This window comes from Sphingomonas sp. 37zxx (assembly GCF_000786205.1).
GTDB lineage: Bacteria > Pseudomonadota > Alphaproteobacteria > Sphingomonadales > Sphingomonadaceae > Sphingomonas.
On sequence record NZ_JROH01000020.1, the window covers coordinates 1 to 57,671 of the forward strand.

Annotated in this window: 33 protein-coding genes (1 of these 33 running past the window's edge); 18 read left to right on the plus strand and 15 right to left on the minus strand. The window is 64.4% G+C overall.

The window, feature by feature from the left end; genetic code table 11:
* Nucleotide 1: 1 nt before the first annotated feature.
* The 11 genes from QU44_RS09770 to QU44_RS09820 all read right to left on the minus strand — a co-directional run bounded on the left by QU44_RS09770 (nucleotide 2) and on the right by QU44_RS09820 (nucleotide 25,209).
* Nucleotides 2-1,159, minus strand: coding sequence for a glycosyltransferase family 4 protein (locus QU44_RS09770; protein WP_081987962.1), 1,158 nt, complete (start codon nucleotides 1,157-1,159; stop codon nucleotides 2-4).
* On the minus strand, nucleotides 1,156-2,052 hold the full coding sequence (locus QU44_RS17195; protein ID WP_052134607.1) for a glucosamine inositolphosphorylceramide transferase family protein: 897 nt from the start codon (nucleotides 2,050-2,052) through the stop codon (nucleotides 1,156-1,158). Before QU44_RS17195 ends, QU44_RS09770 begins: the two co-directional genes overlap by 4 nt.
* Nucleotides 2,049-2,684, minus strand: a complete 636-nt coding sequence (locus QU44_RS09780) for a septation protein IspZ (RefSeq protein WP_033921929.1) — start codon at nucleotides 2,682-2,684, stop codon at nucleotides 2,049-2,051. The genes QU44_RS17195 and QU44_RS09780 overlap by 4 nt, the downstream gene beginning before the upstream one ends.
* Nucleotides 2,677-11,187 carry a type I polyketide synthase gene (locus tag QU44_RS17455; protein ID WP_052134609.1) on the minus strand — a complete coding sequence of 2,837 codons (8,511 nt, stop codon included), beginning with the start codon at nucleotides 11,185-11,187 and terminating at the stop codon, nucleotides 2,677-2,679. The genes QU44_RS09780 and QU44_RS17455 overlap by 8 nt, the downstream gene beginning before the upstream one ends.
* The gene (locus QU44_RS09790; RefSeq protein WP_033921931.1) at nucleotides 11,184-13,832 is read right to left on the minus strand and encodes an acyltransferase domain-containing protein; all 2,649 of its coding nucleotides are present in this window, start codon (nucleotides 13,830-13,832) and stop codon (nucleotides 11,184-11,186) included. Before QU44_RS09790 ends, QU44_RS17455 begins: the two co-directional genes overlap by 4 nt.
* Nucleotides 13,829-20,596, minus strand: a complete 6,768-nt coding sequence (locus QU44_RS09795; RefSeq protein ID WP_052134610.1) for a type I polyketide synthase — start codon at nucleotides 20,594-20,596, stop codon at nucleotides 13,829-13,831. The genes QU44_RS09790 and QU44_RS09795 overlap by 4 nt, the downstream gene beginning before the upstream one ends.
* Nucleotides 20,593-21,915, minus strand: coding sequence for a glycosyltransferase (locus QU44_RS09800; protein ID WP_081987963.1), 1,323 nt, complete (start codon nucleotides 21,913-21,915; stop codon nucleotides 20,593-20,595). The genes QU44_RS09795 and QU44_RS09800 overlap by 4 nt, the downstream gene beginning before the upstream one ends.
* Before the next feature lie 30 nt (nucleotides 21,916-21,945).
* Nucleotides 21,946-22,245, minus strand: coding sequence for an acyl carrier protein (locus tag QU44_RS09805; RefSeq protein WP_033921932.1), 300 nt, complete (start codon nucleotides 22,243-22,245; stop codon nucleotides 21,946-21,948).
* A 45-nt stretch (nucleotides 22,246-22,290) separates the two neighbouring features.
* The gene (locus tag QU44_RS09810) at nucleotides 22,291-23,586 is read right to left on the minus strand and encodes a twitch domain-containing radical SAM protein (protein WP_231621692.1); all 1,296 of its coding nucleotides are present in this window, start codon (nucleotides 23,584-23,586) and stop codon (nucleotides 22,291-22,293) included.
* Nucleotides 23,586-24,608, minus strand: coding sequence for a hypothetical protein (locus QU44_RS09815; RefSeq protein WP_033921934.1), 1,023 nt, complete (start codon nucleotides 24,606-24,608; stop codon nucleotides 23,586-23,588). Before QU44_RS09815 ends, QU44_RS09810 begins: the two co-directional genes overlap by 1 nt.
* A 289-nt stretch (nucleotides 24,609-24,897) precedes the next feature.
* Complete coding sequence (locus QU44_RS09820) at nucleotides 24,898-25,209, minus strand: hypothetical protein (RefSeq protein WP_033921935.1); 312 nt, start codon at nucleotides 25,207-25,209, stop codon at nucleotides 24,898-24,900.
* 601 nt (nucleotides 25,210-25,810) lie between these two features.
* Between QU44_RS09820 and QU44_RS09825 the strand changes: the two genes are divergently transcribed.
* The 6 genes from QU44_RS09825 to QU44_RS09850 are packed head-to-tail and all read left to right on the plus strand — an operon-like array spanning nucleotide 25,811 to nucleotide 32,808.
* Nucleotides 25,811-27,187 (plus strand): B12-binding domain-containing radical SAM protein, encoded by a 1,377-nt coding sequence (locus tag QU44_RS09825; RefSeq protein ID WP_197054289.1) that lies wholly within the window; start codon nucleotides 25,811-25,813, stop codon nucleotides 27,185-27,187.
* Between the two features lie 57 nt (nucleotides 27,188-27,244).
* The gene (locus QU44_RS17460) at nucleotides 27,245-28,879 is read left to right on the plus strand and encodes a B12-binding domain-containing radical SAM protein (RefSeq protein ID WP_052134614.1); all 1,635 of its coding nucleotides are present in this window, start codon (nucleotides 27,245-27,247) and stop codon (nucleotides 28,877-28,879) included.
* Nucleotides 28,876-29,577, plus strand: a complete 702-nt coding sequence (locus tag QU44_RS09835) for a 4'-phosphopantetheinyl transferase family protein (RefSeq protein ID WP_052134616.1) — start codon at nucleotides 28,876-28,878, stop codon at nucleotides 29,575-29,577. Before QU44_RS17460 ends, QU44_RS09835 begins: the two co-directional genes overlap by 4 nt.
* A gap of 5 nt (nucleotides 29,578-29,582) precedes the next feature.
* Nucleotides 29,583-30,905 carry a twitch domain-containing radical SAM protein gene (locus tag QU44_RS09840; protein ID WP_269429168.1) on the plus strand — a complete coding sequence of 441 codons (1,323 nt, stop codon included), beginning with the start codon at nucleotides 29,583-29,585 and terminating at the stop codon, nucleotides 30,903-30,905.
* On the plus strand, nucleotides 30,902-31,330 hold the full coding sequence (locus QU44_RS09845; protein ID WP_033921941.1) for a sugar 3,4-ketoisomerase: 429 nt from the start codon (nucleotides 30,902-30,904) through the stop codon (nucleotides 31,328-31,330). The genes QU44_RS09840 and QU44_RS09845 overlap by 4 nt, the downstream gene beginning before the upstream one ends.
* Nucleotides 31,327-32,808, plus strand: coding sequence for an NDP-hexose 2,3-dehydratase family protein (locus QU44_RS09850; protein WP_052134617.1), 1,482 nt, complete (start codon nucleotides 31,327-31,329; stop codon nucleotides 32,806-32,808). The genes QU44_RS09845 and QU44_RS09850 overlap by 4 nt, the downstream gene beginning before the upstream one ends.
* A gap of 587 nt (nucleotides 32,809-33,395) precedes the next feature.
* On the opposite strand, the gene QU44_RS09855 is transcribed toward QU44_RS09850, so the two are convergent.
* Both QU44_RS09855 and QU44_RS09860 read right to left on the minus strand, forming a co-directional pair.
* Nucleotides 33,396-34,667 (minus strand): spinster family MFS transporter, encoded by a 1,272-nt coding sequence (locus QU44_RS09855; RefSeq protein ID WP_033921943.1) that lies wholly within the window; start codon nucleotides 34,665-34,667, stop codon nucleotides 33,396-33,398.
* A gap of 76 nt (nucleotides 34,668-34,743) precedes the next feature.
* On the minus strand, nucleotides 34,744-37,149 hold the full coding sequence (locus QU44_RS09860) for a TonB-dependent receptor (protein WP_033921944.1): 2,406 nt from the start codon (nucleotides 37,147-37,149) through the stop codon (nucleotides 34,744-34,746).
* Nucleotides 37,150-37,265: 116 nt separating this feature from the next.
* On the opposite strand from QU44_RS09860, the gene QU44_RS09865 reads away from it, so the two are divergent.
* The 7 genes from QU44_RS09865 (at nucleotide 37,266) to QU44_RS09895 (ending at nucleotide 43,392) form a co-directional block, all read left to right on the plus strand.
* Nucleotides 37,266-37,919 (plus strand): TetR/AcrR family transcriptional regulator, encoded by a 654-nt coding sequence (locus tag QU44_RS09865; RefSeq protein ID WP_052134619.1) that lies wholly within the window; start codon nucleotides 37,266-37,268, stop codon nucleotides 37,917-37,919.
* Between the two features lie 109 nt (nucleotides 37,920-38,028).
* Nucleotides 38,029-38,418 carry an L-rhamnose mutarotase gene (locus QU44_RS09870; RefSeq protein WP_052134626.1) on the plus strand — a complete coding sequence of 130 codons (390 nt, stop codon included), beginning with the start codon at nucleotides 38,029-38,031 and terminating at the stop codon, nucleotides 38,416-38,418.
* 3 nt (nucleotides 38,419-38,421) lie between these two features.
* Complete coding sequence (locus QU44_RS09875) at nucleotides 38,422-39,165, plus strand: SDR family oxidoreductase (protein WP_033921947.1); 744 nt, start codon at nucleotides 38,422-38,424, stop codon at nucleotides 39,163-39,165.
* Nucleotides 39,162-40,445 (plus strand): L-fuconate dehydratase, encoded by a 1,284-nt coding sequence (locus QU44_RS09880; RefSeq protein ID WP_033921948.1) that lies wholly within the window; start codon nucleotides 39,162-39,164, stop codon nucleotides 40,443-40,445. Before QU44_RS09875 ends, QU44_RS09880 begins: the two co-directional genes overlap by 4 nt.
* Complete coding sequence (locus QU44_RS09885) at nucleotides 40,442-41,218, plus strand: SDR family oxidoreductase (protein ID WP_033921949.1); 777 nt, start codon at nucleotides 40,442-40,444, stop codon at nucleotides 41,216-41,218. The genes QU44_RS09880 and QU44_RS09885 overlap by 4 nt, the downstream gene beginning before the upstream one ends.
* Nucleotides 41,184-42,533, plus strand: a complete 1,350-nt coding sequence (fucP, locus tag QU44_RS09890; protein ID WP_231621693.1) for an L-fucose:H+ symporter permease — start codon at nucleotides 41,184-41,186, stop codon at nucleotides 42,531-42,533. The genes QU44_RS09885 and fucP overlap by 35 nt, the downstream gene beginning before the upstream one ends.
* 10 nt (nucleotides 42,534-42,543) lie before the next feature.
* Nucleotides 42,544-43,392: an amidohydrolase family protein gene (locus tag QU44_RS09895; protein ID WP_033921950.1), complete on the plus strand. Its 849-nt coding sequence runs from the start codon at nucleotides 42,544-42,546 to the stop codon at nucleotides 43,390-43,392.
* On the opposite strand, the gene QU44_RS09900 is transcribed toward QU44_RS09895, so the two are convergent.
* Together QU44_RS09900 and QU44_RS09905 are read right to left on the minus strand one after the other, a co-directional pair.
* Nucleotides 43,389-44,990 carry an alpha-L-fucosidase gene (locus QU44_RS09900; protein ID WP_033921951.1) on the minus strand — a complete coding sequence of 534 codons (1,602 nt, stop codon included), beginning with the start codon at nucleotides 44,988-44,990 and terminating at the stop codon, nucleotides 43,389-43,391. The genes QU44_RS09895 and QU44_RS09900 overlap by 4 nt on opposite strands.
* Nucleotides 44,987-46,483: a tryptophan halogenase family protein gene (locus QU44_RS09905; RefSeq protein WP_033921952.1), complete on the minus strand. Its 1,497-nt coding sequence runs from the start codon at nucleotides 46,481-46,483 to the stop codon at nucleotides 44,987-44,989. Before QU44_RS09905 ends, QU44_RS09900 begins: the two co-directional genes overlap by 4 nt.
* Before the next feature lie 170 nt (nucleotides 46,484-46,653).
* Here QU44_RS09905 and QU44_RS09910 point away from each other — a divergent pair, with 170 nt between their 5' ends.
* The 5 genes from QU44_RS09910 to QU44_RS09930 all read left to right on the plus strand — a co-directional run.
* Nucleotides 46,654-49,584 (plus strand): TonB-dependent receptor, encoded by a 2,931-nt coding sequence (locus QU44_RS09910; protein ID WP_052134621.1) that lies wholly within the window; start codon nucleotides 46,654-46,656, stop codon nucleotides 49,582-49,584.
* 103 nt (nucleotides 49,585-49,687) lie between these two features.
* Nucleotides 49,688-50,497: an IclR family transcriptional regulator gene (locus tag QU44_RS09915; RefSeq protein ID WP_033921953.1), complete on the plus strand. Its 810-nt coding sequence runs from the start codon at nucleotides 49,688-49,690 to the stop codon at nucleotides 50,495-50,497.
* Nucleotides 50,498-50,656: 159 nt separating this feature from the next.
* On the plus strand, nucleotides 50,657-52,312 hold the full coding sequence (locus tag QU44_RS09920; protein WP_033921954.1) for a DUF5597 domain-containing protein: 1,656 nt from the start codon (nucleotides 50,657-50,659) through the stop codon (nucleotides 52,310-52,312).
* Nucleotides 52,309-55,203, plus strand: coding sequence for a TIM-barrel domain-containing protein (locus QU44_RS09925; protein WP_231621694.1), 2,895 nt, complete (start codon nucleotides 52,309-52,311; stop codon nucleotides 55,201-55,203). Before QU44_RS09920 ends, QU44_RS09925 begins: the two co-directional genes overlap by 4 nt.
* 140 nt (nucleotides 55,204-55,343) lie before the next feature.
* Nucleotides 55,344-57,671, plus strand: partial view of a cation-transporting P-type ATPase gene (locus tag QU44_RS09930; protein WP_052134623.1) — the 5' portion only. Its footprint extends 387 nt past the window's final position; the window shows 2,328 of its 2,715 coding nt (coding positions 1-2,328); it begins with the start codon at nucleotides 55,344-55,346; its stop codon lies off the right edge, out of view.

A 57,671-nucleotide genomic window follows, 5' to 3' on the forward strand; every position in this document is an offset into this window, starting at 1 on the left:
GTTACAGGCTGCGTGCGCGTCTGCTACCTTGGTCCAGTAGGTGGTCATATAATGCCCCCCATTCGCTCCGCTCGACCTGCGGGGAAAGCTGTGCCGCAAGGCTGCGGCTCCCAGCACTAAGTTTTCGGGCAAGCGCATCGTCACAGAGGATGCGGCAAATAGCTGCGGTAAGTGCGGCTGTATCGCCATGCGGCACCAGCAGCCCGGTTTCCCCGTCCCGCAGCAACTCCGCCATGCCACCAACGGCAGTCGCGACCAGCGGCACGCCAAGGCTTGCAGCTTCGATCAAGGCGTTGGGCATGCCTTCGAACGCTGAGCATTGCACATAGACGTGCAGCGCCTGCAGATGATCGAGCGCCGACTGCGGTGAAAAGCGGCCGGTGCGAGTAACCTCCGCTTCAAGATCAAACCGATCGATCAGGGCGTTGGTCCATTCTTCCTCGACTTGGTCAGTGAAGAAGCCGGCAAGCATTAGTCCGCCACGCAAATCCGGCGGTATACTTGCATAAGCGCGTACCAGCAGCGGTACGTCCTTGACCTTGCGAAATTCCCCAACCATGCCGACCACGCCGCGATTCGATTGGGCCAGTTGCCAGCCTTGTGCGCCAGCGGCGATCGGCACGACGCTGTTACGGATTACGCTGGCGCGTCCGGACACCGTCACGTCCTGTTCAACCAGGTCTAGATAGCATTGGTTGACTGACGTAACCCAATCCGCCTTTTGTAATATCTCCAAAATGCCGGTCCGATGGAATGGATGATCCTTCAGCGTGATGACGTCGTTGCCGCGAATGCTGGCGATCATAGGACGACGTGCTGTCCCGGCTTCGTTGGCCATCAAGCACGGCTCGGCCGATGGCAGGAAAAAACCATGAAACAGTTGAAAACTGTACTTCGCATCAAGTTCGAGGATTGCGTCGCGAAGTGCGAATTTGGTGCTGTTGCTGATTGCACTTTGTGTCAGCCGATGAACCGCGATTCCATCCTCCATGATCGAACATAGCCCCCCTGCGGGCCGTGCGTCGCTCTCTTGGACTGTGACCACATGCACCGCAAAATTCAGGTCTCTCAGCATTTTCGCCAGCCGCTGGGCCGCTCCCGCCACGCCGCCGAGGGTTGGCGGGTACATTGTCGAGCAAAGACAGATTGCAGGGGTCATAGCGGGGCGACTGGACCAATCGTCGCGCCATCGACTGCCGCCAATACACCCGAGCTATCGCTGGTGATGACTTCCAGATGATGCATGGCAAGCGCGTTCCAGCCCTCTCGGCTGGCTTGAAGGACTGGGCTCTGCGGCAGTTCTTCCTCGTCGAAATGGCAAGTGTCGAGACGGTCGACGCGAAATGCCCGCAATGCCGTGCCATAGTTCGGCCAACCATCCTGGGCGAACCGCAACAAGCTCCCACGATGTTGCACCAGCCGACCAGCGGGTCGTGTCCGCCGCCGGTTTCCCGGCCATAATGGGCTGTAGGGATGCTGATGCCATGGTCCGATCGGGCTTTCGGCGAAGTGCAGATGCAACTCATCGAGGCCATATTGCGAAAACAGCCAGTATAGCTGACCATCGTGATGCAGCGTTGCGTCGGCGTAAGGGCCACGCAACAGGCTCGCCACCGGCTCCCAACCACTGGGAAAGCCGGTTGTGCGATATAGTCGCACCTCGCCTGCCTGCCGGGTTTCAGGGATCATGTACACCGCGTCCTGCCAAGTGAATATCTGCGGGTAGGACAGGTGGAATGGCTCGCGGAGAACGATCTGGCGATACGTCCAGTCACGCCCGTCAGCGCTGGTGGCAAAGGCGATTTCGCCGCGACCCGACGTTATGTTGAGCACTTCGAAGAACATGTAGAACTGCCCGTCACGGTACAGCACGAAAGGATCTGCCACTGCGGCCGCGCGACAATCGGTGACCGAACGCGGGGTCAATACCGGCCGGCGCTGCGCTGGGATCGGCATCAGGTCGAGCGGGCTTTGTCCGTGATATATCGCGATCGACCAGCGATACCGCCATTGCCAGGCAATCGACTGATCAGTGGCAGCGCGGGCGATCAATTGCCTTCGCCCTTTGGCGGGCGGGGTAACATCCCCTTGTCAGCGAGCATTCGAAATAGCGGTCGGCCGAGCGCTGCGGTAGCGGCGAACATGACGCCAAGACTAACCGTGCCCCAAGTCGCTCGCAGTTCGACTGCTCGGGCCAGTGGGTAGGTGAGGCCAAGATACATATAAAACATGCCCTTCAGCATGAAGTAACTGGCCCAAATAAGGGTTACGATCGTGAAAAACCGGTGCAGATCTGGACGATCCTCAAAGTTTTCTTTCTTTCCTTGCTCGCTAAGTGTCTGGACAACCGACTTTTTGCCTAATGTGCTGTAGAAAAAAGCTGCGCCAATCAAAAAGTTGGAGATTACCCCTTCGTAATGCAGCATGAATGGTGTTTCAGCGAATAGGTCGATCAACCCAAAACCTATTGTCATTATTGTGGCAAGTAGAACGAGGCGTTGATAGGGAATGGCGTAAAAATATCGTCGAATGCCGTCTATCAACGCGATCACGATGACGCCGATGATTGCTGCGCGGAGACTTGCCAAGCGGTTGAGCGCGATGAAGGTAATGAGCGGCAACATGTTTTCAGCAGCATAGGATAGGATCGCGATGATTCTGGCGCTTGGTTTACGCTCAGCCATAGGTCGAACCCTTCCGGAATAATGGTTGCCCGCCGCGCAGCATGCGTTCGGCTTCGCTTATTGCAGAGCCGATATGTCTTCCTAGAAGCTCGGCATTCTGCCCGGTAAACATCGTGAGGTGCGTACCGGACACGACACTGGTGCGCGGGACTGCCTTGAAATGGCCTGCCCAGCCAAGGTCAACCGATGTCGCGGGGTTGGTGTTGCCGAGTGCCAAATCTGCTTGTTGCGCGCGGAAAACATGCGCCGCCACATCGAGACGTACCGGCCCTGGCGCATAACTTGCTGCGGCTTTGGCATTGGCTTTGTAAATTTCGATGAAGCGGGCGAGCCCTGTAAGACTGGGTTCGTCGGGTAGCAGTTTGGCGGCAACCATTTGCGCTGCCAATTGGTTCATCGCGCCGCGATACCCTCCCTGCGCCATGCTAATCGCTGCAATATCGAATTTGGTGTCGGAGAGTTTGCCGATCCGTACTGCGATATAGGCGAGCCACGCGATCTCGCTCCGGGCGTCTGGCAACTGCATTGACATGCCCGGGGCCGGATTATCGAGAACTGCCAAAAGGCCGATCCTGCGACCGCGCCGTTGCAGGTGGCGGGCAACTTCGAAAGCAACCAGCGCCCCGAATGAGTGTCCGGCCAAATGGATCAGGCCGTCATCGGCATGTTCGGCAATTACATCGGCATAATACTCGCTGAGTGTTTCGACACTCGGCGGGATTTCTTCATCAGGCGCTTCACCGATTCCGCGCAACGCCCAACAGGGGCGGGCGGGCGATAGCTGCCGGGCAAACTCCCGCAGATAAATCGGGCTGCCACCAGCCCCGGGGAATAGATACAGGGCTGGTAAATCTCCCGGGATATGCAGGGGCAGCAGCAATTGATGCGTGGCATGACTACGGACGTTACGCACCAGCGCTGCAAAATCGGCGATAGTCGGGTGTGCTAGCAGCGCCGCGACCGGAATTCGGGTGCCCATCTGTTGTTCGATCCGCGCGGTCAGCCGTACTGCCAGCAACGAATGGCCGCCCAGCGCAAAAAAGTCATCGTCAATGCCAACATGATCGATTTGCAGCACGTCCGCCCAAAGGCGGCTAAGGCTTGCTTGCACCGCGTCATGAACAGGCATGTCGCGAGACAGCGTTTCTGGTACGAGCCGCGCTAACGCTGCGAAATCAACCTTGCCATTGGACGTGATCGGCAGTCGATCGTGCAGTATGATGCGAGCGGGAAGCATGACCGGGGGTAGGTGATCGGCCAGTGCATTGCGAAGCGATGTCTCAGACAACGCCGGGTCGTTTGCTGCGACATGCGCGATCAAGCGCGACTCGCCTTCCGGCCGGTCGACCGACACGACACACGCGCGATTGATACCTGGCATGGCGCTGAGCGCGGCTTCGACTTGGGCGGGGTCGATCCGATACCCGCGCAGTTTGCGCTGCCGGTCCTTGCGGCCGAGGATCAGGATGCTGCCGTCAGAGAGTTGGCGCGCGAGGTCGCCGGTGTGATAGCGTTTTCTGTCCTTGGTTGATCCGAATCCACCGGGGTGCTCGTCCAAATACCCATCGGCAACGCTCTGGCCCGAAACCACAAGTTCGCCGACTGCTCCCCGCAGGATGGGATACCCCTGCTTGTCCCAAAAGCTGACGCGGACGCCGCGTATCGGTCGGTTTAGCGGCAGGGGGGCGTCGTGCTCGCCGGTCTGCGTGCGGTGGGTTGGATCATCGGCGCTGAATAATATCCCTATGGTGGTTTCGGTAGGGCCGTAATGGTTGTGGATATTCAAGCCCGGTGTTCGGCCTGGAAGGCGATCTACCCAGGCGGATTGGGCACTTTCGCCGCCCAGCACCAGCGTTCGGCGCGGCAGCACGGCGCGGCCCGCGCTGGTGAGCGCCGCGAGATGCGACGGCGTTATCTTTAGATGATCGATCGCCGACTCGGCCATGAACTTGGCGAACGCGGCATCGTCGAGGCAAACCGGCTCGGCCACCAGATACAGGCAGCCGCCGGTCGCCAGCGCCGCCAGTGTCATCGTCAGCCCCAGATCAGCCGCCGGCGACGAAACCATCGCGAACCGCCCGCCGCCGGCCAGGTTCAAATCCTCGACGATGCTGGCGGTATAGAGCGCAAGCGCGGTGATGGGCACGACCACCCCCCGGGGCGTCCCGGTTGTCCCCGAGGTGAAGATCACATAGGCTGCACCCGGACGCGCCTGGGGCGACCGGCCGGTGGAACGCAGATCGTCGCCATCCCAGACATAGGCAATGCCATGTTCGGCGATCACCCGATCGCGCAGCCCTTGCGGCCAATCATCGGGGAGCAGTACCGGCGTCATCCCCGCCTGTTGCGCCGCGAAGAATGTCGAGGTCAGGTGGCTATCGCGCCGCGCCACCAGCCCGAACAAGGTGCCAGGCACCGCGCCGCTATCCCGCATCATGCCGGCAAGCCGATCGGCACGCTGCGCCAAGGCGCGATAATCGAGCGTCGCGTCTGCGGCGACCAGCGCGGGTGCATCGGGCGTCTCGCGCGCCCAATGCGCCAGCCAGCAATGCACCGGCTGCGGCAAAGGCGATCCGACTTCCCGCGAAAACACCGGTGTCGGATCGGCCAGCGCGTGCAGCGGCGCGTCGGGCCGGGCGAGTGCAGCCGCGGCGAAAGCGCAATAAGTCTCGCCCAGCATCGCCGCGCCCTGCGGCGTCAGCAGCGCCGAATCATAGCCGAGCCAGCCGGTGACCCGATCGCCATCATGGATCGTCAGCGTGACATCGAACTTGCCGCCCGATTGCGGCATTTCGCCCGTGGTGAAGCTCATGTCCGCGCCAGCCAGCGAATCCGACACGAAATTGAAGCTGACATCGAACAGCGGCGACCGGCTGGCGTCGCGCGGCGGCCGCAAGCGTTCGACCAGCAACGCGAACGGGAAGGCCGCATGTTCGATCGCGCCAAGCACGACGCCGCGCAACATCTGAAGATACCGGGCAAAGCTGATATTCGCCGCACCGCCATCGGCATCGCCGACCCGGGAACGAATGACCAGGGGATCGACGAAGTAGCCGACCAGATGCGCCACCTGCGCCTCGGCCCGGCCCGCTTGCGGCGAGCCGATGATGACATCGTCCTGCCCGCAATAGCGATGCATGAATGCCGTGAACAATGCCAGATGGACGAGATAGCGCGTCGTGCCCGCCGCCTTCGCCGCGCTTGCCACCGCCGCCGCGAACCCGTCGGGCAGCGCGAGGCGGACACCGCTGCCGCAAAAGCGTTTGCGCGGCGGACGCGGCAGATCGGTGGGCAGATCGAGCATCGGCAGCGGCCCGGCAAGCACGTCGCGCCAATATGCCCACAGACGTTCGCCTTCATTGCCTGCAAGTGAAGCCAGCCGTGCGCGGACATGGGCGATATAGCCTCCAGCTTCGGCGATGGGTTCGCCGGTGGCCAGCCGGTGCAGATCGCGCCGGATCACTTCGAGCGACCAGCCATCGGAGACGATATGGTGCATTGTCAGCAACAGGCGCGCGCGCCCATCGGCCAAATCGAACCAGCGAAAGCGGATGACTGGGCCGGTATCCAGCGCGAAAGGGGCGTTATGGGCCGCATCGCCCGCTGCCGAAACCGCGTCTGCGTCCCAGCTTCGCGCATCGATTTGCTGCCAGTCAATCTGGCCAGGCAGCTGGACATGCTGCACCACATCATCGCCCCGGCGATGGAAAACCGTCCGCAGCATCGGGTGGACAGCGACCAGTCGTTCGCAAACCTCGCGCCATGCCGCGCCATCGGCTCCGGCGGGCATGTCGAGCGGCAAGCTCAGCGTGTAGGCGCTGCTGTGCGGCGCGAGTGTCCACAAGAACCACAAGGCGCGCTGGCCATAGGATAGTGGCACCTCTCCCGTTTCTACAGGCTGGGCAAAGGGTGCGGCTGTCGCGGTAGGGGCCGCGGGCGGCTCCGCCAGATCGTGGTCGACTAGCGCCAGTGCAAGCGCCACCAAGTCATCGATTGCGGTGTCGCCCACCAGCCGGGCAACCGAAAGATCGATGCCATATTCATCGGCCAGCTCGCGCCGCAGCCCCAGCGCCATCAGCGAATCGAGGCCGAAGCGCGTTAGCGCGATTGCGCCGTCCATCGCCTGGACATCGCCGCCGCCCAACACCGAGGCCAGCGTGCGGCGCAGCTCATGCGCGGCCACGGCTTGCCGCTCCTCGGGCGCGAGCATGGCAAGACGCTTGCGCTTTGGCAGCGATGCGATCGAAGCGGGGTGGGGCGCGGGCGTGGGGGCGGGTACCGGCTCGGCCTTCGCTGATCTGCGTGGGGAATCGATCCAGTAGCGTTGGCGGTCAAACGGCGTGGGGGGCATCGCGGTTCGCCGCCAGGGGCGACTACCATGAAACGCCCGCCAGTCGATCGTCGCGCCAGCATCGTACAGTTCGGCCAGCGCGGCCAGCACGGTTTCAGTTTCAATGCCCTGGCCGGAGCGCGGCGCGACCCAACGTTCCTGGCCATCGCCATCATCGCGCGCCGCCGCGGTCAAAACCGGGCGAGGGCCAATTTCGACATAGGTGGCGCATCCCGCCGCGCGCAGCGTCGCCATGCCATCGGCGAAGCGCACCGCATTTCGCAATTGGCTGGTCCAATAGTCGCCATCGGGTGGCGCGACCTGCGGCTGCCCGGTCAGATTCGACAGCCATGGCAGTTGCGGTGGGTGCGTCGTGATTGAATCAGCGATGGCGCGGAATTCGGCGAGGATCGGTTCCATCAGTGCCGAATGAAAAGCGTGGCTGACGGGCAGGGCGCGAACGCGCACGCCATCGGCCTGCAACGCCGCCTGCAAGGTGCCGATGGCCCCCGCGTCGCCCGAAAAGACGATGCTTTGCGGCCCGTTGATCGCGGCGATTTCTACCGCCGGACCTGCCCGTGCCAAAAGGCCTGCCGCCGCAGCTTCGGACATGGCGGCGGCAAGCATCGCCCCGCCGGTGGGAAGCGATTGCATCAATCGCCCCCGCACTGCCACCAGCTTCGCCGCATCGGCGAGTCCGATTGCTCCAGCGCGCCAGCCAGCGACATAATCGCCGATCGAATGACCCAGCACCATGTCGGGCCGAATGCCCCATGCCCCCAGCAATTGATCGAGCGCGCAGGCGAAGGTGAACAACGCCGGCTGGGTATGCGCGGTCTGATCGAGCGGCGTGTCGTCATCGAACATCAGATCGGTGACGGGAATGGCGATCAACGGATCGAAATGCACCGCGCAGGCATCGACAGCGGCGCGGAAAACCGGCTCTGTGGCATAAAGTTCGCGTCCCATGCCAGCGACCTGCGCGCCCTGGCCGCTGTAGAGAAAGGCGATGCGCGGGGCGCGGGGGGCGGCGTGGGGCCGCGCGCGCGCCAAGCGCGTCACCGCGCCTGCTGAATCGGCAGCAACGACCGTCATGCGATGTTCAAGATGATCCCGGCCAAGCAGCGTTGTTGCGCAGGCATCGGCGAAGTCGTCCGCCGTCATGGCTTCGATCCGGGCTATCGCCAGCTGCCGCAATTGTTCGAGTGCGCCTGGCGACCGTGCCGACAGTGCCAGTACCTGATGCGATCGCGCGGCGGGACAGGGGACGGGGGATGATGTCGATTGAGGCGATGGGGGCGGCGCTGCAAGAATGACATGGGCATTAGTGCCGCTGATGCCGAACGAACTGACGCCCGCGATCCGCCGCCCGCGATCGGGCCAGCACCGCCGCTGTCGTACCACGGCAAAGGGGGCATTTTCCCATTCGATCCGGGGATTGGGTGTAGCGCCGTGCAGCGTGGGGGCCAGGGTGCCGTGTTCGATCTGGAGGATAGCCTTGATCATCCCGGCGATGCCCGCAGCTGCTTCGAGATGGCCGATGTTGGTTTTCGCTGCGCCGATGAGCAGCGGATCCCCCGCCGCGCGCCCGGCAAATATCGCGCCCAGCGCCTGAATCTCGATCGGGTCGCCCAGTGGAGTGCCGGTGCCGTGCGCTTCGACATAGTCGAGCGCGTCGGGCGATATGCCCGCATCGGCCAGCGCGCTTGCCAGCAAGCGTTGCTGCGCGGGACCGTTGGGGACGGTTAGGCCGCTGGTGCGCCCGTCGTGATTGAGCGCGCTGCCGGCGATCACCGCCAGCACCCGGTCGCCATCGGCCAGCGCATCCTCGACCCGCTTGAGCGCGACCATGCCGCAGCCTTCGCCGCGGACATAGCCATCGGCGGCGGCGTCGAAGGCGCGGCTGCGCCCGGTAGGCGAAAGCGCTTGGGCACGCGCGAGCGCGATACTGGTTTCGGGCGAGATCAGCAGGTTCACGCCGCCCGCCAGTGCAAGATCGCATTCGCCCGCGCGCAGGCTGGCGACGGCCTGATGCACCGCCGTCAGCGATGACGAGCAGGCGGTGTCGACCGCGATGCACGGCCCCTGCGTCCCCAGCACGAAGGCGAGGCGACCTGCTGCGGTGCTGTGCGCGTTGCCGGTGCCGATATAGCCGCCGATCGCCAGCCGATCGACCATTGGGATGCGCGCGGCATAATCGGTGTGACAAATGCCGATGAAAATGCCGGTAGCCGATCGTTGCAAGCCACCGGGTGGAATGCCCGCCGCCTCGAGCGTTTCGCGCGCGATTTCGAGTAGCAGCCGCTGTTGCGGATCGAGCGTTTCGGCCTCGCGCGGCGAGATGCCGAAGAAACTGCTGTCGAAATCGCGGATCTCGTCGAGAAACCCGCCGTGGAAAATGTGCGGAGTCTGATTGGGATCGATACTGGCTTCGCGCAATTCGGCCAGATCCCAGCGGTCTTCGGGCAGGCGCGATACTGCGTCGGTGCCGCTTTGCAGCAACGCCCAGAACGCATCAGGCGATGCCGCGCCGGGAAAGCGACAGCCCATGCCGATGATCGCGATTTCGCCCGCATGCTCGCGCGAAAGGGGCGTGCCGTGCGGCTTGCGCGCGGCGCTGGCGGGCGCGTGTGGATCGGCCAGATGGTCAGCAAGCGCGCCGATGCTGGGAAAATCAAAGGTTACGGTCTGCGCGATCGGGCGGTGCAATGCGCCCGCCAGCCGTTCGGCAAGCGCGACCGCCTGTACCGATCGCATGCCAAGGTCGTAAAAGCCGGTGTCGCTGTCGAGCGGCTCGGAAGGATCGAGCGCGAGTATTTCGCCCACCAGGTCGCGGACCAGCATCAGCATCGCGGATGGGACCGGATCGGGCGGGCGCGTGGGAGCGGCGCGGGGTAGGGCGGCGTGTAGCGACGGCGGGGCGGTACCCACCGCCAGCCCCCTGATAAACAACCGTGCCAGCACCCCGTCAAGCTGCAGGCCGGCGTCGCGCTGCTCGACGCTGGTCGCCAGCGCGGTGATCGATTTGCCGCGCAGGATGTCGCGGATGAAGCCGGTCAGATGTCCGCCCGGCCCAACTTCGATAAAGGTGTCGATCCCGTCTGCATGCATCCGTTCGATCGTTTCGCGGAAGCGCATCGGGCCAAGCCATTGATCGACTAGCAGCGCGTGGATCGACTGAAGGTCGCCGGGAAAGGGTGCGGCGCTGGCGCAGCTATAGGCGTGTGTGGAGCCAGGGGCGATGCCCATGCGCGACACCGCGTCGGTCAGCGCCGGGCGCGGCACCGGGAAATCGGGGGTGTGGACCGGCATCGCTAGGTCAGTGAGGCGGAAACTGACGATGCCCGCTGCCTTGAGCGCAGCCTCTAGCGTGGCAACGGTTTCGGGCGGGCCGCAAAGGATTGACTGCTGCGGGCAATTGTCGAGCGCGAGCGACAGTGCCTGATACCGGCCACCGCGCAGCAGACGCTGGGCGGCGGCGGGAATGGCGATCATCGCGGTGGGTGCGGCGGTGTGGGCCTGGCTGTGCACCAGCGCCTGAATCGTATCGGCGAAAGCGAAGCCGTCCTCCGGGCTTGCCAGCATGCCCGATGCCGCGAGCATGGCGATCTCGCCAAAGCTGTGGCCCGCCATCGCGACGGGCGACAGATCGGGGCACAGCGCGCGCAGCACTGCGTGCATGCACAGATTGCCGGCAAGCATCGCTTCGATGGTATCGCCAATCCCCGCTGCTGGCGGCGACCCCGATCCGGCGAGCGCCGGGTTGGCGGCCAGGCGGGCGCGGCGGGGCGCGGGCAGGCGTGCATGCCAGGCGCGGGCGGCGGGATAGCGAGCGAGCAAATCGGTCATCAGCCCGGCGCGGCGGACCCCAAAGCCCGGAAACACCAGGCCAATGCCGCCGCCCTCAGCCTCCACCGCATCGGCGGCGGCGAAGAACATGCCCTTGGTCAAGGCAAAGCGCGGCGCGCTGCCGGTTTCGATCCGCCCCGCCGCTTCGGCGAGTTTTGCCCCGAGCGACGCGGGATCGGCCCCCGTCACGGCCAGGCGATAGCGCTCGTGCGCGCACGGTGGCGGTGCCGGCGAGCCGCCCAGCACCGCGCGGGCGCGATTGACCAGCGCTGCGCGTGATTCCGCTGAAAGTAACAACGGGCCGGGATCGTGCTGCCCGGTCATGCGGCAACCTGATTGCGGACACGGCCCGACAGGCGGTTACCCTCGCGCCAGACCTCGATCGCGGCATCGTTGCCGGTGGTCAGTTCGGATTTAAGGAGGGCCAACAGGAGCGCATCGGCGTCCTGCGCGGTGCGCCAGCGCGCGAGGTCGACCGGGGGCAACACCAGATGGGCCAAGGCCCGCGCCCAGATGCCACCGCCCCGCGCCAGCACCTGCCGCCAGTGTTCAAGGTCGATGCTCCGCACACCATCCGCCTGCGCAACGCTGAAGCACAGGGTGGCGTCGCCGAAAATGCGGTTCGCCAGTGCCGCCGGCAGCGTGATCAACCGCTGTTGCAAGCCGATGATCGTCGCGATCGGGCCATCATCGGCCCGGAAATAGGCGTTGGCGACGGTGCCGATGCCGGGCCGCAGCTGAATGATCACCACGCATTGCACCAGTTCGCCGACATCGGGCGTGCGATGAAGCGTCACGCGGTCTGCGGCATAAGGAAAAATGCCAAAGTCTGGTGGCAGTCCGGCATGGTCGAGCAGCCACAGCGCCACCAATTGGCCCGCAAGGTCGAGCAATGCCGGGTCACCCGCCAGCGCGGGGCGGTGCAGGCCGGGCAAGTCGGTGATGACCGCCTGCCCGGCGATGCCCTGGGCACAGATCGATGTGACATCGCGCAGCCCCCGAAAAGCGGGGCCGTGAAACGCATAGTCGCGATAGAAGCGTGCCGGAGTCCATGTTGCCGGGCCGCGCCCGCCACGCCCGCCGCGCAATTCGGGCATTGGATCGGCTTCGATTGCCGGCGCTAGCCGGACGCGAGCGGTAAAGGCGGGTTTTGTGCCTTCCCCCAATATCAGGGCGGTACCATCAGGCGTTGGCGTGGCCGCGATGGTGAGATCGAGGGTGCCGCCGAACAGCGGCAGCCAGCGTTCGGCGGCAAGCTGTTCGATGATGGTGACCGCGCCGACCGGGGTATCGCCACTGCTGTGCGTGAGCGTGCGCGCTGCTTCGGCTGCGATGACGAGGCTGGTCGTGAAGGACAGCACCGGCAGCGCGGTTTGCTGCCGCCCGAGCGCATGATCGCGCAGCAATGGATCACCCGAGATGGTAAACCGCCGAAGCCATCGCGTGTGCGCGATCCGCCGGCTTTGCCCGAACCCCAGAAAAGCGCCTTCGGGCGAACGGCGGGATGAAGCGGCCTGCCGCAGCGCGATCGCCTGGTCGATCCGGCCGAGGGTGTCGCGGGCGGCGGCAACAAGCTGTTGTTGGCGGGCTATGGTCGCGGTCGCGGATCGGGTTGGCGCTTCGGCCGTGCGATAGGGCGAGCCAGCGAGCATTGCGGCGTCGCCACCGCCAGCGAAGGCGCTGATCCCGAAAGGGTCGATCCAGAGGCCGGCGACATGCAATTGCGCCAGCATCCGCTGAAATTGCAGCAACTCGCCCTGCTTGGCGGAAAGCGTAGCGGTGGCAAGATGCGGACGGCCACGCAGCGTATCCTGGACAAAGGCCGACAGCTTTTCGTCACAGCCGACTTCGATGAAGGTGCGGAAGCCCTGTGCGTAGAGGCGCTCGACCGTCTCGCGCAGCCGCACCGTTGCCGTCCATTGCCCGGCCATCGCAGCGCGCACCGAATCGGCAGCAGGGCCAACAGGTGCCGCAGTCAGGCAGGACCATAAGGGCGTTCGCATCGGGCCGAGCGCCAGCCGGCGATAATGGGTCGCCAGGATACTGGCCCAATCCCCGAACAGCGGCGTGTGATAGGCGCGCGCGAACGGTAGCCGACCGCAGATCGCGCCGGCGCTGGCGAGTTGCGCCACCGCAGCGCCCACCCGATCCTCGTCCCCGGCGATGACATGCTGATTCGGGCAATTGTCCATCGCGATGAAGGCACCCGCAGCGTCGGTCGCGGCGCAAATCGCATCAGGGCTTGCCCCGCCCACCGCGAACATCGCCTGCGGTGTTGGGGGCACCGGCAGCGCGCGCCCGGCGGCGCTGACATCGCGCAGCCAGGTGCAGACCGCGACACGATCGGCGGCGGGCTGCATGCAGGCGGCGATCGCCGCGCCATGTTCGCCATTGGAATGGCCAACGACCACATCGCCCGCGATCCCCAGCAGGCCAAGCACCTCGAACAGGGCCAGATTGGCGACCGTCGTGATCTGTCCGCCATAGCCGATGTCGAAAAGCTGTTCCTCCAGATCCGCCCGCTCGCGCGGATCGAGATCGGCAGGCGGGTGGATCAGCCGAACGGGTGGAGCCTGTCCCGCATCGCGATGTACCGCATCAAGCGTTGCCAGCCAGGTAGCGACTGGGGGAAGTATGTCGCGCAATTCGCGCAGCATGCCGATCCGCTGGCTACCTTCACCGGGGAAAAGCAGCGCGATTTTGCCGGGCACCTGCGCTTCGCCGAAATACAGCCCCAGCGCCCTGACCGTCAGGCGATTGCCCGCATGCGCCGCCAATCGTTGCCGCGCCACTGCCGCGCGCGCCGGCAGTGTCACGGCCGGGCCGACCAGCGCTAGCCGAACCGGGTGCGCCCGATCGCGCGGCGGCAAGGCTGCGCCATGGCCTGCCGCCACCCGATCGAGCAGCGCCAGCATCGCTGTCCGGCCCGTCGCACTCAGCAACAGGCAGTGGGCGGGGGCGACGTTCATGCTGCACGCTCGATCCGCAGCGGCGGTGCCCCTTCGTCGAAGCGCAGCACCCGCGTCGCCGCCGCCAATATCGGCCCGAGCCAGCCATCTGATTGCGCGGTCCAGGGGCCTTCGCCGGCGATAACCTCGGTGCAATCGGGATCACCCCAGCGCATCTCGTCGGAAAAAAAGGCGCGCCCTTGATCGACGGTGATCGGCACGATTCCCTGCGACGCCAGCCGCGCCTGTACCCCTTGGCTTGCCATGCCGGTGCCGCTCCACGGCCCCCAGGCGATGGTGAGGATACGGCTATCGGGCAGCCGCTCGCGCATTTCCCTGCCCAGCCGCGCCATCGTTTCATTGGCTGCTGCATAATCGGCCTGGCCGTGATTGCCGAACCGCCCTGCGATCGACCCCATCAATACAGCCCATTGCAGGCCATCGCGGCGCAGATGCCGCATCAGCGCGATGGTGCTGGCAACCTTGGTGTCGAAAACGCGCGCGAACGTCGCCGAATCCTTGTTCGCGATCCGCCCGTCGGCGATGATGCCAGCGCCATGCAGGACCGCGTCGATCCGGCCATGATCGACATAGATCGAATCGATCAGCGCGCCAAAGGCGGCGCTGTTGGCGACATCGCAGGCGCGATACTCCACACGCGCCCCGGCGCGACGGAATCGTTCGACTATATCGTCGTCCTCGCTAAGCGCCCGGCGACCCACCAGCACCAGGCAGACACCGGGTGCGGCCAGTTCGTCGATCAGCGCGGCGGTGATCCCGCGCGCGCCGCCGGTGGCCAGCACCACCCAGCCCGATCGCGGCCGCCAATCGACGCCGCTGCCTGACCGGACCAGCGGCGCTGGCGCTGGCGCGAACAGCACACGCCGTCCCGGCAGAATCGCGACTTCATCGCCGCCGCCGGGCACGAGCAATTCGGCGGCGATCCGATTGGCGATCTCCGCCGCCGGCAGCGCTCCGTCAATCTCGATCGTCTTGGCCAGGATATGCGGTGCCTCGGCCATCAGCGAACACAACATGCCGTGCGGCCCGCCGCCCGCGGGGGGGCGCCGGATATTGTCGCCATCGCAGGCGGCCATGCAGGATGCACTGACGATCCGCAGCGCATGTTCCCGATCGTCGACCTCTGCCTCCAGCAGACGCAGCAGCGCCAGGAGCCGGGTCGATCCCGCGGCGAAGGCCGACCGCCAGGCCGCGTCGCCCGGTGCCTGATGCGCCGCAAACCCCGCCAGATGCACGACGCCGCGCACCGGCCCGTGGATCAATCGAAGCACCGCGATACGGGTCGCCAGCCGATGATCGTCTAAAAGATCGTCGGCGGCTATTTCGAAGGTGGTGGTTCCCGCGCGGCGCAGATCGGCGATCACCCGCTCGGCCATGCCTTCACGATCGGCGGCGACCAGGCAAAGCCCCTTAAGCGCGACGGCACGCTCGACCGGCAGCGGGCAATCGGCATGGCGCATGACGGTGCGGCGGCAGGCAGCGGGGGGAGGCGCGGGTGCTGCCGGTTGGGCGGTCGCCGCCGCAGTCGTAATTGCGCGCACCAGTTCGTCGACCGATTTGGCGGCGACCAGCGTGCCAAAGGCGGCATGGACCGGGTGGCGATTGGCGGTGGGCAGCGATTCGACGATCTTGCCGATCATTTCGATCCGCTTGATTGAATTGACCCCCAGTTCGGCCTCGAGATCGACGTCGGGCTTGATGAAGTCGGCGGGGTAGCCGGTGATGTCGCCGATCAAGGCGATGATCCGGGCGGCAAGCGCGAGGGCCTCGATCGGCGTGGATGAGGCCTCAGCGTTAGGGGGCGAAACCGTCACCGGTGGGGGCGGCGACGCTGCAGCGGTGGCTTCGATTGGCAGCGGCGCGTCGTCGAGCAAGCGCGCGAGCAGGCGTTCCTGCTGGTCGAGAAAGGCCTGCATCGTTTGCTGATACGCCGCAAGCGCGTCGTCGCGCGGGCTGGCTGCTGTCGCGGGTGCGCGCTGACCGGCGGTCTCCAGCGTCAGGAAAGGCGCGGACCCGATGCAGGGCAGCGAACCGGTGCGGTACGCTCGTCCACCATCGATTCGCCAGACCGGATCGCAGGAAGCCTGGCCGGGGCGGTGCAGATCGACAGCGGCGATACCGCGTCCGGCGTGGAGCGCGCCAAGGTCAACGGCGTGGCCGCGCGCCCAGATTTGCGCCATGGCGCGAAGCCAGGGCCGCAGCCCGCCATCGCAGGCGATCGCGGCATGGGGGCGGTTGCCCAGGATCTCGCCCGTCAGTCCGGTCAGCGTCCGGCCCGGTCCCAGCTCGACAAAGGTGCGGGTGCCAGCCTGCCACATCGCTTCGATCTGGGCGACGAAATCGACAGGCTCGCGCAGGTGATCGACCAGCCGGGCGGCGATCGGCTCGGCGCGATCGTCATAGGGCGTACCATCGCGATTGGCATGTACCGGGATGCGCGGGGGCTGGGGCGGGGGAAGGGTGGTCAATGCCTGTGCAAAAGGGAACTGTACCGGCTCCATCAACGCCGAATGAAAGGCCGAGGAAACGCGCAGCCGCCGCAGCGTGATGCCATCGGCTTCGATCGGGTGGAGGAACGCCTCAATCGCCGCGGCGGGGCCGGACACCACCTGTTGCGCGGGGGCGTTGCGGTTGGCGAGCTCGACCGCAGGGTGGCCGACCAGATAGCGCGCCAGTGCTTCGACGGGCAGTGCGACCATCGCCATCGCGCCGCCCGCCGGGGCATGCGCGGCCATGTGCGCGCCGCGCGCGCTCGCCAGGGCATAGAGCCCGGCCCGATCGAATACGCCGGCGGCATGCAGCGCGGTACACTCGCCAAAGCTGTGGCCTGCCACGCGCGCAGGTTGCAGGCCGAGGCGCGTTGCCAGCGAAAACATGCCCGCGCTGATCGCCGCGATCGCCGGCTGGGCAATGGCGGTGTCGGCTAGCGCCGTGCCCGCAGCGGCGCGGGCGGCATCGTCAAAGGCGGCTGCCGGCATCAGCGCCGACTGCACCGCCGGATCGGCAGCGGCGATCGATTCGCGCAATTCGGGCATGTACAGCGCCAGTTCGCGGCCCATACCGGGATATTGCGCGCCCTGCCCAGGGAACAGAAAGGCAAGGTCGCCTGCACCTGCTTCATCGGCATGCCCCGTCATATCGGTAAGGACGATATTGGGCGGCATCGGCTCGCCCGCTTCGAGCCGGCGTAGCGCCTCGGCAAGCGTGGCGCGCACATCGGCATGCGATTCGACGATCATCGCCAGTCGTGCCGATCCGCCGCCTTGCGCCGCCACTGCGCTGGCCAGCGCCAGTTCGCGCAGCGAAACCCCTGCGCTCAGCCGCTCGCACGCCGCCTGCAATTCGCCCAGCGCCGCGATCAGCGCCGCGCTGTCCTGCCCGGCGGCTATCACAAGTTCGGCTGGCCAGCGCGCTGCCCCCGGCGCTCCGCCGCTGTCATGCGCGCCAAGCACCGCGTGATAATTGATTCCCCCGAACCCGAAGGCGCTGACGCCGGCGAGCATTGGCTGTTCGGCCAGCCAGGGCTGTGCTGCGTCGAGCACCTGAATCGGTCCGCCCTGGGCAAGTGCGGCAAGCGGCGTGTTGATCCCATAATGGCCAGGTGCGACCCTGTGATGCAGCGCCAGCGCCGCCTTTGCCACGCCGACCAGCCCGGCAGCGGCACGGGTGTGCCCGGTGAGCGACTTTGCCGAACCCACTATGCAGCGCGTGACCCCACTGCCCGCCAGCGCGGTGCCGAGCGTTTCGAGTTCGGTACGGTCACCCACCTGCGTGCCGGTGCCATGCGCCTCATATAGCGACAGCGCACCGATCGAGGTGCCGGCGGCTTCATGCGCGCGCGCCAATGCCCGCACTTGCCCGGCGGATTTGGGCGCGGTCAGCCCCAGCCCCTTGCCATCGCTCGCCCCGGCGACTCCCAATATCCGGGCATAGATGCGGTCGCCGTCGCGCTCGGCGTCGGAGAGGCGCTTGAGCACGAACACCACCGCGCCTTCGCCAAGCACGATGCCGTCGGCATCCGCGCTGAACACGCGCGCCTCACCGCTGGGCGACAAGGCACCCGTTTTGGTGAAGGCGACATAGGCGTGGGGCGACAATTCGCTCTCGATCGCGCCGGCCAGCGCCAGATCGGCGCGGCCCGATTGCAATTCGCTCACCGCCAGGTCGAGTGCCGACAGCGACGACGCGCAGGCAGCGTCGACGGTGAAATTGCGGCCGCCCAGATCGAAGCGATTGGCCACCCGCCCGGCGACAAGATTCAGCAGGATGCCGGGGAAGCTCTCCTCGGTCCATGCCGGCAGCCGCGCCAGATCCTCGTCGCCGATCGGCGCGATCAGCGGCAGACCCGAACGCAGCTTGTACATTTGTTCGAGATCGCCGGCGCTGGCCACGCCGAAAATGGCGGCGGTCCGGCTTCGCAAGGCGGCGTCGTGCGCGAAATCGTCGAGGCCGGAATCGGCAAGCGCGCGGCGTGTCACCTCTAGCGCCAGCAATTGCGGCATGCACACCGACGCCAGCATATTGGGAGGAATCCCGAATCCCGCCGGATCGAACGGGACCGGATCGATGAACCCGCCCGCCGCCGATGCGATGGTATCGACGCCGGTGCCGACCGGGGCAGCGGCATCATATAGCCGCCAGTCCCAACGTTCGGCGGGAACCGTGCGCGTCGCTTTTCGTCCGTCGAGCATCATGCGCCAGAGGCCATCGGCATCTTCGGCACCGGGGACCAGGCAGCCGATCCCGATCAGCGCCACCGGCTCGCCCGGCGGTGCCGCAGGCTTGCGCGCCGAAGCATCCCCCCAGCGGCTGGCGGCATAGTCGGCGGCGTTCGCGGTCACATCGTGGTGAAGTTCAGCGCAGGATTGGGTATCGCGCCTGAGTCCGGCGATCTCGCCCATCATGAACAGCCCCTCACCATGCTGCTGTGCCGGGGGCAGGGCGACGAGCATCTCGCCGTCGCGCGCCAGCCCCTTTGACGCGATCCGCAGGCGGCCTTTCACCAACTGATCGAGCGCTGCACTGCGCTGCGCGGCGCTGATGCCCAGCGCTCGCAGCCGCGCATCTTCCGCCGCGAAGGTGGCGACGAACGGCGTCCGGGCACATCGAATACCGTGGCCCGGGCTGATTTCGACCACCACGGTGTCGGCGGCGGCCACGGCGGTTTGCTGGAACTGCGCCACCACTGCCCCGTCGAGAACCGCTTCTTGCGTGAACAGATAGGCGCTGCCCATCAGCAAGCCGCAGGCGATGCCCTGCTGCGTCAGCGGTGCCGCCAGTGCAGCCACCATCGCGGCAGAGCGCGCGTCGTGAATGCCGCCTGCAAACAAGATTTCAACATCGTCGCGCCGGGTGGCACGCAGCACCTCGACAATTGCATCCCACAGCGGCAGGCTGTTGAGCGGGCCGACATGGCCGCCGCATTCGGCTCCTTCAAACACAAAGCGCCGCGCGCCCTGAGTCAGGTACAGCCGAAGCAATTGCGGTGTGGGGGCGTGAATGAAGGTCGCGATTCCGGCCGCCTCCAGCCGTGCCGCCTGATCGGGACGGCCACCGGCAATGAGCGCGACCGGCGGGCGAGCGGCGATGACCGCAGCAAATTGTGCCTCGCGAAGCTGTTCGTCGATATAGCCGAGCAAGCCGACGCCCCATGGCGACCCCGCCAGCCGGGTTGCGGTCTGCGCCAGCAGCGCGCTAACGCCCGGCTCCTCCATCATCGCCAGCGCGATCAACGGCAGGCCGCCGGCGGCAGCGACCGATGCGGCGAAGGACGCGGTATCGCTGACTCGGGTCATCGGCCCCTGAACCAGGGGCAGGCTGGTGCCGCGTGCCGCCGCAAAGGGTGCGCCCTTTGCCAGCATCGTGGTGGCGGCCAAAGCGCGGGTGTCGTCGGTCGCCGCCTTCCGTATCGCCGCGATCAGCCGCCCGGTGCTGCCATAACGCTGTGCGGCGAGCGCGATCTGCGCACTGGCCTGCCCCAGCGGCCAGGCGAAGACATCGGGTGGCCCCCAGCCAATCGATTCGCAGACGGCGGCGCGCCACGCATCGGCCCGATCGGCTGACGCCGCCTGCTGCGTGACCCGGTCGGTAAGCGCGACCAGGGCCTGTGCGCCGGCGAAATCGGCACGGCCCACCACCCGGCGGCGTGCGCCAAGATCGCCGCCGAGCACCAGCGTATCGGCGTCGCTCAGACCGGCAAGGCGCGATTGCCATCCGGCCGGCAGCGCGCTTTCGCGCAGTAGGAGGAGGGCATCGTCGATCACGACGCCCGCCGCGCCGCCCATGACACAGGCGGCGGCTGCATGCGGGCCGGTGACCCCTTGAACCCAGAAGGGCAGTGACTGCGCTGCCAGCGCCTGGGTGAGGACAAAGGCCGATACCGGGCCGATGATGCCGCCGCATTCCGAACCGCGTGCGACAAGCCCCGCGATCGGCGCGTTGCCGTCCAGATAGGCAAGCTGATCAGGGGCGGTGATTTCGAGCCAGATCGAGCGTTCGGGGGTGGCCAACCGCTCCAATGCCGCGCCGAGGGATGCCGGACCCCAGTCCGCGAGGATCAAATGTGTGACATCGCGTGCGTCCTGGCCGGGCGTCAGCCTCAGCCCGGCGGTGCCGGTCGGCAGGCTGGCAAGCACCGTATCGACTGCATCGGCAGCACTGCTGACCGCGTCGATCAACGGCAAGGCTCCAGCGCGCGCCGCCGCGCCGAGGATCGTTGCTCCGGCGGCGGGGGGCGTCAGCGTGACGCAGGTGAACCGGGTCACATCGCCCCCTGAAGCTGGATCACCGTGCGATCGGGGAGCGCGGTGCGGGGGCGTGCAACCGTGCCGGTCATGCGATCGACGATCGCCACCGCGTTGCTGACCCCGTCTTCCTGCGCAATGCGCGCGGCAAGGGCCGTAGCCTTTTTGCGCATCGCTTGATCCTCGCAAACCCTGCGGATTGCCTGGGCAAAGGGCTTTGGCAGCAGTTCGGTGGCCGGGATCGGGCGCGGCCCCACGCCCAGCCGCGCGATCCGCCGGCCCCACAATGCCTGGTCATAGCCAAAGGGAACCGCAAAGCTGGGTATCCCGGCACGAAATGCCGCTGCCGCCGATCCCGATCCGCCCTGATGCGCCATTGCCGCACAGCGCGGCAGTAGCCAGTCATAGGGGATGTTCGCGACCCGCATGATCTGTGGCGGCAATGCGATGTGCTTCAATCCGCCCCAGCCCGACACCAGCAACGCGCGTCTCCCCGATTGCGCCAGTCCGTCGACCACCGCCTGCGTCAGCCGCTTTGCGTTCTGGCCGACCTGGCTGCTGAAGCCGACCACGACCGGCGGTTCTCCGGCAGCGAGAAACGCGGCCAGATCGGTAGGCGGGGTGTAGCCATGTGGTTCGTCGAGAAACCAATAGCCGGTGACATGAACGTCGCGGCCCCAATCCCATGGTTTGGCCAACACCGACGGCGAGTAGCCGAAAAGATGCGGCAACCGGCGCAAGCGGCGAAGCTCGGTCGCCCAGTCAAGCGTCGGCAATCCCAGCACCTTGGTTCGCCACCGATCGACCTGCGGCTGACCGATGCGGGTGAACGGTTCGGCCCAGCGCCAGCTCAGGCGATTATAGAGCGGCCCCAGCGGCGGCGCGGCGGGGCCGTGAAACGGATTGGCGAAGCCGCTGGTGGGCAGGTGCAGCACCGGATTGGGACTGACCACGAACAGCGGCACGTCGAGCTTTTCGGCCAGCGACGGACCGGCGCGGGTCCATGACCAGCAGAATATGGCTTCGGCATCGGCGCAGGCTTCCCAGCAACTGACCAGCAGCTTGTCGAGAAACGTACCCAGATAATCCTGGAAAAACCGGTCGAAGGCGGCTGCGTCGCGAAGCCGATCGCGCATCGCGGTTCCGGCGGCACCGCCGAAAAACGCGGTTGCGCGACCAGTGAGGCGAAAAAACGCCAAGCCATGCCCCTCCACCCATGCTTCGAAATCGGCCGGCGCGGCGAAGCGCACGACGTGTCCGGCGGCTTTCAGCCCGAGCGCCAGCGCCAGCAACGGCTGGACATCCCCGCGCGATCCCAGGGCTAAGATAGTGCAGCGCATCGCGGCGTTTCCCTCTGCGGCTGGTGCGGATCAGGCGCGCTGCACATGGTTCGCGATCGTTTCGACGACGAAATCCTGCATTGCGCCGACCGACAGGTCATCGACATATTCGCCGTCGCGCACCGCGAGGCGCTCGAAATCGAGTGCGACGCGAAGCTTGTTTTCCAGCATGATCGCGATGTGGATCGCCTCTACCGAGGAAAGGCCAAGGTCGCCGACCAGCATCGTCTCGCGCGTGAGGTCGCCTGGCTCCTCGCCCAAATCCTCTAATATCTCGGCGATGACCGCGATCAGCGTGTCCCAGACCTTGTCTTTGATTGCTTCGCTCACGCAATTCCCCCCCGGTATTGGTCTCAACAAACTGCTTCGCGCCGCTCAGGCGGCAACCGATGTCGCCAACAAGGGCATCAGTTGCGGGATCGCCGATGCCAGGCTCTCGCCGCGGGCATCGTCCATCGTCTGGGTCCAGCGCAGAAATTCGGGCAGCCGGTGCGAATGATCGGCGGCGAGCATATGGTCGACGATGCCGGTCAACGCTGCGACCAGCGTGGTGGTATCGCGGCGCGGTGCCGCGTGCGGCCAGCCAGCCGCGACCCGTCGGGCCAGATCGCCAAGCTGCGCCGCCGCCTGCGCCTTCAGCCGCGGCGGCAGCACCCGAACGTCGAGATGCTCGGGATGGGTGACGATCGAAAGGTTGGGGCAGTCGTTGATCGTCAGTTCGGACAGCAGGAATGCCAGCAGCGGTTCGAGCGCGAAGACGTTGAGCAATTGTACCGCTGTGTTGGTGGCAAGCCCGGCGCGCAGATTGAGCGCATCGGCATTGGTATCGAGATAGCGGAGATTTTCTGCGATCACCGGCCATCGCGAAGGCGCACGAATATAGTCGTTTACCGCGCCATGCCCGTCGAGGCTTACCGTCACGCGGATCGCCTTGAAGGCCGGCCACAATTGCTTGACCCGCTCAGGGATCAGCGTGAGGTTGGTGTTGTAGCTGATGGTCATCCGGCCCGCTGCGCCGATTTCGATCATCCGTTCGAGGAAATCGAACATCTGACCGATCAGAAACGGCTCGCCGCCCGCCAGGTTGATCGATTCGAGTGAGGGGGCCGCGCGTTCGAGTTCGGCCCAGAAATCGGGCTTTTCAAACCAGTCGATCCGCCGGAAGCGATCGAAATACGCATGGCCGCGCGGCACGTCGTGATAGGTCGCGAATTCGGGGATCAGCAGTCGGCTCGACTGAGGCGAGCACATCCGGCAACGCAGATTGCAGACATTGCCAAGGCGTAGATCTGCGGTTTTCAGGACGATGTCCGCCGTGCCATCGACGTGGGTGGCGGCAAGCATCGCCGGAATGTCCTTCGCCCAGCGCGCGTTCTGGTCCTGCCGGTGGCTGCGGATGCCCACATCCTCGACCATATAGCAGCGAGCGCAGGCAGCGGGCCGGTCGCCGGCCAGCATCTGGACACGCAGCGCCGCCATTGCCGGCGTGTTCATTCCGGCCAGGATGCCTCCTGGATGATCCACCCGACGTGCCTGGCCGGTGTCGCCATCGATGTTGGTTTCGCCGGTGCTGACCGTGCGACAGCAGGGCGACATCACCCCGGCTTCGTCGGCAAACAGATGAATCCACGGCAAGACGCAAAAGCTGGTGTGCGTGTCGCCCGTCGCCATCATGCCGCGACCGCGGCCACAGCACTGCGCTGTTGAAAATAACCGGCTACCTGACGGTGGAGCACCGGCTTGTCGCTTGCCCAGCGCAGGCATTGCCGGTCAGCGTCGACCGCGACATCGCGCAAGGGGTCATAGTCGGCCTGCCGCAGGATTTTCCAGCGGTCGCGATAGCCGCGCTGTGCCAGCGGGCCATGCCAGAGATGGCGGACCCTGCCGGGCACATAGCCGATGCTGCCGTCGATGGCGCCGTGAAACGCCCGGCCCCAGCTCCCCATCGCTGCGATTTCGGCGGCGGTCATGTCGCGACAAGCCATGTTGAGGCCGCGCCAATAGTCGCGGTCGCCGAAAATGGCATGTGCGATCGTCACGTCACCGCCGCCCAATATATGTCGGTCATACAGAGGATGCTTGGCCAGGATCGTGCGCCGCGCGGCCCAGGCGAACCCCGGGTGGCCATGATTGAAATAGTCGGCAAGCAATCGTTGCCGCTCGCCGCCGCTCGCCATCGTAGCGGCCATGCCCGGCATCTCGCATCCCTCGCCCAGGCCGCGCGGCGGATGTTCAGGGGGCGTGACCGTATCGGGGGTAAGCCAGACAGCGCGGTCAAACGGCTGGACGACGGGGTGGCGATCCAGCAGGCTTGCAGTCTGGCCGACCCAGTCGGGATTTTCGAACAGAATATCGCCGTCGAGCCAGACGACCTTGTCGCAGGCGGCGGGCAGCGCGGCGATCGCGAGGTTGAGCAGGCGCTCCTTTTGCCAGAGCGTCACATCGCATCGCCGTTGCAACAACAGGTCGCAGACCGATGCGTCGATCTCGAATTCGCCATCAGTATCGGCTTCTGCACCGTCAACGCCGGTGCGGTCATGCGCCAATTCGATGATTGCCAGCTTCAGTCCCTGCGCGCGCACACGCTGGGCGAACAGCATTAGATTCTGCGGCAGCCAGGGGTTTCGCGTCGGATTGAAATAGGCGGCAACCCCCCAGAGGGTTCGATGCAGCACCGATGGAATGGAGGGCATCAGCGAAGCCCGTGCAGACAAAGAAGGCACGTTCAAAGACGATGAGATTGTAGCCGGAGTGGATGCCGGAGACGAAATTGGGGCGTTTACCCTATCGGTGGCGTCTGCAGTCATGGCGGCACTCACAAGGTCGGGACGGCCCCAAGGTCGAGACGGCAGGTCCATCCGCACTGATGGCGCTATCAGTAGGGAAATCTCCCGCAGGAAAGTAGCGCACCCCTATGCCGCATGTGCAAAGGTGGGCGCGCTACCTCAGATCATCCCAATTTTAAATCATGGCTTTAGCAAATCATGCGGATGCCAGAGCCATACCGACAACGCCAGTGGTCTTCGATTCGACATAACCACCAAGTACTTCTACGAAATCGACCAGAGGCTCGACCGTTGCATCCATGATTTGGTGCTTGCGCAGTTCGGCGATCAAGTGGCCATGCGATTCAATATCGGTGATGATGACTAGTCCACCACCCACCTTTGAATGTGCGCTGACGATTCGACCATTTGAGATTGATTCCTGAATCTTTGACTTGAATTCGCTAACGGCTTCAACCGGCAACGAGGCGAGCAGTCCCTTGGCGGGAATCGTGATCATGTATTTCATGGCAAATCTCCTGAAGATAACCGGCTACGACTCGCAGCCATGTTTACGCAACACAAAATCGCATGTTCCTTACTGACAAAGTTATCACGCCATGTAAGTCGGAGCTATTATTTTTTGACATAAACTGCATGGAATATCATCCGACACGGATGTATCCCGAGATTCACTATGTGTTCTCCCCAGAATGGACTAGTATATAGTTTTATTGTCTTGTACCTGTAACCGATCTCGGCTGGTATGACAGTAATCTTCGGCTATGTCGTATTGCAGCATAGCAATACGGAGAGTTCGTTATTTGCGTATTGGTTAAAGAGCATTTAAACTTAAATGATGACTATAGATTGGATAAACCAATCGTGCCTGCGCGATTTCCGTAGGGGTGCGATTCGTCGATAGGGCGGAATTCTGTATGAACAGACTTCGATCGATCCTTCTCGTCTGTGCAGCCAACGATCACGAAATATCGGCCTGGACATATGACGAGTTGCCAAAGCTGCTGAACCGGAAGGCTTTCATTACACCACTGCCTTTGGCGACGATCGCGGGACTGACGCCCGACGATATCGATGTGCATATTTGGGATGAACATATGCATGGCCCGGTGGACGATAGCCCCCTGCTCGAGACATGCGATCTGGTTGGGGTGACGGCGTTTTCCGCGCATCTGCGCCGCGCCCGCGCCATCGCCCGGGTTGCGCGGGCCAAGGGCCGGATGGTCGTGATCGGCGGCCCCGGGGTCACCGCCGCACCCGACAAATGCAAGTCGGATTTCGACGTGCTTTTCCTGGGTGAAGCCGAGGCGACCTGGCCGCGATTTATCGAGGAATATCGCTCCGGCACGCATGCGAAACTGTACCAGGATGCCGTGCTGCCCGATCTGGCGAACGCGCCCAAACCCCGTTGGGAGTCGCTGGCGCAGGACATCCCGTTTTATGTCACCGGCGGGGTTCAGGTGTCGCGGGGCTGCCCGTTCAATTGTGAATTTTGCGGAGTTTGGCAGACCTTTGGGCGCAAGATGCGAACCAAGCCGATCGACCTGGTGATCGACGAGGTTCGCACGTTGCAGCAGCTTGGCCTACGCAGCATTCTGTTTTGCTCGGATAACTTCGTCGGGACGCCGAAATACGCCAAGGAACTACTGCGCCGCGTGATCGACGAGAACCAGAAGCTGGACCAGCCGCTGCTATATTCGGCCGAACTGGACATTACGATCGCCCGCGACCCCGAAATGCTGGCGCTGCTGGCGGACGCCAATTTTTCGGGGCTGTTGATCGGTATCGAGACACCGAATGTCGCCAGCCTGAAGGAAACCCGAAAGCGCCAGAATTTGCGCGAAGACCTGGTGCTCACCGTTCGCCGGATTCAGTCCTATGGCGTGCCGGTCGATGGGTCGATCATCGTCGGGTTCGATCACGATACCCCCACAATCTTCCAGGAACAGTTCGAGTTCCTGCAGGCAGCGCAAATCCCGTTGCCCAAGATGCACATGCTCAAGGCTATCGCCGGCACCGAATTATACGACCGGCTGCACGCCGTGGGGCGGGTGATCGACGTTGCCATGCCGCACAGCGGCGGGTCGCAGGAATATCTCGACGCCGCCGTGCATACCAACATTCTGCCCGTCGGCATGACTCGCGAGGAGTTGATGAACGGCTATCTGTGGTTGGTCGAGAAAATCTTTGCCTGGGAGAATTTCGAGGAGAGGGTGAACGGCTTTGTCGACGGCGTAAGCCGTCAGCCGCAGGTTTCGTGGAGCGCGCCGTCCAAGGGGACGGCAAATTATTTGCGGACCTGCACCGATTCGTTCTCCGCCGAAGCCAGCGCGGCGATCCACCGCATCCTCGATCGGACCGAGGCGGAAAAGCCGTACATGCTCGAAACCGTCGCGCGGCTGTGTTTCCGGCACGTGTTTGAAGCGCGGCGCGTCCCGATCATGCGCCGCGAAATCCAGGATCAGGTCGTGCTCGAACTGGTGTGAAAGCTTGCCACCCCCGTCGCGGGCGGCCCCGCGCATCAGACCTAGGAGGCGAATTTGGTGAAAAAGAAAATCCTGCTGGTTTCGCCCGGCACCGAGCTGGAAAGCATCGACTGGATCGACCGCTACGCCAAGAACATCAAGCACCAGCCGGCCTATGTCGCCCCGCTGAGCATCGCCACCGTCGCCGGACTGACGCCAGATCGCTATGACGTGCAATTGTGGGACGAGGCGGTGCAAGGGCCGGCCGAACGCAACCTGGATGCCGGGTATGATCTGGTGGGAATCACCGGCTATTCGGACCATCTCAGTCGCGGGCTGATCGTGGCGGACGCCTTTCGCGCGCGCGGCATCCCCGTTGTTCTGGGCGGAGCGGGCATCACCGCGGCCCCGCATAAGGGCAAGGACCATGCCGACGCGATCATCGTCGGCGAGGCCGAGGCGACCTGGCCGCGCTTTCTGGACGATTTCGACGCCGGACGGGTGCTGTCGATCTATCGCGCGCCATTGACGGCGGAGATTGGCGACGCTCCGCCCCCGCGCTGGGACAGCATCGCCGCGATCATGCCCGACAGCTATAAAAGCGGATCGGTGGAAACCAGCCGCGGCTGCCCGTTCGACTGCGAATTTTGCGACGTGTGGAAGAAATTCGGGCGCAAGATGCGGACCAAGCCGGTGCCGCAGGTGCTGGACGAAATCCGGACGCTGGAGCGGATCGGCATGAAGCGGATCTATCTGGCCACCGACAATTTCATCGGCGCACCGAAATACGCCAAAGAGGTGCTGCGCGCACTCGCGCCGATGAACCGACAGTTTCGCTATCCGATGTCGTTCATGGCCGAACTGACGCTGACACTGGCGCAGGACACCGAAATGATGGCGCTGCTGGCGCAGGCCAATTTCACCCGCGTATTGATCGGACTTGAGTCGACCAACGAGGATTCGCTCAAGGAAACGCGCAAGCGGCAAAATCTGCGCGGCGACATGATCGCCAAATGCCGTACCATTGCTTCCTATGGGATCGGGATCACCGGCTCGTTGATCGTCGGGTTCGACAATGACGGCATCGGCGTGTTCGACGACCAGGCCAAGTTCATTCAGGAAGCGTTGATCCCGATTCCGCGGCTCAACATCCTGCGCGCGCTGGACGGCACCGATCTGTATGATCGCCTAGGTGCCGATGGCCGCCTGATCGACATGGATAAAACCTATTCGCGCGAAGAGCTTCGCTCGCTGACGCTGCCAACCAACCTGCTGTTCAACAAGATGCGCCGCTCGGAGCTGTATGAAGGGTTTCTCGCGCTGCAGGAGCAGGTGTGGAACTGGCGAAATTTCGAACCGCGCACGATCGGGTTCATCGACAATTTCACCAACCTGCCCGACCGCGGCGCAGACGACCGGCTCGATCGCGTCGTGCCCCAGTTGCAGGCGACGATGCGCCAACTGCCCGAGGCGGATGCGGGGGCGATCGATCGCATCCTGTCGCATGTGCGTGCCAAGGCCCCTGCCTATGTCTGGGAGATCGCTGCCGAGACGATGATTCAGGCCTATCACGCGGCGCAAATGCCCAACATGCGAAAGATGCTGACCCGGCAGGTTGCGATCGAGCGTCGGCTGGAGGCAAATGGTGGTTATGTTCCGCTGGAAATCGAGCCGGTCGTCGCCGAGTCGATTGCCGTTCCGGTTCTGGCGTGAGCGCAGCGTTGCCGCGCGGCGCGACGGCGTTCTGGTCGATGTCGGTGGGGGCGGACTGCGATCACTGGCTAGACCGGTGGTCGCGTTTGCTCGACGATCAGGAGCGCGCGCGGGCGTCGCGGTTTGTCTTTCCGCAACATCGCCGGGCATTCATCGCCAGCCACGCGCTGGTTCGAGTGATGCTGGGCAAACTGCTGGGTCGCAAACCGGCTTTGCTGCAGTTCGACCGCCACCAACTAGGGCGCCCTGAATTGATCGATACGGGGCGGATCAGCTTTTCGCTGTCGCATACCGACGACCTGGTTGCCTGTGCGGTGAGCGGTTCGGGCATTGTCGGCATGGATGTCGAGCCCGATCGCGGCCGGGCGGATTCTCACGCCATTGCCGAGCGTTTCTTCACGCCTGCCGAGGCACGAACGGTGCGAGAACAGGGGGACGGGGCGTTCGTCCGATTATGGACGCTCAAGGAAGCGTTTGTGAAGGCGACGGGCGAGGGCTTGCGGCGACCGCTCGACAGTTTTCAATTCGCGCTCGATCCGGTGAAACTGGAAACCGGCGGCGATGGGCAAGCCTGGCGCTTTGCCCAACTGAAGCCGTCACCTGTCCATTGGGCGGCGGTGGCGCTGCGCGATGCCCCGCCGCACGCATCGCCGCTGGCGTTGACATGCCGGACCTGCCGGCCCGAGAACTTGCAGTGACCGCGATGGTTTCTGACCCGGATGCAGCAATACCGTCCGCGAGCTGGTGTGTCTTGCCGTGGATGCATTTGTTCGTGGGCGAGAATGGCACGATGCGACCGTGCTGCATGGCGCTGGAAAACCCAGCAATGGTCAACCGCGATGCCGATGGCGCACCGATTACCGCCTATGACGGCGTACCGCTTGAGGAGAGTTGGAATTCGCCGTTCATGCGGACGATCCGGCGCGAGATGCTGCACGGCGAGCGGCCGGCGGCCTGCGCGCGGTGTTTTCGCGACGAGGATCTGGGGATTCGCAGCGAGCGCCAGATGTCGAACGAGACGTTCGGCAACCATATCGCCGAAGCGCTTGCGGCAACCGGAGCCGATGGTGAATCGTCGCCCGATCTGATCCGCAGCCTCGACATTCGGCTGGGCAATCGCTGCAATCTGAAATGTCGAATGTGTTCGCCGGTCTCTAGCCGGGCGACGCGGGCCGATTATGCGGCGCTATATGCGATCGAACCCGATGATCCGCGACTGGCGGCGCAGATCGGTCCCGAGGACTGGATGTCCTCCCCCGCGTTTCTGGACCTGTTCGCGGCATGTTCGGCGGGCGCGCAACGGATTCAGTTTTCCGGGGGCGAACCGCTGTTGATCCCGGAGATGAAGCTGTTGTTGCGGGGGCTGGTCGACCGCGGGCTCGCACCGGGGATCGACCTGTTTTACATCACCAATCTGACAACGCTGCCGGTGTTGCTTTTCCCATTGTGGCAGCAATTTCGCCGGGTCAGCTTTCTGGTGTCGCTCGATGCCATCGAAACGGCGGGCGAGTATATCCGCAATAATCTCAACTGGCCGCGGCTGGATACCAATTTGCGCCTGTTGAACGGCAAGGCAGCGCAGATTGGCTGTCGTAAGCCGCGTGTGAACGTAACGGTGCAGGCCTATAACATTCTGAGGATCGACGAGACTGTCAGCTATGTCGCCGAACAATTGCCGCAGTTCGGCCGCCCTAATTTAAGCCTGTTATATTATCCCGAGCATCTGGGCATCCGCGTGCTGCCAGCGCCGCTGAAGCAGGAGGCGACCCAGCGGTTGCGGCGATTGGCTGATCGGGTTCGCACCGGGTGGCCCGGTCAATGGAGCAGCGACGAGTCCGGCGATCTCGTCTCCACCATCGAGGCGATTATCGAGCATATGAACGGTGCCGATCGCGGCGATCTGCTCGACGAGTTTCGGCGCTGGACGCGAGTACTTGACGACCGTCGTGGGGAGAACGTGCACGTCGCGCTGCCCGAACTTGCACCGATTTTCGACGTCGCTTTTGCCGAGGAACCTGTCCGATGAACCAGCGTACAATCTCGCCCGCAGGGCATCTGGACGAGGTCCGCTGGCTCGACCTGCCATCGCATGGCGATCCACGCGGAACATTGACCGCGGTCGAAAGCGGCCAGGATGTGCCGTTCGACGTCAGGCGGGTCTATGTGCTGCACGACATCGTGGCCGATCGAGGGGGGCATGCGCACCGCGATACCCATCAATTGGTCACAGCAGTGGCCGGCGGGTTCGACCTGAGCCTGTCCGATGGCAGCAGCCGGCGGACCTATCGTCTGAACCGGCCAACGCGCGGGCTGTTGTTCGGGCCGATGCTGTTCATCACGATGACCGGCTTCCTGCCCGATACCCGCGTATTGGTGATGGCGAGTACCCATTATGACGGTGCGCGATCGATCCGCTCCTGGCCCGATTATCTGGCGGCGATCGGCCAATGAGCGGCGACCGCGCACGGCAGGACGAGGAAGCCATCCTGCGCTCGGCACTCACCAGCGATAGCGCGATCCAGCCACTGGCCACACTGCCCGGGTGGATTGAGCGGCAGTCGCAGCGGCTGAAGCTGGAGACGAAGCGCATACCCTTCGACGCGCTCGATCAATGGCGGTGGCTGCCCAATCCGGTGCGGTTGGCGCATGTTTCGGGCAAGTTCTTTGAAATGGAGGGTATTCGCGTTGAAAGCGAGTTTGGCGCATGTGCGGCGTGGGAACAGCCGATCATCCGCCAGCCCGAGATCGGCAATCTGGGCATCATCGCGCAACGCCTGAACGGCGTGCTCCATTTTCTGCTGCAAGCCAAGGTCGAGCCCGGCAACATCAACGGCATCCAGCTTTCCCCGACCGAGCAGGCGACGCGCAGCAATTACCTGCAAGTGCATAACGGCCAGGCCCCGCCCTTCCACGCCTATTTCCAGACACAAGGAAAAGGACGGGTGCTCGCCGATCGGCTGCTTGGCGAGCATGGTCATCGGTTCTTGCGCAAGCGCAACCGCAACGTGATTGTCGAAGTCGATGCCGAAACCGACCCGTTCGACCAAGACGGCTTTTGCTGGCTGACGCTGGGCCAGATCAAGCAGTTGATGCGGCAGGACAATCTGATCAATATGTCGACTCGATCGGTGCTGTCTTGCCTACCACTATCGCCTTGGGCGGGTCGACCGCGCATGTCGATGCCGGAGGAACACACGTTCGAGGGGGCGCTGATCGTCTCGCTTTACCAGCAGGACAGGCACCAGCACACGACCGGTGAATTGTTGAACTGGCTGGCATCGTTGCGGGCGCGCAATCATTTCAGAACCTATCGCCGTCCACTCGATCAGTTGGAGGGCTGGCGCTGCAATGACACCGAAATCACATCCGATCGCGGCACCCATGATTTTTCGGTGATCGCGGTTTCGGTGACCGCGGGGGGGCGGGAGGTGCGTAGCTGGTCGCAGCCGATGATCCATCATGTCGGCATCGGCACGGTCGGTTTCCTTTGCAGCCGGATCAAGGGCGTGATGCATTTGCTGGTCCGTGCCTGCCTGCCGCCGGGTGGCGATACATCGTTCGAATTAGGGCCGACGCTGTGCGTTTCGGCGGGATCGACTGGGGCAGTTGCGTCCGATCCGATCGCGGCGCTGTTCGTTGACCCTTCCCCTGAAAGCGTGCGCCATAATTCGATCCAGTCCGAAGAAGGCGGGCGGCTGAGCCATTATCGTAGTCGTTACCTGATTCTGGAGGTGCCCAGTGGCGATATGCCGGTGGCGCAGGACGATGCGCGCTGGATGACGCTTGGACAGCTTGCCGCATTCAACCATTTCGGCATGGTCAATATGGAAGCGCGAAACCTGCTGGCGTGCCTGGATTTCTGCCCCGACCCGATCGCAGCGCCGATCGAATGGCGCGCTGAACCTGCTGATCTGGCGATGTCGGGCTGACCTCTGCTACCGCGCCAGGCCCTGATGCAACATCGGGGCGAGGCTACGTCAAAAATGGAGCCTCGCTGTCCGCCTCTCGGGCTTGGTCCCGCGGGGTGGGGCGGACATGGCGAGGCTCCACCTATGGTCGGCACGTAGAGGGAGCACGCAGCCGATGTTGTTGGGATACCGTAGCTGTTGATATAAGCCCAATAGAAAGCCGGAGGCGGATTCGATAGCGAGCATCTATCGATCAGCGCGAGGTATTCGGTATCACGCATGCTGGGGCCGATTGGTTCAAGGATCCTGAACGCGGGAAATTTGCGTTATGCGCGCCGTGCCCGGTGCCGCGCCGGCGATTGGGGTCCGAATGCCGAAGGAATGTGCAGGAAAAAAAAGGAGCCTCGCGGTTCGATGGTCCCGGGGGGGAGGGGCGAACACGTTGCGAGGCTCCGTCGGCCGCTGGCGACCATGTCGCTTGCGGCTTCGATGTACAAAAATTACGCCGTGGCGCATCATAACTCAAATAGAAAGGCTGGCCCATAAGCGATAGTCAACGCCTATGGCATGCCAGGAGCGTTGTGGGCTTCGTCGATGCCCCTGAATGACTACGCCCAGTCGCGGCGAAGCGGTCGTACCGCCATCAGCATCAGCCCCGCTGCGATCAGGTAAAAGCCCAATGCCGCGACGGTCGAATAGCGCAGCGCCTCCGCGCCGAACCGCGCGGTCATCGAATCGGACATCGCCCCCATCACCCATGAGCCAAGGCCCAGGCCGATCAGATTGTTGATCAGCAGGAAACTCGCGCTGGCGGTGGCACGCATATGTGCAGGCACCAGCCCTTGCACCGCAGTGTTCACCGGACCCAGCCACAGGATGTTGAGGCCGTTGGGGATGAGGAACAGGAACCACGCGACGACCGGCGATGGCGCAAGCAGTGCGGCGGCGAAGAAGGGCACGGTGACCAGCCAGGCTATCGCGGGCAGCTTGGCATAGGCACCATGATCGCGCGTGCCAAAGCGATCGGCGAGGCTGCCACCCAGCAGCACCCCGGTCGATCCGCCGATCAGCAGCACGGTGCCGATGAAGAGTGCGGCGTCGAACAACTCGAAATCGAAGCTGCGGACCAGTACCGACGGCACCCAGAAAGCGAGGCCATAGCCGCACATCGAACTGAACCCGGCGGCAAAGCCCATCAGCCAGAAGCTGGGCTTGCGCGCCAGGATCGCGAATACTTCGCCTACCGGCGCGCGCGCGGTTGCAGTAGGGGCCACCGCGTCCGCCCCGCCGCGCGCCGGCTCGCGCACGATCAGCCGGAAGATCGGCGCGATCACGATGCCAGCTACTCCGACGACCACGAACGCGGTGCGCCAATCGACGGTCGCGGCGATATACCCGCCCAGGATCGCGCCGCCCGCCAGCCCCAGCGGCACGCCGAGCGAATAGATCGACAATGCCCGCGCGCGGCTTTCGGGGGGGAAATAGTCGGCGATCATCGCATAGGAGGGGGCAACCCCGCCGGCTTCGCCGACCCCGACGCCAAGGCGATAGGCAAAAAGCTGCCAGAAGCTGGTCGCGGTGCCGCATAGCGCGGTGAAGCCGCTCCACACCACCAGCGACCCGGTGATCACCCAGCTTCGGCTGGTGCGATCGGCGAGCAGCGCCAGCGGGATCGCCAGCGTCGAATATAGCATCGCAAAGGCGATGCCGCCAAGCGCGCCAAGCTGGGTATCGGTGAGCCCCAGATCGGCCTTGATCGGCTGGACCAGGATGCCGAGAATCTGCCGGTCGAGGAAGTTGAAGATATACACCAGCAACAGCATCGCGAGCACGAGCCCGCGATAGGCCGGGGTGACGGGGCGGGTGGTGGCCTGGGTCATGGCGATACTTGTGCCACGCCGTTGACCCGACCGCCATGAGGCTGCGTGGCCATCACCATGCTTAGAACCCGGCGCGTCAGAACTTCACCGCGAAGGTCGCGAACAGCTGACGCGGGTTGCCGTAAAAGGCGGTGACGACCCCTTCGCGGCCAAGCGCCGGGGTGATGCCGCCGCTGGGGGTGAGCACCGGTGCCTGGTTCACCGGATTGCCGACCGCGAAGATATAGCCCGAATTGATATAGCGTTCGTCGGTCAGATTCTTGCCGTGCAACCCGATCGAATAAGCACGCTCGGGGCCGAAGCTGTAGTTGATGCTGGCATCGAACAGCGCATAGCCCGGCTGGTCGAGAAAGGGGTTGGGGATTTCGAACTGGGTGACGTCGCTGCGATACGACACCGTGGTCGATGCGTTGAGTTCGCCCGCCCCGACCGCCGCGACCGCGCCCAACGTGCCGCTGGCAGTCCATTCGGGGGTGTTCTGGATACGGCGCGACGCCGCGACATCCTGGCCGGTCGGGCCGATGAAGCTGTCATATTTGGCGTCGATATAGCCCATCGTTCCCGCCAGCGTGACCTGTGACCCCGGCCCGGCGAAGCCACGCGCGAGGCGGGCGAACAATTCGGCCTCCAACCCCTTGAACGTCGCGGCGGCGGCGTTGGTGGTAACGCCGGCGAACCCTTCGAAAATGCCGTCATTATTGGCATCGACGCCGACCGAGCCTGGCACCTGGACATCGCGATAATCGGCGTAAAAGCCGGTGAGTTGATAGGTAAAGGCGCGGTCGAACAGCGATCCTTTCAGGCCGATCTCATAGCTGTCGACCTCTTCGGGATCGAACAGGAAGAAATTATAGATGTCGTCATATTGGATGCCCGGGACGCCATTGCTGTTGGGGGCGATGTTCGCGCTGCCGCGCGGATCGAAGCCGCCGCCCTTGAAGCCCTTGGCATAGGAGACATAGGCCAGCATGTCCTCGGTCGGCTTGATCGAAATCGAGGCGCGCGGGGTCCATTTCTTGAACGTCGCCTCGCCGGTGAAATCGGTGATCGGTGCGCCGAGATTGACGCCGTTACCGCCAAAGGCGGGATCGGCCCCGCCCAGGCGGTTCGCCTTGAAAATGTCCGAGCGCCGCGTGTCGCTGGTATAGCGGACGCCGCCCGCCAGGCTGAGCCAGTCGGTGACGTCGAAGGTGAAGTCGCCGAACACCGACCAGGTGTCGGTCCGCACATCGCCCGCGGTCTGCTGGCCGAAACCCGCCGAAACCGGCAGCCCGAGCGCAGGGCCGGTGGTGGCGAGGATCACGTCGAACTTGGTCGAAGCCTCGGCATCGAGATAGTAGAAGCCGAGCAGACCGTTCAGCCGATCGCTTTCGTACAGCAGCTGGAATTCCTGGCTGATCTGCTCGTTGCGATAGACTGCGGGCACATCGACATCGACGGCGGGCAGGGCGTCGAAATCGATCGGGGTGAAGCTGCGATCCTGCCGCCACGCACTGATGCTGCGCAGGGTGAAGGCATCGGACAATTGCGCGTTGACGTTGATCGCCAGCCCGCCGGCTTCGATGTCGTTGACTGGGTTGGCCAGGCCCGCGCGGGTGTCGAATTCGTTTTCGAGTACCGGCGCGCCCGATTGCAGGCCGGGGATCAGGCGGTGGCCGTTGCGGGCGTTGGATTTGTCGTGGGTGTAATCGCCCGCGATCCGCACGAACAAGCGGCTGTCGGGCGTTTCGAACTCGATCGTGCCGCGACCGGCCCAGATGTCCTTGTTATAGTTTTCGATCCCCAAAGTGAGGTTATCGCCGAAGCCGCCCCGGCTGAGCCGCGCGCCGGCCACGCCGATGCGGATACCTTGCGCGATCGGGGCCGAGATACTGACCACGCCGTCGGCCTGGTCATAGCTGCCATAGGTGCCGCGCAGCCGGACCGACAGATCGTCGGGAAGCTGGCGCGTGACATATTTGATCGCGCCGCCGATGGTGTTGCGGCCATAGAGCGTGCCCTGCGGCCCGCGCAGCACCTCGATCCGCTCGACATCGTAAATATCGAGCAGCGCCGCCTGCGGGCGATTGAGGTACACATCGTCGAGATACAGGCCGACGCCAGCCTCGAAGCCGGGCACCGGATCCTGCTGGCCGACGCCGCGAATAAAGGCGGTGAGCGTCGAATTGGTGCCGCGCGACGGCTCGAGCGTGACGTTCGGCGTGGTGCCGCCGATGTCCGACAGATCGATCGCACCGCGCGCCTCCAGCGCTTCGCCCGAATAGGCGGTGATCGCGATCGGCACGTCGAGCAGGCTTTCATCGCGGCGGCGAGCGGTGACAATGATGTCCTGATCGCCTAGCGCACTGATGTCGCGCGATGCTTCCGGGGTTGCGGCTAGTGTATCGGCGGTTTCCTGCGCCTGGGCGGTTGCCGCCGAAAGCGCGAGTATCGCCGCCGACATGTTGAGCGTGAAACGGGTGTTCGAATGCAGACGTGCCATGCGGTATCCCCTCTTTGCTATGGGCACCCGTCGCTGCGGGTTGTGCCTCTTTGTTGGTAGGCGTTATACTGACACATGAACCGGTTTTCAACTTTAGAATGAAGAGGGGATGATCATTGTCTGAAGCCGAGGAAACGGTCGAAGGCGCGAGTGCGGGCAAAGAACCACGCACGGCACGCGGCCGACGGACGCTGCGCGCGATCCTGGATGCTGCCGCGCTCGAATTCGGGGAACGCGGTTTTCACGAAGCGTCGATCAGCGGGATCACCCGGCGCGCGGGCGTGGCATTGGGCAGTTTCTATACCTATTTCGATTCGAAGGACGAGGTGTTCCGGGCGCTGGTGCGGGATATGTCGGGGCGGGTGCGCGACTATGTCGGCCCGAGCGTTCGCGCCGCGCCCGATGGCATCGCCGCCGAAAGCGCCGGACTGGAGGCGTTCATCGCCTTTGTCCGCGAGCATAAGGAAATCTATCGGATCATCGACGAGGCCGAGTTCGTCGACCCCGAATCCTTCCGCCTGCACTACACGACAACGGCGGAACGCATCGCCGCCCGGTTATCGGCAGCGGCGGAGCGCGGCGAAGTTCGAAGCGATGTGGACGAAGTGCACGCCTGGGCGGTGATGGGCATGAACGTGTTTCTGGGGCTTCGCTATGGCGTGTGGCGCGAGGACGGCACCCCGGCGGACATCGCCGAGACTGTTGCCGATTTCCTGCGACATGGCCTGCAGGGAACGCGGAAAGGAAGTGCGGCGGCGAAGCGGCGATGAGTAGGTGACAAAAACGCGGAGCTGTTTACCAGTAAAAACATCTTGCACCCCCGCAAATCTTCCGCGATTGAAGGCGCTGGCGCACGAAAGTTGCGTGGGGGAGTGGTCGATGGGCGATGCCAGCGCCGATAGTGCGAATGCAGGCGGCACGCGGCATGTGCTGTTGCTCGACCTGAAGGACGAAGCGGCGGCGATTGCGCGCTATGAGCAGGCGCATCGGCCCGGCGGGGTGCCGGCGTCGGTGGTGGCGAGCATCCGTACTGCCGGTATAAGCGACATGCGGATCTATCGGTGCGGCAATCGGCTGGTGATGCTGATGGAGACTGATGCGTCGTTCGACCCGGTGGCCAAGGCGGCAGCCGATGCCGCGAACCCCGATGTTCAGGCGTGGGAAGCGCTGATGGACACGTTGCAACAGCGCCTGCCGTTCGCGGCCGAGAACGAGAAGTGGGTGGCTGCGTCGCCCATCTTCGACCTTATTCAGCATATCGGGGATTAGTGCATGCGATTGAAGGGAAAACGGGCGCTGGTGACAGCGGCCGGGCAGGGCATCGGGCGTGCCGTTGCCGAGGCGTTTTTGCGCGAGGGCGCGCAGGTCTATGCCGCTGACATCAATGTCGCGCCGCTGGAGGGGGCAGAGGGGCTGGTGCCGCTATGGCTCGACGTGACCGACACCACTGCGATCAAGCTGTTGCCGCAGCAATTGGGGCCGATCGACGTGCTGTTCAACGGCGCGGGCGTGGTGCATGCCGGGACCATCCTGGAATGTAGCGACGCCGATTGGGACCAGGCATTTTCGCTGAACGTCACCGCGATGTTCCGGCTGATCCAGGCATTCCTGCCCGGCATGGTCGAGCGGGGCAGCGGATCGATCCTGAACACCGCGTCGGTTGCATCGTCGCTGATCGGCGTCCGCGGGCGCTTTGCCTATGGCGCGTCGAAGGCGGCGGTGGTCGGCATGACCAAATCGGTGGCGGCGGATTATGTCGCCAGCGGCATCCGCTGCAACGCGATTTGCCCCGGCACGATCAAAACGCCTTCGCTGCTCGCGCGCATCGAGGCGCAGGCCGAAAAGACCGGCGTTTCCTTTGCCGAGACCTATCAGGGCTTTGCCAATCGCCAGCCGATGGGCCGGCTGGGCCGCGTGGAGGAGATCGCCGCGCTGGCAGTGTATCTGGCGTCGGACGAAAGCAGCTTCACCACTGGGACGGTATCGGTGATCGACGGCGGGTGGACGGTCGAATGAGCAGGATCACCGGGCTTCGCACGATCGACGTTCGCTTCCCCACCAGTGATTCGCTGGATGGTTCGGATGCGATGAACCCCGATCCGGATTATTCGGCGGCCTATGTCATCCTGGAGACCGATAGCGGGGTGGAGGGGCATGGCCTGACCTTCACGATCGGGCGCGGCAACGACATCTGCGTCGCCGCGATCGAGGCGATGCGCCATCTGGTGGTGGGGATCGAGCTGGATTGGTTGCGCGAAAATCCCGCGCGGTGCTGGCGGCATCTGACCGGCGACAGCCAGCTTCGTTGGATCGGCCCCGAAAAGGGCGTCATCCATCTGGCCACCGGCGCGGTCGTGAACGCGCTATGGGACTGGTGGGCGAAGGCTGAGGGCAAGCCGGTGTGGCGGCTGGTGGGCGAGATGACCCCCGAACAGCTCGTCGGCGCGATCGATTTTCGCTATATCACCGATTGCATTACGCCGGACGCGGCGCTGGCGCTGCTGACCGCGCGCGGTCAGGGCAAGGCCGAGAGGGTGCAGGCGCTGATCGAGCGCGGCTATCCCTGTTACACCACCTCTGCCGGGTGGCTTGGCTATTCGGACGAAAAGCTGGCGCGGCTGGCGCGCGAGGCGGTGGATGCCGGGTTCCGTCACGTCAAGCTGAAGGTCGGGCGCGACCTGGAGGACGATGTCCGCCGGTTGCGGGTCGCGCGTGAAGCGGTGGGGCCGGATGTCGCGCTGATGATCGACGCCAACCAGATGTGGGAAGTCGATGAGGCGATCAACTGGGTCAACGCGCTTGCCTTTGCCCAGCCCTGGTTCATCGAGGAGCCGACCAGCCCCGACGATGTCGAGGGGCATCGCAAGATCCGCCAGGGGATCGGCAAGGTCGGCGTCGCGACCGGCGAGATGTGCCAGAACCGCGTGTTGTTCAAACAGTTCATGATGCGCGAAGCGATCGACGTGGTGCAGATCGACGCCTGCCGCCTGGGCGGGTTGAACGAGGTGCTGGCCGTGCTGCTGATGGCCGCGAAATATGAGCTGCCGGTCTGTCCGCATGCCGGCGGCGTTGGCCTTTGCGAATATGTTCAGCATCTGGCGATGATCGACTATCTGTCGTTCGCTGGAACGCAGGCGGGGCGCGTCGTGGAATATGTCGATCATCTGCACGAGCATTTCGTCGACCCGTGCGTCATCCGCGACGCCGCCTATATGCCGCCCGAACTGCCCGGCTTTTCGATCGAGATGAAGCCGGCATCGCTCGAGCAGTATCGCCATCGCGGCACCGCGACATGAATTTGGAGCTGGCCGGAAAGATCGTCATCGTCACCGGCGGCGGATCGGGCATCGGTGCCGCCACGACGCAGGTGCTGGCGCAGGAAGGCGCGGTGCCCGTCGTGGTCGCGCGCACCCCGCTGGAGCCTGATTTCGAGCGCGAAGTCCGCGCATCCTGCCCCGAGCTGCTGTTCATCGCGACCGAGCTTGGCGAGGTCGATCAATGCCGGGCGGCGATCGCGGCGGTGATCGCGCGCTTTGGCCGGATCGATGCGCTGGTCAACAATGCCGGCACCAATGACAGCGTGTCGCTGGAAGCTGGTCCCGAAGCGTTCGAGGCATCGCTTCGCGGCAATCTGACGCATTATTACACGATGGCGCATCTGTGCCTGCCGCATCTGCGCGCGGCAAAGGGCGCGATCGTCAACGTGTCGTCGAAAGTGGCGTTGACCGGGCAGGGCGGCACCAGCGGCTATGCCGCTGCCAAGGGCGCGCAACTGGCGCTGACCCGCGAATGGGCGGCGGCGCTGGCGCGCGACGGAATCCGCGTGAATGCGGTGGTGCCAGCCGAGGTGATGACGCCGCTCTATCGCCAGTGGATCGATTCACTCGACGCGCCCGATGAAAAGCTGAAGGCGATCGAACGCAGCGTGCCGCTGGGCCACCGGCTGACCAGCCCGCGCGAAATCGCCGACACCATCGCCTTTCTTTTGTCGCCGCGCGCCAGCCATGTCACCGGGCAATGGATGGTGGTCGACGGTGGCTACACGCATCTGGATCGAGCGCTGGGTTAAAAACATCGCCGGGAAGCTCGCACAGACGGGCAGCGGCATCAGGAGAGCTGTCATCGTGCCTACCCGTACTGCCCTGTTGCCGGTCATCTTGATCACCAGCCTCTTTTTCCTGTGGGGGATGGCGAACAATCTGAACGACATCCTGATCACCCAGTTCAAAAAGGCGTTCGTGCTGACCGATCTGGAAACAGGTCTGGTCCAGTCGGCCTTTTACCTGGGCTATTTCGTCTTTGCGCTGCCCGCCGGGCTGTTGATGCGCGCCTATGGCTATAAGGCGGCGGTGATTTTCGGGCTGTTGCTGTACGGGGCCGGGGCGCTGCTATTTTATCCGGCGGCGCAGGCGGCGGAATATCGCTATTTCCTGATCGCTTTGTTCGTGATCGCAGCGGGCCTCGCCTTTCTGGAGACTGCCGCCAATCCGCTGATCACCGTGCTGGGGCCGACCGAGACCGCCGCGCGCCGGCTGAACCTGGCCCAGGCGTTCAATCCCGCCGGGTCGATTACCGGGCTGTTGATCGGCAAATATGCGATCCTGTCGGGGATCGAGCATAGTGATGCCGCGCTGAACGCGATGCCGGCGGCGCAGCAACAGGCGTTCCTGCTGGCCGAAACCCGCGCGGTGCAGGGGCCGTATATCGCGATCGGCCTGTTCGTGCTCGCCTGGGCCGCGCTGGTGGCGATCGCTCGCTTTCCGGCTGCGGCGTCGCGGCCGGTCCAGGTCGAAACCGCGACCATCGGCTGGCGGCAATCGATCACCGGGCTGTTTGCACGGCCACGGTTCCTGTTCGGCGTGATCGCGCAGTTCTTTTATGTCGGCGCGCAGGTCGGCGTGTGGAGCTACACCATTCGGTACGCGCAGGATGCGACCGGCATGGGGGAGCGTTCGGCCGCAGACTGGATCATCGCGGCGACCCTGCTGTTTCTGGTCGGGCGGTTCGTTGGGGTCGCGTTGATGCGGCGGGTCACGCCGGTTCGGCTGATGGCGATCTATGCCGCGATCTGCGTGGCGCTGGCGCTGGGCGCGGCGGTGTTGCCGGGCATGGCCGGGCTGGTGGCGCTGACCGCGATCAGCTTCTTCATGTCGGTGATGTTCCCCACCATCTTCGCATTGTCGGTCGAGGGGCTTGGACCCTATGCCTATACCGGCTCTTCGCTGGTGGTGATGGCGATCGTCGGCGGCGCGGTGCTGACCCCGGTGATGGGCGCGGTTTCGACGGTGGCGGGAATCCAGGCGGCGATGCTGGTGCCCGCGTTCTGCTTCGCGGTGGTCACCGCCTTTGCACTGAGCAATTTGCGCGGGGGCCGGTCAGCCTGATGTCGCCCGCATGCTGATCGATTCCCACCAGCATTTCTGGGCGATCGAGCGGCCCGAAGTCGCCTGGCCGCCGGCGGAATTGGCGGCGATCCACCGCAGCTTCGACGTCGGGGATTTGCGCGCGGCGGCAGAGGGGCTGGGGTTGACCGGCACGGTGCTGGTGCAATCGCAGCCCGATGATCGCGATACCGACTGGCTGTGCGAACTGGCGGCGCGGGAGCCGCTGGTGCTGGGGCTGGTCGGTTGGGCCGATTTGTTGGCGAACGATGCGCCACAGCGGATCGCAACCCTTTCGGCGCGGCCAAAGCTGCGCGGGCTGCGCCCGATGTTGCAGGCGTTGCCGACCGAATGGATATTGCAACCGGGGCTGGCGCCGGCGCTGCGCGCGATGGCCGATGCCGGGCTGTCGTTCGATGCGCTGGTCGTGCCGGGGCAATTGGCGGCGGTGGAAGCCTTTGCCAAAGCCTGGCCGCAAATCCCGGTGGTGATCGACCATGCGGGAAAGCCGGCGATCGGCGGCGCGGGCTGGCGCGAGTGGAGCGCGGCGATCGAGCGGCTAGCTGCGCTGCCGCAGGTGCATGCCAAGCTGTCGGGACTGTTGACCGAAGCGCCACCCGGGGCGGGGGACGAGGTGATCGCGCCCTATGTCGCGCATCTGATCGCCTGTTTCGGTGCGGATCGGCTGATGTGGGGCAGCGACTGGCCGGTCGTGACGCTGCGCGCATCCTATGCCGACTGGCTGCGGCGCGCCGATCGGCTGGCCGGGCTGACGGGCGATGCGCGCCAGGCGGTGATGGGCGGAACCGCCCGGCGATTTTACCGGCTATCGGGCGAGCCGGGGCGCGAACCGGGCGTTTAGGCCAATCCCGCCCCTTCGAGGCGGATGACCGGCAGCAACGCGCCATCGGCAGCCGGCGGCAGGGTCAGCGTCAGCCCGTCCGAGGCGCGGCGCAGCGCGACTTCGCCGCCGCCCAGCAACGTCGCGCGTTCGATCCGGCCCGCAGCCCCGGTGCCCAATGCCTTGATCGTCACCGGCGTATCGGGCCAGCCGAGCAGGATGACGTTGAGCGCGCCGCCGCCGGTGGTGAACCGCACGTCGCGCGCGCCAAGCTTGGCGGCTTGCCCTTCATTATGCATGCCGCCCGACAAACCGGTCGGTCCCTCGCCATAGATGCGCCAGGGGCGGGTGCCGTAGATTGCCGAGCCGTGGGTCGCGAGCCAGCCGCCGATCTGGTCGACGATCCGCTCTTCTTCGCTGTCGATCGTGCCGTCGCCGCGCAGCGGCACCGACAGGAGCAGATTGCCGTTCTTGGCCACGACATCGGCGAGGCGTTGCAGCACTTGCCGCGCCGGAACGTAGGATTTGTCGAGAAACCGGGCGCGATTATAGTGCCAGTCGCCGATGCAGGTGCAGGTCTGCCAGGGTTCGTCGCGCAGCCGATCGGAAAAGCCGCGCTCGATATCCTCGACCATCGCCTGGCGCTGGAACGCCGAGAGGTTCTTGCCCGTCAGTACGACATCGGTGCGCCCCGAGCGGCCGACGGCGTGGTTATAATAATGCGCCAGCGCCTCGAGCCCGACCGGGCCGAAGGGAAGGCCGTAATCGTCGAAATAGACGAGGTCGGGATTATAGCGTTCGACCAGGTGCCGTTGCCGGGCGAGCCAGCCGGCGACGAATTCGAGATTGGCGGCGGGGGCGAATTCCACCCAGCGACCGCTGGTGGCGTCGCGCCACGCATCCGTCTGCGCGATCGTGGTGAAGCCGCCGGGCGGGGCCATCACCGCGCCGGTATAGAGCGCCTGGGGATCGAGCCCGTCCCACCAGGTGCCGGCACCATCGGCTTTGGTCAGGCGCGCGGCGTCGTAACGCTGGCCTGCGCGCGGTCCTTCGGCGTCATAGCCATAGGCGGTCTGCCACCAATGCCATGCGTGGCTGGTATGATTGCTGACGCCGAAGCGAAGCCCCTCGGCGCGGGTGGCCTGTTCCCAGCCGCGCACGATGTCGCGCTTGGGGCCGACGCGGGTGCTGTTCCACGGGTGCGGGCTGTCGAACAGGTCGAGATTGTCATGGTGGCACGCCATGCCGACGATGTAGCGCGCACCCGCGGCCTTATAGCGGCGGACCAGCGCGGCGGGATCCCATGCCTGCGCCTTCCACGTGCCGATAATGTCGAGAAAGCCGGTATCGGCGGGATGGCCATAGGTTTTCAGGTGGTGATCATAGACCGAATTGCCCTGCTGATACATTTGCCGCCCGTACCAGTCGCCCGCCTCGGGCTGGCATTGCGGTCCCCAATGGCCCCAGATGCCGAACTTGGCGTCGCGGAACCAGTCGGGCACCGTATAGGCGTCGGCCAGCGAGGACCAGTTGGGCTGGATCGTCGGGGCGGTCTGGGCGCGGGCGGCGGTGGCTGCCGACAATGCTGCCGATCCGGCCAGGAAGTCGCGACGTTTCATGCGGCTGCTGCCTTGCGCGAGGGGTGGGCCAGAAAGGCGGTGTGCATCGGCATCGCCGCGACGCCGCGCCCGATCAGCGCGCGCATGCGGGCGAGCGTTTCGGTGCGCTGTTGCACGCTTTGCGCGGCGACCGGGTCGGATTTGCGCGGCCACAGGCCCTGACCCAGCATCACTGCGGTCCAGCTGGGTTCGCGAAACAGCTCGCCCGGATCGAGCATCAACCGGCCATGCACCGCGAACAGGCCGATGCGGTCGGCCAGCGTCTGGGGGAGTTCCATCGTGCGGACATGGTTCCACAACGGCGAATCCTCGCGCCGAGTGAGGTGATAGTGCAGGATGACAAAGTCGCGCACCGCTTCGAACTCGCGAGTCATCAGGCGGTTGTATTCGGCGCTGGTGGCGGGATCGAAATCGCCATCGGGGAACAGCGACATCAGCGTCACGATCCCTGCCTGCACCAGATGGATGCTGGTCGATTCGAGCGGCTCCAGAAACCCGGCGGCCAGGCCCAGCGCTACGACATTGCCGTTCCAGAAACGCTGTCGCCGGCCGGTGGTGAACCGTAGCAGGCGCGGGTCGGCGGTGGCCGGTCCGTCGAGTGCCGCCAGCAAATCGGCCGTGGCCTCGTCATCGGAGATATAGCGGCTGCAATAGACATGGCCGTTGCCGACGCGATGTTGCAGCGGGATTCGCCATTGCCAGCCGGCGGTGCGCGCGGTCGATCGGGTGAAGGGCATCGGCGCGGCATCGGCGACGCTGGGCACCGCCACCGCGCGGTCCATCGGCAGCCAATGCGACCAATCGACATAGCCGGTTTGCAGCGTCTGTTCGATCAGCAGGCCGCGAAAGCCCGAGCAATCGATGAACAGGTCGCCTTCGATCCGCTGGCCATCGGCGGTGACGACGGCGGCGACATGACCGCGCGAGTCTTGCTCGACATCGACGATACGCCCCTCGATCCGGGTGACGCCGCCGGCGATGGCGCGTTCGCTGAGGAAGCGGGCATAGCGGACGGCGTCGAAATGCAGCGCATAGGCCATGCGCGAATGGACATGCGCCGGATCGTCGACCGGGCGGACGAACCGGCCAGCATAGGCCGCCTGGGTGACCAGCGAATAGTCCGCCAACGCGCCGTCGCGGGCGCACAGCCAATGCTGGTGAAAGGGGATGCCGTTCAGATCGGCCCCGAAATGGCCGAAGGGATGAAAATAGCGCTCACCGATCGCGCCCCAGTCGCGAAACTCGATCCCGAGCTTGTAGGTAGCGCCCGTTGCGCGGATCAGTTCGTCTTCGTCGATGCCGAGCAGCCGGTTGAATTGCAGGATCGGCGGGATCGTCGCTTCGCCGACGCCGACGGTGCCGATGTCAGCCGATTCGACCAGCGTGATGCTGAATTGGCCGGGGCCGAACTGGTGCGCGAGCACCGCCGCAGCCATCCATCCGGCGGTCCCACCACCGACGATCACCACACGCCGGACTGGTCCCGCGCTCATCAGATCCTCCCGATTCTGCTTTATCTGTGTTCATCGATAGCGGGGCCTTCGTAAATATGAAAGTCGCGCTTGATCACTTCATATTTAAAAGATAAGTCTACCAATGACAACGATTACGCTGAGCTGAAGCGGAAAACCGCTCTCGATGACGGCGACGTGGGGGGATACTGATGCGTGTAACCAAAAATCTATCGAACCCGGCGTTGCGGGGCGGCGCGTCGGCGATTGCGATGGCGCTGTTCGGTGCCTGCGCTCCGCAGGTTGCCTGGGCGCAGGACCGCGTCGAAGCGCCGGCGGAAGACCAGGCCGCGCAGGACGACACGGGTGAAGTCGATGAGATCGTCGTCACCGGGCTGCGCCAGTCGCTGGCAAGCGCGCAATCAATCAAGCGCAACGCCGATCAATTCGTCGATTCGATCACCGCGCAGGACATTGGCCGCTTGCCCGACGTCAACGTTGCCGAAGCGTTGCAGCGGATTTCGGGCGTGCAGATCACGCGCAATCGCGGCGAAGGCAGCGGCGTCGCGGTTCGCGGCCTGACCCAGGTGCGTACCGAATTGAATGGCCGTGATATTTTCTCGGCCAGCGGCGGGCGTGGCCTGTCGTTCGAAGAGGTCGGTTCCGAACTGCTGGCGGGTGTCGACGTGTACAAGAACCCGTCGGCCGATCTGGTCGAGGGCGGATTGTCGGGCACGGTGAATTTGCGGACTCGGTTGCCGTTCGATCAGTCTGGTCAATTGATAGCGGTAACCGGCGGCGTAACCTATTATGATCTCATCGAAAAAAGCGGTCAGCAGCTAGCGGGGCTTTACAGCAACCGCTGGGACACCGGGATCGGCGAAATCGGTTTCCTGGCCAATGTCGGCTATCAGACCACGTCGTTCCGCGAAGACACGGTCGTCACCGAGCCGTTTTATCAGCGTGGTCCCGCCGCACCTGGGGTGCAGACGCCGATCAACGGGTTCGCGAATCAGACCGTGTTGTTGCCGCACGGCGGCGGGTTCGAAACCGCTTATGGCGATCGCGAGCGGCTGAGCGGTGCGGCGGCGCTGCAATGGCGTCCAACATCTGGGCTGGAATTCTACGCGCAGTATTTCCGGGCGGATTACAAGTTCAACGAAGCGGGCAATTCATTCTTTGCCTATGGCTCGGATTTGCTGCCGTCACCCAATCGTCCGTTTACCGTCGATGAAAATGGTATCGTTCGCACCGGTTATCTTTCCAATCCCGGCGTCGATTCGGTTAATTTCGGTACGGTGCGCGACACCAGCACGACCGATATTTCGGGCGGGGTCCGCTGGGATGTCACCAGCAATCTGCTTCTGACGGTGGATTATCAGCATATCGATTCGACCGTCGAACAGACGACGATGAACCTCACCGCAAGCGCGCTGAATCCGCGTACCAGCGTGCCGGGTGCAGGCCAAAGCTATGATCTGTTCTTCGACATCAGCGGCGATGTGCCGGTGTTCCAATCGACTACGCCGGGATATTTCAGCAACCTTGCCAATTACGGCATGACCGCGATCCTGCCCTATGGCGAAATGAACGACGCGGCGGCGGATGCGCTGCGCGCCGATCTGACCTGGGATTTCGGCGATGACGGGTTCATCCGCGACGTCCGCGTCGGCGGTCGCTACACCGAAAAAAGCGCGATCAACCGCAACACCACCTATGGCACCTGGTCAGCGATCGGCCAGAGCTGTGCCAACTGGTCGGGCGATTGCAAGCGGCTTTCGGACTTCCCGCAATTCGCGCAGCCCAACCCGTTCCAGGCAGACCTGCTGCGCGGCAGTGCCCGCGATACCGTGTTCGGCCCGGTCTGGCAGTTTGCAGACAATCTGGTGCTCAACCCGCAGGCGGCGTTCGATGCGGTGCGCCAAGCTAGCGGCCAGCAGGTCGAGTTCCGCGACTATGATTCTCCCGACGCCTTTTTGGGTACGATCAACGAAAAAACCTATGCCGCCTATGTCCGCGTGGGATTTGGCGGAGAAGTGGGGACGGTGACCTTCGACGGTAATGTCGGGGTGCGCGCGGTGCGGACCGAGACGCTGGCGTCGGGCCGCCGCCTGCTCACCTATCGCGATCCCGCCGCAACCGGGGGCGTCGGCACCAACGTTCCCAACATCATCGTCGACGAGGATTTCAGCGGCGGGCGTAATTTCGACCGGTATCTGCCAAGCGCCAACATCAAGGTGAATCTGACCGAGAAGCTGCTCCTTCGCGGCGCATTTTCGCAGAATTTCTCAAGGCCAAGTTTCGCGCAACTGAACCCGCAGTTTAATCTGCAGCCAAGCTATACCGATGCTGGCGACGTCCGCGCATTGGTGCCCAATGTCGCGACGCCGGGTACGCCTTATGATCCTGTTACCAATCCATATGTCGGCACCGGCACCGCGCTTGGCGATCCGAACCTGAAGCCTGAGGAAGCGACCAGCTATGACCTGGCGCTGGAATGGTATTTCGACAATGTCGGTTTCGTGTACGTCACGGGTTTCTACAAGAATCTGAAGAACCTGCTGGTCGAACGTGCGGCGGCGCCGGTGTTCGAGCAATTGCCAGGGGTGGGCAATGTCCGCTTCAACGTTCGCCGCTGGGTGAATGAATCCGAAGGCTATGTTCGCGGGTTCGAAGTGGGCGGGCAGAAATTCTTCGACTTCCTGCCGGCACCGTTCGACGGGCTGGGGGTGCAGGCCAACTACACCTTTGCCGACAGTGACGCCGGCGTCACCGCAGCCGGCGACATCAACAGCACCACCGAAATCAGCGTTCCGCTCGTCAACCTGTCGAAGCACAGCTACAATCTGGTCGCGCTGTACGATAAGAACGGACTGAACATGCGGGCCGCCTATAACTGGCGCAGCAGTTTCCTGCAGGGGACGGCGAATACCGGCACCCAGAACCTGCCGATCTTTGGCGAGGCCTATGGCACGCTCGATGCGTCGATCACCTATGACGTGACGCGGCAGTTCGCGATCACCGTCGATGCGCAGAACCTGCTCGATACCGCGTTCAAATCGTATCAGATATTCGATGATCGCCCGCGCGATTATGGCATCAACGATCGCCGTTTTTCGGTTCGCGCGCTGGTGCGGTTCTAACCATCTTGCCCTGTTCCTTCCACCTGGCCGGACGAACCCTGGTTTGTCCGGCCATTTTTATAGGTGGTTGCCGCCCGGTGCGGTGGCTGCTTAACTCCTGCCGATGAACGACCTTGCAAGCGTGGCAGTGCCGGCGGAAGCGCCTCTGGATGACGATCGCCGCTACAAGGCGCCGGCGCTGGAAAAGGGGCTCGACATATTGGAGCTGCTGGCAGCGGAAGCGGAGCCGCTGACGCTGACCGGGATCGTGCATCGGTTGGGGCGATCGCATGGCGAATTGTTTCGCATGGTCCAGGTGCTCGAATATCGCGGCTATCTGGAGCAGGATCCGGTGAGCGACGGATATCGGCTGACCGATCGGTTGTTTTCGCTGGGCATCCAGCAGCCACGCACGCGCAATCTGATCGAACTGGCGCTGCCGATCATGCGGCAAGTGGCGTCGGAATGTGGGCAGGCCTGCCATCTGGCGCTGCATTCGCAGGGCGAGATGGTGGTGGTGGCGCGGATGGAATCGAGCGAACAGATCGGCTTTTCGGTGCGGGTGGGCTATCGCAAGCCGCTGATGCAGGCAGCCTCGGGGCTGGTGCTCTATGCCTTTCAGCCCGACGATGTGCGTGCGCGCTGGGAAGCGTTGCTTGCCCCCAAGCCCAAGGCCGCCGAGCTGGCGGCGTTTCGCGCATCGGCGCAGGAGGTGCGCGAAAAGCGGCTGGGCATGACCCCGAGCAAGTTCGTCGCGGGCGTGTTCGACATTTCGGCCCCGGTGATGCGCGGCGGTGCGGCGGCGGCGGCGTTGACGATGCCGTATCTCGAAACCTTGCAGCCGCGCGTTTCCAAGGAACATGCCGCCCGCATCGTCTGCGCGGCGGCCGACAGTATCGCCCTGCAGCTTGTCGAGGGTGACAGCCGGGTCTGACCGATCGGTCGGCAGGGACTAACACCGTCCTCGGTTGAAATATCATGCCGAAGCGGTTGTTCACAGGGAAAAACCAGTTGCACGTATAGACGGCTTTGGGCACCAAGGATCGGCGTCGAAAGAAGCGCAGCAGCACTGAATTTGGGAGATCGTCCGGCGATGACACCGCTAACGCGCCTGACCGCCATCGCCTTTGCCGCGATCGCTTCGACCGCGATCGCATCGATCGCTATCGCCAGCGCTCAGGCCCGCGATGGGGCGCTGCCGCGGATCGCCACCGAAAATGGCCGCCACGCGCTGATGATCGACGATGCGCCGTTCCTGATGCTGGGGGTGCAGGCGAATAATTCGAGCAATTATCCGGCGGTGCTGCCGCAGGTGTGGCCGATGGTCGAGCGGGTGCATGCCAACACGCTGGAGATTCCGGTCGCGTGGGAACAGATCGAGCCGGTCGAAGGGCAGTTCGATTTCAGCTATCTCGACGCGCTGTTGCCACAGGCGCGCGAACGCGGCGTTCGGCTGGTGCTGTTGTGGTTCGGGACGTGGAAGAACACCTCGCCGGGCTATGTGCCGACATGGGTGAAGACCGATAACCAGCGCTTTCCCAGGATGCGGACCAAGGATGGCAAGGCGCATTATGCCCTGTCGCCGCATCATCGCAATACGCTGGAGGCCGACAAAAAAGCGTTCGTCGCGCTGATGCGCTATCTGAAGGAGCGCGATCCGCAGCATAGCGTCATCATGGTCCAGCCCGAGAATGAAGTCGGCGTCTATGGCCAGAACCGCGACCATTCGCCCGAGGCGAACCGGCTGTTCGCCGCGCCGATCCCGCAGGCGCTGGGCCAGGCGACCGGCAAGCGCGGCACCTGGACCCAGGCGTTCGGCGAGGGGGCCGAGCAGGCGTTCAACAGCTGGTACACCGCACGCTATATCGACGAGATCGCGGCGGCTGGAAAGGCGGTGAAGGATCTGCCGATGTTCACCAATGCGGCGGTGGGCGACCCCTTTGCGCCGCCGGGCAAATCGGGCGGCGCGAGCGGCGGACCCGACTGGCAGGTGATCGATGTCTGGAAGGCCGCCGCGCCCCATATCGATGCGGTGGGGCCGGATCTGTACGGGCGCGATGCCAAGAATTACCTAAAGTTCCTCGACCATTATGACCGGCCCGACAATGCGCTGATCGTTCCCGAAACGGGCAACGCCGCCGAGTTCGCGCGCTTTTTGTGGCCGGCATTGGGGTATAACATGATCGGGTGGGCACCGTTCGGGATGGACCTGACCGGCTATTCGAACCATCCGCTGGGTGCGGCCGAACTCGATCCCGCGACGCTCGATGCGTTCGCGTCGAAATACAGGCTGCTGGCGCCGATGGCGCGCGGTTGGGCGCGGCTGGCGTATCGGCACCCCACCTGGGGCACTGCCAAGGGTGCGCCCGAGGAGCAGCAGACCCGGCAGTTCGGCGCGTGGCGGGTGTCGGCCAAATATGGCGAATGGCAGTTCGGCAGCATGGATTCACCCTGGCTGAAGGCGTCGCCGCCACCGACCGCCGATCAGCCGGTGGGCGGTGCCGCGGTCATCCACATCGCGCCCGACCAGTTTCTGGTGGCGGGCAGCGACGTCCGCATCAGCTTCGCCAAGGCCGAAGAGAGCGCGTCGGCGACCGGGCTGATGCTCAAGGTGGAGGAGGGGACGCTGGCCGATGACGGCAGCTTCCGTTTCCGCCGGATGTGGAACGGCGACCAGACCGATTACGGATTGAACTTCACGCGGCAGCCGGTGTTGCTGCGCGTCACGATGGGAACCTACCGACCATGACCATGTTCCGAGCGTTGCGCCTGGCGGTCCTGCCGCTGCTGGCTTCGGTGGCGCTGCCCGCGCTGGCAGTCCCCGCATTTGCCGCCGATGTCGACAAGATCAAGGGCGGCGTGGTCGTCACCCCCGATACCGGGCCGGCCAAGCGGGTGCGGGTGCTGGTCTATGGCCCCGATCGGTTCCGGGTGACGGCGGTGCCCGACACCGACCTGAAGCTGCCCGCCAGCCTGATGGTGACCGCGCAGCCCAGCGGCGATTTCACAGTGACGGAAGGCGACGGGCTGGTGACGGTGAAGGCGGCGAGCGCATCGGCGGAGATTCGGCTGGCCGATGGCCATGTCCGCTTCCGCGACGCCGCTGGCCGGGTCACGCTGGATGAATCGCCGCGCGGCGGGTTCGCGCCGCTGCGGATCGAGGGTGAGGACTTTGTCGCGGTGAGCCAGCAGTTCAATCGCGGCACCGATGAAGGCTTTTACGGGCTGGGCCAGCACCAGAACCGGCAGATGAATTACAATGGCGAGGACGTCGAACTCGCGCAGCATAATATGGACATCGGTATCCCCTTTGTCGTGTCGACCAAGAATTACGGGGTGCTGTGGGACAATAACGGCATCACCCGCTTCGGCAATCCGGTGCCCTATACGCCGGTGGGCGAGGGGATGCAGGTGACGTCGGGCGGCGCGCCGGGATGGAAGGCGCAATATTATCTGGGCGATCGGCTGGCGGTGACCCGCACCGAGCCGGTGATCGATTATCAATATATCGAGGATCAGGCGAAATGGCCCGAGGCGGCCAAGGCGCAGACGGTGGCGGCGACCACCGGCCAGAACACCGCCGGCAACGCGGTGCAGACTCAGCGCGTGGTGTGGACCGGCACCGTCCGCCCCGAACAGACCGGCATGCACAAGTTCCGGCTCTATTCGTCGAGCTATGTGAAGGTCTTTGTCGACGGCAAGGAAGTGCTGAACCGCTGGCGGCAGAACTGGAACCCCTGGTACCATAATTTCGAACTGCCGATGACCGCGGGCAAGCCTGCCGATGTGCGGATCGAATGGGAGCCCAATGCCGGCTATATCGCGCTGGAGCATAGCGATCCGCTGGCGCAGCCCGACCGCCATTCGCTTTGGATGTCGTCCGAAGTCGCGCATGGCCTGGATTATTATTATGTCGGCGGTGCCGATATGGATTCGGTGATAGGCGGCTATCGCGCGCTGACCGGCAAGGCGACGCTGATGCCGCGCTGGGCCTATGGTTTCTGGCAAAGCCGCCAGCGTTATGAAACGCAGGAGCAGTTGCTGGGCGTGGTGCGCGAATATCGCAAGCGCCGGCTGCCGATCGACAATATCGTGCAGGACTGGTTCTATTGGCCCGAGGATCAATGGGGCTGCCATTGCTTCGACCCGCAACGCTTTCCCAAGCCGCAGCAGATGGTCGATGAAGTCCATGCACTCGATGCGCGGATCATGATTTCGGTCTGGCCCAAATTCTATCCCGAGACCAAGAACGCCAAGGAGCTGAACGCCAAGGGTTATCTGTACCAGGGCAATCTGGCGGCAAACGAAAAGGATTGGGTGGGGCCGGGATACCGCAACACCGATTATGATCCCTATGCTCCCGAAGCGCGCGAAATCTATTTCCGGCAGATGAAGGAAGGGCTGGTCGACAAGGGGTTCGACGCCTGGTGGATGGACGCCACCGAGCCCGACATTCATTCCAACCTGTCGATCGAACAGCGCAAGGACCGGATGGGGCCGACCGCGATGGGACCGGCGGCGGAGTTCTTCAACAGCTTCCCGCTGATCCATGCCGAGGGCGTGGCCAACGGCCTGGTGCGCGACGAGCCGAACAAGCGGCCCTTCATCCTGACCCGTTCGGGCTATGGCGGCATCCAGCGGACCAGTTCGGCCTTGTGGTCGGGCGATGTGGCGTCACGCTGGGACGATCTGCGCGACCAGATTTCGGCTGGCGTCAACGTGTCGATGTCGGGCGTGCCCAATTGGACGCACGACATTGGCGGCTTCGCGGTCGAAGATCGCTATAGCAAGAAAGACCCGGCGCATCTGGCCGAATGGAAAGAGCTGAACGTCCGCTGGTTCCAGTTCGGTGCCTTCTCGCCGCTGTTCCGCAGCCATGGCGAGACGCCGTTCCGCGAAATCTATGAGCTGGGGGAGGGCGATCCGGCGACGTATCGCGCGCTCGAAAGCTATGACAAGCTGCGCTACCGGCTGCTGCCCTATATCCTGTCGACCGCAGCGGCGACCTATCACCGCGACGGCACGATCATGCGCGGGCTGGTGATGGACTTCGCCGCCGATCGCAAGGCGTGGGACATCGACGATCAATATATGTTCGGCCCCGCATTCCTGGCCGCGCCGGTGACCGAGTATATGGCGCACAGCCGGCAGGTATATCTGCCCGCTGGCACCGGCTGGTATGACTTCGCAAGCGGCGCCTATGCCAAGGGCGGGCAGGCGATCACGGCGGCAGCACCGCGCGAGCGGATGCCGCTCTATGTGCGGGCGGGATCGATCGTGCCGACCGGGGCGGACGTGCAATCGACCGCCGAACAGCCCGACGGGCCGATCGTGCTGCACGTTTTCACCGGAGCCGACGGGACGTTCACGATGTTCGAGGATGACGGCCTGACCCGGCAATATCTGAACGGCCAGTTCGCGCAGATCCCGGTCACCTGGAACGAGGCGGCCAAGACGCTGACGATCGGCGCGCGCCAGGGCAGCTTTGCCGGCATGACCGACAAGCGGGCGATGTCGGTGCGCTTCCACACGCCGCGCCGCGCGGTCGCGCCCGATTTCGGGAACAACGCAGCGACCAGCTTTGTTTATGACGGGCGTGAGGTGACGGTGCCGATCAGCGGGCGGCCCAGAATTCGCTGAGCCACAGGGGAATGGCCGAATTGGCAGGAGCATATCCTGCGCTACGGGCTTTCCCCAAGTGCTGCGGCTGGCTTCGCGACCGATAAGGGGCAAAGCGCGCGGGTTTTGCGCGCCAACCCATCATAAGGGCGCGAATCCATATGGAAATCGATCGGCCGAACGCGCCGCATGCCATCGCTGCGGAGGCGGTACTGATCGGGTTGGGCGTTGCGGCGCAGGGGATCAGCAGCGACGAAGCCCAGGCGCGACTGGATCGTTTCGGCCCCAATCGGCTCCCTGAAACCCGCCGCCGCAGCCCGGTGCTGCGGTTTCTGCGCCATTTCCACAATATCCTGATCTATGTGCTGATCGCCTCGGCGGCGATTACCGCGGCGCTTGGCCATTGGGTGGATACCGGGGTGATCGTCGCGGTGGTGATCGCCAATGCGATCATCGGGTTCGTGCAGGAGGGGCGCGCGGAAAATGCGATGGATGCGATCCGCCGGATGCTGGCACCGCATACATCGGTATTACGCAATGGCAGCCGCACCTCGCTGACCAGCGACCTGGTGGTGCCAGGCGACGTCATCCTGCTCGAGCCGGGTGAAAAAGTGCCCGCCGATGTCCGGCTGATCGAAACGCACAGCCTGCAAATTCAGGAAGCCATCCTGACCGGCGAATCGGTCGCGGTGGAAAAGGATATCGCCCCGGTCGCCGCCGACGCCGCGATTGGCGACCGCAGTTGCATGGCCTTTGGCGGCACGCTGGTGACATCGGGTGCGGGCACCGGCGTGGTGGTGGCGACCGGCGCGGAGACCGAGATCGGCCGGATCAGCGGCCTGATCGGCACGGTCGAAACCCTGACCACGCCGCTGGTTCGCCAGATCGATGGCTTTGGCCGCTGGCTTTCGGTGATGATCCTGATCGCCAGTGCCGCGCTGTTGGCGTTCGGCTATTTCGTTCAGCATTATTCGTTCGACGATATTTTCATGATCGTCGTCGGCCTGGCGGTGGCGGCGATCCCCGAAGGCCTTCCCGCCGTGATGACGATCACGCTGGCGATCGGCGTTCAGGCAATGGCGCGGCGCAACGCGATCATCCGCCGCCTGCCCGCGATCGAAACGCTGGGTTCGGTATCGGTCATCTGCACCGACAAGACCGGCACGCTGACCCGCAACGAAATGATGGCGGCATCGGTGGCGACCGGCAGCCGGCTGTTCACCGTGGAGGGCGACGGCTATCTGCCCGAGGGCCTGATACGCTTGGGGGCCGATGCGATCACGATAGCCGCGCATCCGCCGCTCGCGATGCTCGGCAGGGCGGCGATGCTGTGCAACGACGCGGCCTTGAGCCGCCGCGACGGCGCATGGACGGTCGAAGGCGATCCGATGGAAGGCGCGCTGCTGTCGCTGGCCAGCAAACTTCGGGCCGAAAATCCCGAAGGGGCCGATGCGTGGACCCGCCGCGCGGCAATCCCGTTCGACGCGCAATATCGTTACATGGCCACGCTGGACGAGCGCGGCGACGGCAGCGCGGCGATCAGCGTGAAGGGCGCGCCTGAACGCCTGATCGCGATGTGCAGCCAGCAACTGGGCGACAGCGGCGATGCCGAGGCGATCGATGCCGATTATTGGCACGCGGCCGCCAACCGGATTGCAGCGCTTGGCCAACGGGTGCTCGCATTTGCCGTGCGAACGATGCCCGATGCCAACGGGCCTATCGATGCGGCGACGCTGGAGGGATCGCTCAGCTTGATCGGTCTGGTCGGGCTGATCGACCCGCCGCGGCCCGAGGCGATCAGCGCGGTGGCGGAATGTCATGGTGCGGGCATTCGGGTGAAGATGATCACCGGCGATCATGCCGGCACCGCCGCTGCGATCGGGCGGCAGATCGGCCTGGAAAACCCCGATCGCGTGCTGACCGGCGCACAGATCGAAACGATGGACGACGCGCAACTGGCACTGGCGGTGATCGGGACCGACATTTTCGCGCGCACCAGCCCCGAGCATAAGCTGCGCCTGGTGACCGCGCTGCAATCGCAGGGGCTGACCGTTGCGATGACGGGCGACGGCGTCAACGATGCCCCGGCGCTGAAGCGTGCCGATGCCGGGATCGCGATGGGCGGCAAGGGCAGCGAAGCGGCAAAGGAAGCGGCTGACCTGGTGCTTGCCGACGATAATTTCGCGTCGATCGTGGCGGCGGTGCGCGAAGGCCGGACGGTCTATGACAATATCAAAAAGGTCATCAGCTGGACGCTGCCCACCAATGCCGGCGAAGCGGCGACGATCATCGTCGCGCTGCTGCTGGGCATGGCGCTGCCGGTTACTGCGGTGCAGATATTATGGGTCAACCTGATCACCGGCACCACCCTGGCGATCGCGCTTGCCTTTGAACCGACCGAGCCCGACACGATGCGGCGGCCACCCCGGTCGCGCGATGCACCGCTGCTGTCCGGCGGCTTGCTGTGGCATATCGTGCTGGTGTCGACG

Excerpts from the sequence above, each read along its gene's own strand:
- QU44_RS09840 (WP_269429168.1), top strand. The coding sequence starts at position 29,583 with ATGGTTTCTGACCCGGATGCAGCAATACCGTCCGCGAGCTGGTGTGTC.
- QU44_RS09810 (WP_231621692.1), bottom strand. The coding sequence starts at position 23,586 with ATGGCGACGGGCGACACGCACACCAGCTTTTGCGTCTTGCCGTGGATT.
- QU44_RS09915 (WP_033921953.1), top strand. The coding sequence starts at position 49,688 with ATGAACGACCTTGCAAGCGTGGCAGTGCCGGCGGAAGCGCCTCTGGAT.
- QU44_RS09885 (WP_033921949.1), top strand. The coding sequence starts at position 40,442 with ATGAATTTGGAGCTGGCCGGAAAGATCGTCATCGTCACCGGCGGCGGA.
- QU44_RS09770 (WP_081987962.1), bottom strand. The coding sequence starts at position 1,159 with ATGACCCCTGCAATCTGTCTTTGCTCGACAATGTACCCGCCAACCCTC.
- QU44_RS09905 (WP_033921952.1), bottom strand. The coding sequence starts at position 46,483 with ATGAGCGCGGGACCAGTCCGGCGTGTGGTGATCGTCGGTGGTGGGACC.
- QU44_RS09860 (WP_033921944.1), bottom strand. The coding sequence starts at position 37,149 with ATGGCACGTCTGCATTCGAACACCCGTTTCACGCTCAACATGTCGGCG.
- QU44_RS17455 (WP_052134609.1), bottom strand. The coding sequence starts at position 11,187 with ATGACCGGGCAGCACGATCCCGGCCCGTTGTTACTTTCAGCGGAATCA.
- QU44_RS09780 (WP_033921929.1), bottom strand. The coding sequence starts at position 2,684 with ATGGCTGAGCGTAAACCAAGCGCCAGAATCATCGCGATCCTATCCTAT.
- QU44_RS09845 (WP_033921941.1), top strand. The coding sequence starts at position 30,902 with ATGAACCAGCGTACAATCTCGCCCGCAGGGCATCTGGACGAGGTCCGC.
- QU44_RS09880 (WP_033921948.1), top strand. The coding sequence starts at position 39,162 with ATGAGCAGGATCACCGGGCTTCGCACGATCGACGTTCGCTTCCCCACC.
- QU44_RS09895 (WP_033921950.1), top strand. The coding sequence starts at position 42,544 with ATGCTGATCGATTCCCACCAGCATTTCTGGGCGATCGAGCGGCCCGAA.
- QU44_RS09875 (WP_033921947.1), top strand. The coding sequence starts at position 38,422 with ATGCGATTGAAGGGAAAACGGGCGCTGGTGACAGCGGCCGGGCAGGGC.
- QU44_RS09815 (WP_033921934.1), bottom strand. The coding sequence starts at position 24,608 with ATGCCCTCCATTCCATCGGTGCTGCATCGAACCCTCTGGGGGGTTGCC.
- QU44_RS09920 (WP_033921954.1), top strand. The coding sequence starts at position 50,657 with ATGACACCGCTAACGCGCCTGACCGCCATCGCCTTTGCCGCGATCGCT.
- QU44_RS09850 (WP_052134617.1), top strand. The coding sequence starts at position 31,327 with ATGAGCGGCGACCGCGCACGGCAGGACGAGGAAGCCATCCTGCGCTCG.
- QU44_RS09900 (WP_033921951.1), bottom strand. The coding sequence starts at position 44,990 with ATGAAACGTCGCGACTTCCTGGCCGGATCGGCAGCATTGTCGGCAGCC.
- QU44_RS09790 (WP_033921931.1), bottom strand. The coding sequence starts at position 13,832 with ATGAACGTCGCCCCCGCCCACTGCCTGTTGCTGAGTGCGACGGGCCGG.
- QU44_RS09925 (WP_231621694.1), top strand. The coding sequence starts at position 52,309 with ATGACCATGTTCCGAGCGTTGCGCCTGGCGGTCCTGCCGCTGCTGGCT.
- QU44_RS09910 (WP_052134621.1), top strand. The coding sequence starts at position 46,654 with ATGCGTGTAACCAAAAATCTATCGAACCCGGCGTTGCGGGGCGGCGCG.
- QU44_RS09870 (WP_052134626.1), top strand. The coding sequence starts at position 38,029 with ATGGGCGATGCCAGCGCCGATAGTGCGAATGCAGGCGGCACGCGGCAT.
- QU44_RS09855 (WP_033921943.1), bottom strand. The coding sequence starts at position 34,667 with ATGACCCAGGCCACCACCCGCCCCGTCACCCCGGCCTATCGCGGGCTC.
- QU44_RS09800 (WP_081987963.1), bottom strand. The coding sequence starts at position 21,915 with ATGCGCTGCACTATCTTAGCCCTGGGATCGCGCGGGGATGTCCAGCCG.
- QU44_RS09820 (WP_033921935.1), bottom strand. The coding sequence starts at position 25,209 with ATGAAATACATGATCACGATTCCCGCCAAGGGACTGCTCGCCTCGTTG.